Genomic DNA, 43,817 nt, shown 5'->3' with positions numbered 1-43,817 from the left:
CCGTGGTGATCAGGTTCACGCTGGTCAGGATGGTGCCCATGCCGGACAGGATCAGCCCCATCGCCCACAGGTCCCCGCCGGCGCCCGGGGACCGTACGGAGTCCGACAGCGGCGTGTAGGCGAACCACCCGAACGCCGCCGCGCCTCCGGGTGCGAGGAAACCCCCCAGCACCATCAGCCCGCCGAACAGGAAGAGGTAGTAGCTGAGCGCGTTGAGGCGGGGGAAGGCGACGTCGGGCGCGCCGATCTGCAACGGCACCAGGACGTTGGCGAACCCCGCGAACGTCGGCGTCGCGAACAACAGCAACATCACCGTGCCATGGATCGTGAACAACTGGTCGTACACATGCGCGCCCATCACCTGCAGGCCCGGCTGCAGCAACTCCGCCCGCATGAACATCGCCATCAGCCCGCCGGCCAGGAAGAACGCGAACGACGTCCCCAGATACAGATAACCGACCACCTTGTGATCGGTCGTCCCCAGCACATCCCCGATACGGCTGCCCAGCGAATGCTCCTTCAGCACCTCGCCGGTCGGAGTCCGGACCCGATCCTCGACCGTCGCCATGCGTACCCTCCGCCCACCTGCGACCGACCGGCCCGCCGGGGCCGTACCAGCCTGCTTTCCACTCAAAGGACGCCCAAACAGCCGGTCTCCGCATCCGGGCGGCCGCTCGGGGTAGGCCCTCAGCGGAGGTACGGGTCGCAGGACGGAGGGGAGACGGGTGCGGTGGGTGCACCGGGCCGACGAGCGCGTGATGCGGGCGGTGACCTCAGCCGGCTGCGCGGCACTGGACGAGGTCATGCCGCGGGCCTCGCGCCTCGCCGACCAGCTTCTCGTGTGGTGGCTCATCGCGGCCGCCCTGCGGGCCGGCGGCGGCCGGCGATCACGGCGCGCCGCCGGGCGTGCGGCGCTGGCGATGTGCGTCGCGGGAACACTGGCCAACGGCGTGCGGCTCTATGTGTTCGACCGGGAGCGCCCTCCGGAGGCGCTGAGCGGGCGGCGGCCGGGCCGGGTGCCCGACTCGCCCGGCTTCCCGTCGGGGCACAGCGCGGGCGCGGCGGCCTTCGCGGCGACGCTGGTGTGCGAGGCGCCGTGGCCGGTGAGCGTTCCGGTCGCGGCGCTGGCCTCGCTGGTCGCCTACTCCCGCGTCTACACCGGAGCGCACTACCCCGGGGACGTGGCGACCGGCGCCGCCATGGGCGTCACGGTCGCCCTGGCCGTCCACGGCCTCATCCCGGAAAAGAGACGAAGGTGATCGAGATGACAGACCCGAAGATGATCGACCGGAACGGCTGGGCCGGTTTCTTCGACCAGCTGAGCGCGGACCACTGCGGCGACAACACCGCCATCGAACTGTTCGACACGGACGTCGGCGACCAGTACGAGACCGAGCACCTGCCGTTCAACTACGCCTCGTACGACCGGAAGGACGACGTGATCGTCATCGGGGTCGGCGGCAACTCGGCGCGGTCTCCGGTCCTGCTCCGCCGCATGATCCGCCGTCCCGTCGAGGTCGACGCGGCCGTGCCGGCGCCCGGGCAGTCCGACATCCGGATCGTCGCCGAGGACGGGACGACGACCATGCTCCACCTGCGGCCCGAAGCGGCGCTGCCCGGACCCCGCTGAGCCGTCCCCTCGACGGGGCCGCGGAGCGGTCGGAGCCTCTTCGCGCCGATCGCCGTGTGACCGCGGCCGCGGGCGGTGAGAATGGGCCCATGGGCAGGGTCGCGTACGGCACCGCACTGATCGTCCTCATCGCCGCGACGGCGTGCGGTCCGGGGGACGGATCCCGGGCGGACACCGCCTCGCCCGCACCCGGCGGACCCGCCGGGAGCTCCTCGGCGCCCGGGCGCGCGGCGGCGTCCTGGCCGACGTACCACGGTTCGAACGACCGGGCGGGGTTCGCCGCCGGCTTCCCCGCGCCGCGCACGCTCGGCGACGCGTGGACGGCGAGGCTCGACGGGGCGGTGTACGGCCAGCCGATCGTCGTGGGCGGCACCGCCTACGCCGCCACGGAGAACGACACCGTCTACGCGCTGGACCTCGCGACGGGGCGGCGGGTCTGGCAGCGGCATCTCGGCACGCCCGTGCCCCGGTCCGCGCTGCCCTGCGGCAACATCGACCCGCTCGGGATCACGGGCACCCCGGCGTACGACCCGGGCACGCGCACCGTCTTCGTCGCGACCGAGACGACCGGCGTGCGGCACACCCTCGTCGGCCTGAACGCCGCGGACGGACGCGTCCGCCTCACCCGTGACCTCGACGTCGCGGCCGGCCGGGACCGCGCGGCCGAGCAGCAGCGCGGCGCCCTCGCGGTCGCCGGCGGCCGGGTGTACGTCCCGTTCGGCGGTCTCGCCGGCGACTGCGGGAACTACGTCGGCTACCTCGCCGCCGCGCGTACCGATGGCGGGAAGGGCGTGACCTCCTACGCGGTCCCCACGCGCCGGATGGGCGGCATGTGGGCGCCGTCCGGCCCGGCCGTCGGCGCGTCCGGCGACGTGTACGTGGCCGTCGGGAACGGCGCGAGTCTGGGCGGGGCGTACGACGGCAGCGACTCGGTGCTGCGGCTCTCCCCCGACCTGTCCCGCCGCCTGTCGTACTTCGCGCCGGAGAACTGGGGCTCGGAGAACAGCGAGGACCAGGACCTCGGTTCGACCGGTCCGCTCCTGCTTCCCGGCGGCCGGGTCGTGATCGCGGGGAAGACGGGCGACGTCTACCTGCTCGACGGCCGCGACCTCGGCGGCATCGGCGGGCAGCGCGCCTCCCTGCGCGGCTGCGTCTCCTTCGGCGGCATGGCGCGGGACGGCTCCGCGATCTTCCTGCCCTGCCAGGACGGCCTGCAGCGCGTGGACGTCACCGGGAGCGGCGACCTGCGCCGGGTCTGGCGGGCGCCGGGGAACGTCAAGGGTTCACCGGTGGTCGGCGGCGGCGCGGTGTGGACCCTCGACACCGACGCCGGGGTCCTGCACGCCCTGGCGGAGTCCGACGGGCGTTCGCTGGTCTCGCGCCGGGTCGGGGAGGTCAGCCGGTTCGCCTCGCCGACCCTCGCCGGGTCGCTCGTCCTCGTGCCGACCATGCACGGGGTCACCGCGGTCGGCGTACGCTGACGCGCGGCCTGACCGCGAAACACACGGCACGCTCAGCGGACGACGGGGTCACTGCCATCGGCGTGCGCTGACGCGCGGCCTGGCCGGGATACGCGGCGCGCTCAGCGGACGACGCACGGGGTCGCCGCCGTCGGCGCGCGCTGACGCGACCCGCCGCATCCGCGGCGCGCTCAGCCGCGGCCGGTGCGGCGGCCGAGCAGCCGCTCGATCTCGCGGCGGTCGCGCTTGGTGGGGCGTCCGGCGCCGCGCTGGCGGCGCGCGATCGGGAGCAGGGCCTCCCGCGGGGGCGGCGGCGGGCTGTGGTCGGTGTAGCACTCGACGGCGACCGGCGCGCCGACGCGTTTGCGCACGACGCGGCGCACGATGACGACTCGTTCGCGGCCGGCCAGGCGCACGCGGACCTCGTCTCCGGGCTTCACGGCGGTGGCGGGCTTGACGCGCTCGTCGTTGACCCGGACGTGGCCGGCCCGGCAGGCGGCCGTGGCCAGCGAGCGGGTCTTGACGAGCCGCACCGACCAGATCCACACATCGACCCGCACGGTCTCCTGATTCGCCGCCACGGCACAGACCTTAGTCCAGCCCGCGCCGTAACCGCCGTTTCGGCGGCGCATGAATCGGGCAGAACGCTTCACTCGCGGTAAGCCGGGTAATCAAGCGATCATGCGCACCGCCATCTTGGACGTCGGGTCCAATGCCGCCCATCTCAAGGTCGTCGACCTCGTCGCGGGCTGCCCCGTACGGACCGTCGTCTCCGTCAAGAAGCCCACCCGGCTGGGCGGGGCGCTCCCGGCCGACGGCCGGCTCGGCCGGGCGGAGGCCGACCGGGTCGTGGCGGCGGTGGCCGCGGCCATCGGCGAGGCCGCGCGGATCGGCGCCGTCGAGCTGATCCCCTTCGTGACGTCCGCGATCCGCGACGCGCCCAACCGCGAAGAGATCCTCGACCGGGTCGCCGAGGAGACGGGCGTGGAGGTGGGGTTCCTGACCGGCCCCGACGAAGCGCGGCTGACCTTCCTGGCCGTACGCGCCTGGTACGGCTGGTCAGTCGGGCCGATCGTGCTCGCCGACATCGGCGGCGGCTCGATGGAGATCGCCACCGGGGACGGCGCCGAGGCCGACGCGGCGCTGTCGATGCCGCTCGGCGCCGGCCGGCTCACCCGCGAGCACCTGACCGGCGATCCACCGGGCCGGCGGCAACTCGCGCGGCTCCGCGCGCACGTCGCGGAGCGGCTGGCCGCGTACGGCGTCGACCGGCTGACCGACGGGTCCGCGGGCCACCACGCGGTCGCCACGTCGAAGATCTTCACCCAGCTCGCCAAGCTCGCCGGAGAGCGGGCGGCAGACGGCCGGCGGACCCTGGAGCGCACGGCCCTGCGGCGGCGGATCGCCGGTCTCGCGGCGCTGACGGCCGAGGAGCGCGCGCGGCTCAAGGGCGTCTCGCGCGCCCGCGCCCGTCACATCCTGGCCGGCGCGATCATCGCGGACGAGATCATGGGCGCGCTGGGCGTGCGCCGTCTGGAGGTCTGCCCGTGGGCGCTGCGTGAGGGGATCGCGCTGCGCAGGCTCCGGTGGCTGGAGGCGGAGGCCGGCCGGGCGAACGACATCGGGCACCTTCTGCGGCCCCTGCCGGCGGACCGGTCGCGGGCGGGCACCGGGCGGGGCAAGGACGAGGGCCCCGCCGGAACGTCGCCCGGTGGGGCCCTCGATGTGTGTACCGGTGTGCGGGTCGCCTCTCGGCGAAAGGCACAACGCGGCTCCAGCCGAACGGTAGTCCGCGAAGGCGATAGGTGAGGCCCGGGGACACCAGGCACACCGGCCACAAGAGGTGTAACAGGACTCGGGGAGCCGTTTGTTCCCACCCTCGCGACGGATTTCCCGGGCCGGATCGGCGCTTGCCACGGCGAACGTTGCATAAGACCACAATCCACGGGCAAAGCGCTCACCATGGGTGATCTGCCATCGCTGGTGTTGCTCGTCCTGTTCCTGCTCAGTGCCGGGATCATCTGGTACGCCGGGATACGGCTGTCCGACACGACCGACGTCCTGTCCGAACGGATGCACCTGGGCAGCGCCCTCGGCGGGCTGATCCTCCTGGCGGTCGCGACCAACCTCCCGGAGGCGGCGATCACCGTGAGCGCCGCGCTGTCCCACCATCTCGACGTCGCGGTCGGCAACATCCTCGGCGGCATCGCGGCGCAGACCGTCGTCCTGGTCATCCTGGACGTCGCCGGCACCGGCGGCGCGCCGCTGACGTACGTCGCGGCCAGTCTCAGCCTCGTCCTGGAGGGCGCGCTGGTGGTCGCGGTGCTGGCGGTCGTCGTCATGGGCACCCAGCTGCCCGGCGACCTCGCCTTCGCCCGGCTCGGCCCCGCCTCCCTCCTGATCGCCGTCGTCTGGATGGCCGGCCTGCTGCTGCTCCGGCGCGCGGGCCGGGGGCTGCCGTGGCACGAGGGCGGTGACGCCCCCGACACCCAGCCCGAGCGGAAGGGACACTCGAAGACCAAGAAGGAGGCCCAGGCCACCTCGTCGGGCATCGGGACCCGCCGCGCGGCGCTGGTGTTCGGCGTCGCCGCGATCGCCACCCTGGTCGCCGGCGTGGTCATCGAACGCAGCGGCGAGGAGCTCTTCGGCCGGCTCGGCATGAGCGGCGTCGCCTTCGGCGCCACCGTGCTCGCGGCGGCCACCGCCCTCCCCGAGATCAGCACCGGGCTGACCTCCGTCCGGATGGGCGACCACCAGCTGGCGATCAGCGACATCTTCGGCGGGAACGCGTTCCTGCCGGTGCTGTTCCTCGCCGCGACGCTGATCTCCGGCCGGCCCGTGCTGCCCGACGCGCACCGGTCCGACATCTACCTCACCGCGCTCGGCTCCCTGCTCACGCTCGTCTACATGGCAGGGCTGATCTTCCGGCCCCGGCGCGACCGGCTCCGCATGGGCGTGGACAGCCGTACGGTGCTCGCGCTGTACGCCCTGGGGATCGCCGGCCTGCCGGCCATCGGCGGCTGAACCGCCGGGTCCTGTCGCGTTCTCCCAGGTCGTTCCGGGGTAGCCCTGCCGCATGACGGAGAACCAGAGCCTGCGGCAGATCGCCGCCGCGCGGTTCGGCATCGATGAGCTGCGCCCCGGGCAGGAGGAGGCGGCGAGGGAGCTGGCCGACGGCCGCGACTGCCTCGTGGTCATGCCGAGCGGCGCCGGCAAGTCGGCGATCTACCAGCTGGCGGCGGTCGCCCTCGGCGGCCCGGCGGTCGTCGTGTCCCCTCTGCTGTCCCTGCAGCGCGACCAGGCCCAGGGGCTGCGCGCGCACGGCCTCACCGCGATCAGCGTGAACGCGACCGTCGGCGAGAAACGCCGCGACCAGGCGTACGCCCTGCTCCGTGAGGGGAAGCCGGGGTTCGTCTTCCTGGCTCCGGAGCAGCTCGCCCGGCCCGACGTTCGCGCGGTGCTCGCCGAGACGCCACCCTCGCTCATCGCGATCGACGAGGCGCACTGCGTCTCCGCCTGGGGCCACGACTTCCGCCCGGAGTACCTCCGCATCGGCGGCGTCGTCGAGGGCCTGCCGCGCCGGCCCGTCGTCGCCGCGCTCACCGCGACGGCGGCGCCACCCGTACGGGAGGAGATCGTCGAGCGGCTGCGGCTGCGCGACCCGGCGCGGATCATCCGCGGCTTCGACCGGCCCGAGCTTCACCTGTCGGTCACGATGTTCCACGACGCGGACGAGAAGGAGGCCGCCGTCGTCGACCTGGCGCGCCGGCTGCCCGGCTCCGGCATCGTTTACGCCGCGACCCGCCGGGAGACCGAGGAGTACGCCGAGCGGCTCGGGGTCCGGGCCTACCACGCCGGGCTGCGCAAGACCGAGCGGACCGAGACGCAGCGGGCGTTCATGGGCGGCGAGACCATCGTCGCGACCAGCGCGTTCGGGATGGGCATCGACCGGCCCGACGTGCGCTTCGTCGTCCACGCCTCGGTGCCGGGTTCGCTCGACGAGTACTACCAGGAGATCGGCCGGGCCGGGCGGGACGGCGAACCCGCGGAGGCGATCTGCCTCTACCGCACCGAGGACCTGGGGCTGCGCCGTTTCTTCGTCGGGGGCCTGCCCGATGAGGAGCTGCTGGCCCGTGTCGCCGCGGCGGTGGACGGGCCGGTCTCCCGGCGCGACCTGGCCCGCCGGGTGGACGTCTCGGACCGGCGCGTCACCGCGCTGCTCAACCTCCTGGAGACGGCCGGCGCGCTGCGGCTGCGGCGGCGCGTCGAGCCCCTTCCCGACGCGCCGCCGCCGGAGGAGGCCGCCGCCCTCGCCCGGGAGATCGCCGAGAAGCACCGCTCGGTGGAACGCTCCCGCGTCGAGATGATGCGCCGGTACGCCGAGCTGACCGACTGCCGCCGCCGGTTCCTGCTGCGCTACTTCGGCGAGGTCGTCGAGGACCCGTGCGGGAACTGCGACAACTGCGAGGCGGGCCGCTCCACTCCCGCCGACTCCGCGCGCCCGGCGTTCGCCTCCGGCGCCCGGGTCGAGCACCAGGACTGGGGCCGTGGCACCGTCCTCGGCGCCAAGGAGGGCCGGCTCACGGTCCTGTTCGACGAGGTCGGCTACAAGGAGCTACTGAGCGAGATGGTCCTGGAGGAGGGCATCCTCGCCACCCTCTAGAAGGGCACCGGCGTGGAGGACACCGGCCTGGAGGGCGCCGGCCTGGAGGGCGCCGGCCGACCGGCCGGAATGGCGGAGGCGCCGCCGGGTAGGGGCGGCCCATGAGCCGACCAGAAGCACCCGAGACCATGACCGGATACCCGCGCATCGCCCTCATCACCGGCGCCGACTCCGGGATCGGCAAGGCGACCGCGGTCACGCTGGCCGAGCGCGGCTACGACGTCGGGATCACCTTCCACTCCGACGAGGACGGCGCGAAGGGCACCGCGGAGGAGGTCCGGGGCCTCGGCCGCACCTGCGCCGTACGCCGCCACGACCTCACCGACCCGGTCACCGCCGCCCGCGTGGTGGACGAACTGGCCGACGAGCTCGGCGGCGTCGGCGTGCTCGTGAACAACGCCGGAACCGGCAGCAGCCGCCCCGTCCTGGAGACGGACTACGACGAATGGCGCTCCGTCGTCTCGGTGGACCTCGACGGGGCCTTCCTGTGCTCCCAGCGCGCCGCCCGCCGGATGATCGACCAGGGCGGCGGCGGGCGGATCGTGAACGTCACGAGCGTCCACGAGGAGTACCCGCGCGTGGGCTCCGGCCCCTACTGCGCCGCCAAGGGAGGGCTGAAGATGCTGACACGGGTCCTCGCGCTGGAGCTGTCGGCGTACGGGATCACCGCGAACACGATCGCGCCGGGCGAGATCGCCACGCCGATGACCGGTCAGGAGGACCGGCCGCCGCAGCCCGGCGACCGGCCCGGTTACCCGCTCGGCCGGCCGGGCCACGCGCGGGAGGTCGCCGCCGCGATCGCATTCCTCGCCGACCCCTCCGCCTCGTACGTCACCGGCGCGTCCCTGTTCATCGACGGCGCCCTGGGACTGATGGGGCCGCAGGCGGCGGGGGCCCTGCGGTCCGCGGACTGGCGCGAGGGCTGAACCCCGACGGCACCGGCGAGCATCGCCCTGGCCGGTGAGCCGGGCGAGCATCGGCCTCACCGGTGAGCCCGGCGCGCGTCGGCCTCACCGGCCGGGCCTTCTCTCGTCAGAGATCGATGACCGTTCCGCGCTGCACGACCTGGACCCGGTCCTGGAGGCCGCGCCGGCGGACCTCGGCGTCGAAGTCCGACAGCGGGGACTTCATCACCGTGTAGTCGTTGTGGTGGATCGGGACGACGCGTGCGGCGTCCACCAGCTCCACCCAGTCCGCGCCCTGCCTGCCGTCCATGGTGACCAGCAGCGAGTTGAAGATCTTGGTACCGCCGAGGTGCACCACCCCGACGTCGATGTTCGGGTAGCGGCGCGGGATCTCGGCCAGGTCGTTGCACATCAGGGTGTCACCGCTGATGTACATCCGCAGGTCGACCTGGCCGCCCCGCGAGCCGAACTCCAGGATGCTGCCCATGACCGGCGGGAGCAGCATCTGGAAGGGCCCCGGCGCGTGCCGCCCGGGGACCGAGACGATCCGCACGACCCGGTCGCCCTTGACGAACTCGTGCTCGTCCCAGGTGCGAAGCCCGCGGGAGTGACCGAAGCCCTGCGGCTTCAGCCGCCGTGCCGCGTGGGGCGTGGTGACGATCGGCAGCTCCTTGTCGAGGTTCCGCCGCGCCACCCGGTCCCAGTGGTCACCGTGCAGGTGGGACAGGACGATGCCGTCCAGCGCCGGCAGCCGGTCCACGGAGATCGCCGGATCCAGCAGCCGCGTCGTCGTGATGCCCCAGCCGAGGTGGACCTTCTGCCCCCGGCGAATGAAGTTCGGATCGGTCAGCAGGGTGAACCCGCCGTACCGGATCACGGTGGTGGCGTTCCCGACGAAGAACAGCCCCCCGGACTTCGGAATCAGGTCCTCTTCGGTCATTGCGCCCCCCGGTCAGGGGCGGCGCCCCGGGTCACCCGCCCGGCCGGAACACCGCCCGTACGCAGCCGTCCTTCTCGTGCTTGAAGAGGTCGTACCCCTCAGGCCCCTGATCCAGCGGCATCACGTGGGTGGCCAGGCGAGCGGCGGTGATCTCATCATCGCGCCGAGGGGGAACTCCCGGCACCGGCGCTGCTCCGCCTGCCCGGAAAGAACGGGCTTGAACGGACAACTTCGGCCGGACAGGCCCGTGTCCGGGTAAAACGCGCCTTCGCGCGGTGAGGACGCGCCTCCGGTGGGTAGTGGTTCCCGGCACCGAGGGGAGGCGCCATGCGCAGCATCGAGAAACTGAGTGAACTGACCGAGTTGGTGCACGGACGGCAGGACCTGTACCTGCGGCACTCGGGCGGCCCCGAGTCGGACGCCGACGCGACGAGCCGCGACTACGAGAGCGGGCTGGAGCTGCCGGGCCTGTCGGTCGTCCCGTTGCAGGCGCCCCAGTGGTGGAGCCGGCCGCTGGAGGACTGGATCGCCCGCCAGATCCGGAAATATGCACACTTGGCGGAGCAGGGGGATAACCGGTACGCCTGGATCCTGGTCGGTGAGCCCTGCGACTTCGGCCCGGACCATGAGCCTCTCATCGCCGACTTCGAGCCCGTCGCCGCCCTGAGCGACGACCTGTTGAAGGAGGCGCAGGGGCGCTACCACGAGCGTTTCGAAGTGGGCCGCGACTCGCTCCAGTGAGTTCGGCGGCGGACGTCAGTGTGCCGAGGATTCAGTGTGCCGAGGGTTCCCGTGCCGTGAGCAACGACGATCCTCGGCACGGCGGCAGTACCCACCGTGATCCGGTCAGTCCTCCGCGGCGCGGCGTTCCGCGCCGGTCTCCTCCGCGTAGCCGACGTCCTGGCCCTGCACGCGGCCGACGAACGTCTCGTTCGGCGTCGTCCCGGTCGTCGTGCCCTGGTCCGGCTGGTCCGGGTCGGGCTCGCCGCCCACGTCGCGGCTGTTCGCCACGCCCTCGTCGAGCGGCACGTCCCGATCCGGCTTCCTCGCGTCCATCGTCTGCTCCCTTCGGTTCGGTCAGCGCCTCGCGCTCAGGCGCCGGTAGGCGGCGGCCGTGACGACCCCGTACGCCAGGTGCGGCACGACGTCGGAGATCCATCCGGCGGTGCCCCACTCACGCGGGTCGGTGAGCCCCATCGCGACGGCCGGACCCTCGCTCACCACGGACGCCGCCGCCCCGAGCGCGAGGGCGTCGGGCAGGGTCCTCGCCCGCGAGCGGAGCAGGCCGTACGCGACGCCCACTCCGACGCCGACGCCGAACCCGAGCAGGGCGCCGAGGGCCTGGCGGCGGTTCCCGGCGGTCTCCTCGTCCCCGAGCGACACACCGGCGCGCTCGGTCGTCTTCTCCACCATCTGTTCCGGAACCTGGCTGCCGGAACGTCCTCGCAGGGCCATGTCGGCGTACGTGACCGCGTTGAGCGCCGCCGTGCCCGCCGCGCCCGCCAGCGCCCCGGAGAGCAGACCGTTCACGATCCCCTCCTCCTTCGTCCTCTGCCGTCGCGAAGTAGCCCCTTTCCCGTGAAGGGAGAGATAATCCGGTCTGCCCGAATGCCTGCCCTGCATGGGGGTAGACGGGGTGCGTGACAACGACCGACGTGGAGCTCTCGCGCAGCGATCTGGGGTGCGCGGGGATCCGCCGCATCCGCTGCGGCCGGGGCTTCCGCTACGTCGACCCCGATGGCGAGCCGGTGCGCGACCCGGAGACCCTCGCCCGGGTCAAGGCCCTCGTGATCCCCCCGGCCTGGGAGAACGTCTGGATCTGTCCCGAGGCCGACGGCCACATCCAGGCGGTGGGCACCGACACGGCGGGCCGGCGGCAGTACCGCTACCACGACCTGTGGCGCGAGCAGCGGGACCGGGAGAAGCACGACCGGGTGCTGGAGTTCGGCCGGGCGCTGCCGCGCGTCCGTGAACGGGTCGAGCGCGGCCTCAAGGAGAAGGGGCTGACCCGGGACCGGGTGCTCGCCGCCGCCATCCGCCTCATCGACCTGGGGTTCTTCCGGCCGGGTGGGGAGGAGTACGCCGCGGAGAACGGCACCTACGGCCTTGCGACGATCCGCAAGGAGCACGTGACCCTGACCGGCGGGCAGATCATCTTCGACTACCTCGCCAAGGGGTCGAAGCAGCGGGAGCAGGCCGTCGCCGACGACGACGTCTGCGCCGTCGTCCGCAGCCTCAAGCGGCGCCGGAGCGGCGGGGACGAGCTGCTCGCCTACCGGAGCGAGCGGCGCTGGCACGACGTCACGTCGACCGACATCAACGACCACCTGCGGGAGCTGTCCGGCGGTGAGTTCTCCGCCAAGGACTTCCGCACGTGGCACGCCACCGTCCTGGCCGCCGTCGGCCTCGCGGTGTCCGAACCGGCGGCCGCGGCGGACGGCACCCGCAAACGAGCCGTCGCCCGCGTCGTACGCGAGGTCGCCGAGTATCTCGGCAATACTCCCGCCGTCGCCCGCGCCTCCTACATCGACCCCCGGGTGATCGAGCTGTACGAGAACGGCGTCACCATCGCCCCGATCCTCGGCCGGCTCGGCGAGAACCGCGACTTCGGCGACCTCGCCACGCGCGGCTCCGCCGAACGGGCCGTCCTGGAGCTGCTCACCGAGCACGGCTGACCTCCCTCGCAGGAGGGCGGCGCGGTCGGGCTCGGGGATCCACACGCGGTCGTCACCGGGGCCGGAGCAGGTAGCCGCGCCACTCCTCGGCGCCGCCGGGGTCCGGCATCGCGATGCCCGCCGCCCGGAGGTCCGGCAGCCGCAGGACCGGGCGGCCGGCGAACGGGTGGTCCGCGTCGACGAACGCGTGCAGGGGCTCGACGTGCACGGGCCGGTGATCGAGGTCGGTGGGCCAGGAACGGCCGAGGTCGTGGACGCGGTCGACGGCTCCCGCCTGGCCGCCATCGGATTCTGCTTCGGCGGGCTCTGCGTACTCGACCTGGGCGCACCCGGTCGGCGCTGGAGGGCTTCCTGGTGGAATACCTCTCCTGAGCCGTCCGGTCACAGGTAGTGGCCGACCCGCTCGGCCGCCCGGGCCGGGCGGGCCGGCAGGTCCTCGGCGCGCAAGGTGAGGAGGTCCGTCCGGGTGGGCCGGTCGAGACCGGTGACGCGCTGCGCCTGGCGGGCGACCGCGCCGTCGAGCAGGTTGCGCATGAACCGCCCGTTGCCGAACGATGGTCCGCGCTCCGTACGGCGGAGCGTCGCCCGCAGCGCGTCGCCGACGTCCGGCGCGAGGACGAGACCCTCGTCGGCGGCCAGCCGCTCGAAGACCGCGCACAGCTCGTCGTCGGTGTAGCCGGCGAAGTGCAGCTGCCGGGCGAACCGCGAGTCCAGCCCGGGGTTCGCGGTCAGGAAGTCCGCCATCTCCCGCTGGTAGCCGGCGACGATGACGACGAGGTCGTCCCGATGGTCCTCCATGAGCTTCACCAGCTCCGCGATGGCCTCCAGGCCGTAGTCGCTCTTGAACGACGGCTGCGTCAGCGTGTACGCCTCGTCGATGAAGAGGACGCCGCCGAGGGCTCGTTCGACCAGCCGGCGGGTCCTCGGGGCGGTCTGGCCGACGTACTCCCCCACCAGGTGCGCCCGGGACGCCTCGACCAGGTGGCCGGAGGACAGCACCCCGAGCCGCTTGTAGATCCGGGCCAGCAGGCGGGCCACCATGGTCTTGCCGGTCCCGGGGTCTCCGGTGAACACCATGTGCCGCGTCGGGGCGGTGCCGGGCAGCCCCTGCTCCCGCCGCAGCCGGTCCGCGCGCGTCATCGCGACGAGGAGGCCGATCTCCCGTTTGACCGTCTCCAGCCCGGTCAGGGCCGCCAGCTCGGCCAGCGGGTCGTCCTCGGTCACCGCCGCGCCGAACGCGCGGGGCACGTCGGCGCGTTTGACGATGAGCTCGGCACCCGGCTCCGTACGGTTCCGGGCGGCCGCCACCGCCCGGTCCGCCAGGTGCGCGGCGAGACGGGCGTTGCGGAGCGTCTGCGTCGGCGGGGTCGCGGCGAGCAGCTCACCGGCGGCGTCGCGGGCGCGCTTGTACGTCCGCACCCCGCGCCGGCGCACCTCGCGGTCGAAGAGCTCGGCGTACTCCTCCGCGGTGAACGGGTGGGTACGGGCGACGCGGAACCGGTGCGACAGCGCCGGGTCGGCCTCCCGGATCCGCTCGATCCCGTCCTCTCCGCAGAGCGCGGCCAGGTGCAGGTCCGGATGGACCGTCAGCAGCCGGTGCAGCTCGCCGAGCAGTTCCGGGCCGTTGCCGGTCTCACCGGCGAAGTCGTCGAGACCGTCGATGACCAGCAGCCGCTCCCCTGCGGAGTCACGGACGTCGGCGTGCAGCCGGGCGGCCGCCTCGTAGAGCGGCCGGCCCGCGAACAGCGTGTGGGTCAGCCAGAGCGGTTCGCGGGGCAGCCGCAGCGCCTCCGCCAGTTCGGTCACGGCGAGGCGGCGGCCGGTGCCCTCCGGCCCGGCCAGGAGCACCCGGACGGCGCCGTCCTCCTCGGTGACCTCCTGCAGCAGGGCGGTCAGCTCGGGCTGCCCGACGATCCCCGTGGCCACGTCGGAGGACGCGGTGCTCTCCGGCGTGGCCGCGGGCCGGTCCCCCCGGCCGGTCGCGAGCCTGCCGACGAGCGGATTGACGACGCGGCGCCGGGGCGCGTACAGGCGGTGCAGATCGCGCTGGAACTCGTCGATCGGCGTGTGATCCCGGGCGCCGCTGCGCTGCGGCTCGCCGGGCAGTCCCTGCGCGCAGGCCACCATCCGGGTCGCCATGTCGAGCCAGGCCCGGCAGGCGTCGGCGGCGCCCTCGACCAGCGCCTCGGCGAGCCACAGCCGGATCTCCTCCTGCCACGCGGAGGCCCGGAACCCGCTCCGCTCCCGCCGGAACCGCGCGGACACCTCCTTGTACAGGTCCTCGCCGAGCACGACGGACAGCTCGACGGGTACCCGGTCCAGGCCGCACTGCAGCAGCAGCCGGCTCAGGTGGGTGCCGACGAGCCGGGAGTGCCGCACCACCCCGGCCAGGTGGTCGGTCGCCGCCCGGAAACCGGACCACACCCACTCCAGGTAGCCGACCGGCCCGGCCAGCTCGGGCACCTCCGCGAGGATGTCGTCGTCGGCGTGCGCGGCCCACCGCGTGCGCAGCCCGCTCTTGGAGAGGTTCACGTCGCAGTCCGGCGGATCGTCGAACAGCCGCAGCAGCGCGCGCCGCCGGCCCTCGATCGGTTCGATCCCCTCCAGCACGGCCAGGCAGTCACGGGCGAGCCGGATCGCCAGCTCGCGGTCCGGCACCTCGATCAGCCAGTCGAGCGGCGGCCGCCAGAGGTTGGTCGAGGTGTTCCACCAGGTGTTCGACGTGGTCAGCACCGCGGGGTCGCTCAGATGGCGGCGGAGCAGCCGGTCGGTCAGCTGGCACTGTGAGCCCGCGCGGATCGCGCTGACCCCGGGCAGGAAGCCGATGATCTGGTACAGGTCCGCGGCGACCAGCGAGGCGGGCAGCGTCAGCAGCTTGTGATCGTCCGTGGTGAGGTCGGCGCAGCGCGGGTCGGCGAGGAGACCGTCGATGCGGTCGGTGATCTCCTCGAACAGTCCGTCCGGCACCCGCCACGGACCGTACGCATAGACGTCGAGAACCGGCTCGTCCGTGAGCAGGAGCTCAAGATGTTCCGGCAGCGGCACCACGATCCTCCATCACCTTGGGCGAACCGGACAGCAGCCTACGGCGAGCCGGTGACGCGCGCGCCCGATGTCCGACCCCGGGTGCAGGATGGCCCCATGTGCAGAAGCATCAAGACGCTGCGGCCGCCGGCCGCCGAAGAGGTCACCGACGAGGACATCCGCGCGGCGGCGTTGCAGTACGTCCGCAAGGTGTCCGGTTTCCGGCGGCCGGCAGCGCACAACCAGGCCGTCTTCGACCGGGCGGTCGACGAGGTGACGCGCGCGACCACCGCCCTGCTCGCCGGGCTCGAGGTCCGCGGCGCCCGCTCCCGGACCTGACGGCGGCGCGGCGCGGTCAGCCGTACAGGCGCTTGGCGTACTCCGGGCCGTAGTAGCGCTCCAGCTCCTCGAACGTCTCCTCGGTGTACTGCACGTCCTTGACGATCCGCGCGTGCGACGGGAGGGCGTCCGGGTTCCAGGTCTCCGGCTTCCACAGCTCCGAGCGGAGGAACGCCTTGGCGCAGTGGAAGAAGATCTGCTCGATCTCCACGACGATGGCCAGGCGGGGCCGGTGGTTCCTGACCACCATCTCGTCGAAGAAGGGGGCCTCGCGGACGAGCCGGGCGCGGCCGTTGATGCGGAGTGTCTCGTTCCGGCCGGGGACCACGTAGATCAGGCCGACGTGCGGGTTGACCAGGATGTTGTGGAACCCGTCCACGCGACGGTTGCCCGGACGGTCCGGGACGGCGATCGTCACGTCGTCGATGACGTGGGTGAAGCCGGGCGGGTCCCCTTTCGGGGAGACGTCACAGGCGCCCGTCTCGTCGGCGGTCGCGATCAGGCAGAAGGGCGAGGCCGCGAGCCATTCCCGGTCGCGCGCGTGCAGCCGGACCCGCTCCTTGGCCAGGGCCCGCGGCACCGGCTCGCCGACCAGGTCGCGCAGTTCCTCCGCCGACGTGATCTCCGTGAACGCCGTCACTTCCGCCATCGCGCCTCCCCGAAACGATCAAGAGATCCTCAGCGTAACCCCCGACTCCCGTCCGATCCATGGGCTTTTACGCCGGTCGCGACCACTGCCGTGTCCCGCACACGACGCGACAACGGCGGCCGTTGCCTGCACAATGCTTCCCGGTAGCTCAGTGAGAGGTCGGGTCCAAGATCGTGTCGACGACGATTCACCAGAAGATCGCCGAAGAGCTCGGCGTGCGGGAGCGGCAGGTCCAGGTCGCCGTCGAGTTGCTCGACGGCGGGGCCACCGTGCCGTTCATCGCCCGGTACCGCAAGGAGGCGACCGGCGCGCTCGACGACGCGCAGCTGCGCACCCTCGAAGAGCGGCTGCGCTACCTGCGGGAGCTGGACGAGCGCCGCGCGGCGATCCTCGAGTCGATCGAGTCCCAGGGCAAGCTCGACGACGCGCTCCGCGCACAGATCATGGCCGCCGAGACCAAGGCCCGGCTGGAGGACATCTACCTCCCCTACAAGCCGAAACGGCGCACGAAGGCGCAGATCGCCCGCGAGGCCGGGCTCGAGCCGCTCGCCGAGGCGCTGCTCGCCGACCCGGGCCTCGACCCGCAGGCGGAGGCGGCGAAGTACACCAACGCCGACCTCGACGCCGCCGCGGCGCTGGACGGCGCCCGCGCCATCCTGGTCGAGCGGTTCGCCGAGGACGCCGACCTCATCGGCGACCTGCGCGAGCGCGTCTGGTCGCGCGGCCGAATGGTCGCGAAGGTGCGCGAGGGCAAGGAGGAGGCCGGTGCGAAGTTCTCCGACTACTTCGACTTCGCCGAGCCGCTGTCGCAGCTGCCCTCGCACCGGATCCTGGCGCTGTTCCGGGGCGAGAAGGAGGACGTCCTCGACCTCACCCTGCAGCCCGACGCCGAAGAGCCCGACCCGGCGCAGCCGAACCCGTACGAACTCGCCATCGCCCACCGCTTCGGCGTGCCGACGGGCGCGAAGTGGCTGATGGACACCGTCCGCTGGGCCTGGCGGACCCGCATCCTCGTCCACCTCGACCTGGACCTGCGGCTCCGGCTGCGGCAGGAGGCCGAAGACGAGGCGGTCCGGGTGTTCGCCGCGAACCTGCGCGACCTGCTGCTGGCCGCGCCCGCCGGCAGCCGTACGACGATGGGCCTGGACCCGGGGTACCGCACCGGGGTGAAGGTCGCGGTCGTCGACCCCACCGGCAAGGTGGTCGCGACCGACACGATCTACCCGCACAAGCCGCACGGCCGCTGGAAGGACTCCCTCGACAGCCTCGGCCGCCTCGTCGAGCAGCACAACGTCGACCTGATCGCGATCGGCAACGGCACGGCCTCCCGCGAGACCGACCAGCTCGCCGCCGACCTGATCAAGCAGCACCCCAAGGTCACTAAGATCGTCGTTTCGGAGGCGGGCGCGTCGGTCTACTCCGCCTCGGCGTACGCCTCACGCGAACTGCCCGAGCTGGACGTCTCCCTGCGCGGCGCGGTGTCGATCGCCCGGCGACTCCAGGACCCGCTCGCCGAGCTCGTGAAGATCGACCCCAAGTCGATCGGCGTGGGCCAGTACCAGCACGACGTCTCCGAGGTGAAGCTCTCCCGCTCGCTCGACGCGGTCGTCGAGGACTGCGTCAACGCCGTCGGCGTCGACGTCAACACCGCGTCGGTCCCGCTGCTCACCCGCGTGTCGGGCATCGGCTCCGGGCTGGCCGAGAACATCATCTCCCACCGCGACGCCAACGGCCCGTTCCGCACCCGCGAGGCGCTCAGGAGCGTGCCCCGGCTCGGCCCGAAGGCGTTCGAGCAGTGCGCCGGCTTCCTGCGCATCCAGGGCGGCGACGACCCGCTGGACAGCTCCGCCGTGCACCCGGAGGCGTACCCCGTCGTGCGCCGCATCCTCGGGAAGACCGGCGGCGACCTGAAGTCCCTGATCGGCAACAGCACCGCGCTGCGCGCGCTCAAGCCGCAGGAGTTCGTCGACGACACCTTCGGCCTGCCCACGGTCACCGACATCCTCAAGGAGCTGGACAAGCCGGGCCGCGACCCGCGCCCGGCGTTCAAGACGGCGACGTTCAAGGAGGGCGTCGACAAGGTCGCGGACCTGCAACCCGGCATGATCCTCGAGGGCGTCGTCACGAACGTCGCGGCCTTCGGCGCCTTCGTCGACATCGGCGTCCACCAGGACGGCCTCGTCCACGTGTCCGCGATGTCCCGGACGTTCGTCAAGGACCCGCGCGACGTCGTCAAGTCCGGCGACGTCGTCCGCGTGAAGGTCCTCGACGTCGACATCCCGCGCAACCGGATCTCGCTGACCCTCCGCCTCGACGACGACGCCGAGCGCCGTCCGCAGGGCGGCGGCGGCCGTCGTGAGGGCGGGAACCGCCAGGGCGGCCGTCGCGACGGCGGCGGCGACCGTACCGGCGGCCGGCAGCGGCGCGACCGCGGCGGCTCCGGCGGCGGAGGCGGCGGAGGCGGAGGCGGCGCGATGGCCGACGCGCTGCGCCGCGCGGGTCTCGACAAGGGCCTGAACGGCCGCTAAAGCCGTGATCACCGGCGGTCACCGCGTTCTGAGAACGGTGACCGCTGGTGATCATGACTGTTCGGCCGGTGGTGGTGTCGTGGAGGAAAGCCGGCCGAGGGCGTTCGTCACCAGGCGAGAAGGCCCCAGTACACCGCCCACGGGATGAAGATCGTTCCTGCCGTAACCACCACGGCGACGCGCACCCGGCCGCCGGCCGCCGGCGTACGCCGGTTCCGCCAGGCGGAGACGGCGGTGACACCCGTGGTGACGGCGACGATGACGGCGAGGAGCTGGAGGATCAGCCAGGAGAGCGGGCGACCGACGAGAACCGGGTCGCCCAGCCGCCCGCTGGTCGCGAAGACCGCGACCGTGTAGAGGAGAGTTCCGGCGACGGTCACCAGACCCGTCGCCGCGAGCAGGCGGGCCGGTCGGCGGGCCGGGACCGCCGCGGTGCGCCCGAGGGTCCGGCGCACGATCCCGGTGACCGGGTATCCGGCGAACGCCAGCAGGAAGAGCGCGATCGCGGCCCACTGAAGGCCGTTGGCCCCATACCAGGCGCCGTTCGACGCGGCGCGGCTGGTGACCGCCTGCCGTGGGGGCGCGGCGGTGCTGGACAGCGGCGGGTGACCGGCGGCGACCTGGTGGATCCACGACGTCATCGTGTCCGCGTAGCCGGGCGCGAGGGCGCCCAGCGGGTGACCGCCCAGCAGCGGGCCGCCGAGATTCTCGAACCCGTCGTTCGTACGGTGGCCGTTGTGGCCGGCGCCGGCGACGAACCGGATGGTCACGTGGTCGTTTCCCGCCCGGGCGAGGACGCGTTCGAAGACCTGCGCGCTCTCCCGTGGCGGCACTTGGGTGTCATGCTCGCCCCACAGCGCGAGGACCGGCTGCCGCAGGCGCTGGAGCACGGGCACCGGGTCGTGCCCGCCCTCCGGGAACAGGCCCGCGCCGTCGACGAGGTGCGCCGCCGGCCCCATGATCGTGTCGAGGAGTGATCCGGAGACGTGGTCATGCCGCAGATGCACGGCGAGGTACCAGGTCTGCGTGCGAAGCGGCGTACGGCCGGGGCCGCCGATCGTGATCAGGTAGGCGACGTCCGAGGACCGTGACGCGGCCAGCGGCGCCACCCAGCCGCCCTCGCTGAACCCCCACAACCCGACCTTCGCCGGGTCGACGCCGGGACGGGCCCGGAGGGTCCGTACGCCGGCGAGCGCGTCGGCGGCCAGGAGGGAGAAGTCGCGGTGCATCTTGGAATAGCCGACGGTTCGCTTGTCGTAGACGAGCGTGACGACCCCGCCGCGGGCGAACGCCTCGGCCTCCTGCGCGTACTCCTGCCGGGGCCCCGGACCCGAGCCGCCCACCAGGACGATGCCCGGAACTCGGCCCGTGGTCCTGCTCGGCGCGACGACCGTCCCGTGCAGGACCAGGCCGTCGCCGCCGCGGAAGGAGACGTCGGTGCGGGTCAGACCGTCGCGGGCGGCGCGCGGCGCGGCGGCGGCGTACGCCGCGTGGGTCGGCGTCACCGGCGACGGCGCGAGCGCGAGCGCGAGCGACGACGGCACCAGCAGGCCGATCGCCCACCCGGCCGCGCGGACGCGGCGGGATTTGAACGAGAGCAGCATGACGTGCTCTCCTTTCTCTGGGATTCGTGTACGCGAAGACACGCCGCATGGGCGTGGTGACACGGACTCCGCACACCGGGCCGCCGAGTTGCCGCTCGGCGGCCCGGGTCACTCCGCGGAGCCCGCCTCGGGTTCGGTGGCGGCCGCCTCGGGGATGCCGAGCAGCCGGAAGTGCACCGCACGTGCGCCGGGAGGCGTCTCCTCCGCCGGCCGGGAGAAGCGGTAGACCAGCGCGATGTACTCCTCGAAGAACTCCTTCACCTCATCGAGGGTGAGACGAACGGTGGCGCGGGAGAACAGGAACGCGTCCGCCCACTCGCCCAGCGCCTCATGGTCGTCCGCGAAGCGCGAGAACAACTCGACGAACTCCGCGACGTTGTGCCGCACCATCTCCGAGAGCGCCACGCGCATCTCCGGCGTCTGGCGGCTGTACGGCGGGAACCGGCGGTCGCCGGGCACGGCACGCCACCAGCGTTCCCGCCCCTTGGACAGCTCGGGAACCTCCTCGATGAACCCGTGCTTGGCGAGCTGCCTGAGGTGGTAACTGGTCGACCCGGTGCTCTCGCCGAGCGCCCGGGCGAGGGTGGCGGAGTTCACCGGCCCGTCACGCAGGCACTGCTCGATCTTGCGCCGCAGGGGGTGCGCGAGCAGCCGGAGCGCCGCCACGTCGCTGATCTCCTGAGCCGGAGGACGATCTGCCACCCCAAGATCATAAGCAATCGCAAAGCCTCTTTGCAAAGGCTCTTTGCGATCAGCTGCTCAGGCCGCGGAGGAGGCGGCGCGATGGCCGGCGCCCTGCGCCGCACGGGCCTGGACAAGGGGCTGAGTGCCCGCCGAGACGCCCTCCTCCGGCGGCCACCCCGAACCCCGGACCGTCGCACGGCCCAGACCGAGACCCGCCGCCCGTAACCACCTCGACCTCGTCATGTCCGTGATCATGCCGATGATCGAGGACTCGCGCGCCTCCATGGCCGGTGTGGGTCACCGCCGAACCGGCGGGCGGGCGGCAAGGACGGACCCGGCGATCAGCGGTCGGTGAAGTCCTGGGGGACCATGACGCGCAGGGCGTTGGGGCGGATGTGGATGCGGACCGGGGTGCTGCCGCGGATCTCGCCGTCCACGTCGAGGGGCAGCGGGGGGTCGGTCTCCAGGTGCAGGTCGCCGGTGGTGAGGAACGGCTCGTCGTCCATGCTGAGGTACGCCCCGGTGAGGGCATGCCGGACGGCGGAGCCGATCAGGTGCAGGCGGCTGGCCGTGCCGAAGCGGTACGCCAGCAGGAGCCGGTCGTCGATGTCGGCGTCGCGCGCGATGCGGCGGCCGCCGTGGAATGCGCCGTTCGCGATGTTGAGCTGGTGCGTCTCGAACTCCAGCTCCGTGTCGCCGGCGGTGATGCGGGCCCGGAAGGGCCGGTGGCCGGGGAGCGCCGCCAGGGCGGTCAGCGGATAGGCGCTGCGGCCGAGGTGCCGCTTGAGGCGGTGCGGCACCCGGCCCGCGACCTGGACGGACACGCCCAGGCTGACCATGTTGGTGAAGGTGTCCGGGCCGGCCTGGCCCAGGTCGACGTCGGCGACCTTCCCGGACCCGAGCGTCGCGAACGCGCCGTCCAGGTCCCCGGACCATCCGATGCTCCGGGCGAAGTTGTTCGTGGTGCCGACGGGCAGCACGCCGAGCGCCATGTCCAGATCGGCCAGGCGCTTGCCCGCGGTGCTCAGCGTGCCGTCGCCGCCGGCGGCGATGAGCAGGTCGGGCTTTTCGGCGACCGCCTCGTCGAGGGCCCGCGGGAGACGGTCCGGCCGCCGTACGTCGATCACCCGGGCGACGGCGATGCCCTGTTCGGTCAGCCGCCGTGGGGCGTGCTGGAGGAGGGCCGCCCCGGTACGGGCCCGGGCGTTGATGACGAGGACGGCCGGGCCGCCGTTCCTGATGGCGGCCGTCAGGTCGGCTTTGCTGCGCATGCCCTGGTGATACCAGTCCCTGGAGCTTTTAATGACTCTTTACGGAATCGGTCCTCAACGGCCCGCGACCGGAGCCGGGGCGTGCCGCCGGGCGTACAGGCTCGTCACGGTCACCGTCAGCAGCGTCACGACGATCACGGCCAGCGACAGCGGCGTGGGGACCTCCGGGACCTGCGGCCAGGGACCGTGCGCCCAGTGCAGCACGAGCTTCACGCCGATGAACGCCAGGATGACGGCGAGGCCGTAGCCCAGGTGGACGAGCTTGCTCAGCGTGCTCTGCAGCACGAAGTACAGCGCGCGCAGCCCGAACAGGGAGAAGGCGTTCGCCGTGAAGACCAGGTACGGGTCCTGGGTGATCCCGTAGACGGCGGGGATCGAGTCGACGGCGAACACCACGTCGGCGGCGAACACCGCCACCACCACGAGCGCGAACGGCGTCAGCGCCCGCCGGCCGCCCTGCCGCGCGAACATCCGCGGACCCTGGTAGTCGTCGGTCACCGGCATCAACCGGCGCAGGAGGCGTACGGAGCGCAGCGAGGAGACGTCGACCGTGTGGTCCGTGTCCTTGACCGCGTCCTTGAGGATCTTTCCGGCGGTGACGAGCAGAATGCCGCCGAACAGCAGGAACGCCCAGTCGACCGCCTGCAGCGCCGCCGCTCCGATCGCGATGAAGATCGCACGCAGCACGAGGGCGCCCGCGATGCCGTACAGCAGGACACGCTGGCTCAGCGCGCGTGGCACGGCGAACGCGGCGAGGAGCAGCATGAACACGAACAGGTTGTCCACGGAAAGCGACTTCTCGACCAGGTAGCCGGTGAAGTACTCCGTCCCGGTGGACGCCCCGAACCACTTCCAGGCGAACACGCCGAACAGGAACGGCAGGGCGATGTAGAAGCCGGTCCACGCCAGCGACTCGCGCAGCGAGGGGGTGTGCGGCCGACGCGTCATGATCAGGTCGATCGCGAAGAGGGCCACGACCCCGGCGATGGTAATCGCCCACAACAGCGGCGATGCGACGGATTCGGACACAGGAACTCCCGGTACGTCATAGCGTCCGAGGTCTCCTTCACCCGCCGTCATCCGGCGGACCGCCGCCCGGGGACCTCGTGGGAGGTCCGTACTGACCGGGTGGGCGCTGGGAAGTACTCCCCTCTTGTCCCACAATAGCCGCTGCCAGGCAACGGAGCGGCAATCACCGCCGAGGATCGTCGTCGCTACAGGCACGACGATCCTCGGCGCCGGTCGTCAGTCGGTGCTCGGCACCCAGCCCGCAGTTTGGAAACGGGCGGCGTCGGCGGGGCGTTCGCCGTTGAAGACCACGTGGCCGTCGGCGCTCCAAGCGCGTACGCCGTCGACGTAGACGCCGCGGCCCTGGTAGGCCGGGTCGGAGGTGTAGCGCCAGCGGACCGCGGTCGTGCCGGCCGGGAGCGTCGCGGTGGCCTTGGCCCAGCGGCGCCCGGAGAAGCCGGAGAACGACCCGTTCACGGTCCACGCGCTGCGACCGGACCGCAGGGCGATCGGGGCGGGCGTCCAGGTCGTGCCGTCGGTGGAGGTCTCCAGCACGCCGAGGTCGGTCTCCTCCGTGTCGTACCAGAGGTCGAAGGACAGCTTGGTGGCGCCCGCCGGCATCGGCGCGGTCAGCGTCGCGGTCGTGCCGTCCGCCATCTGGGAGAACCACGCGTCCCGGCCCTCGGCGGGCCGTACGGGGACGGCGCGGGCGAGGTCACGGGCGACGGCGCGGCGCGCCGGGTTGATGCTGGGGCCGTTACGGGTGGGGTGGACCCGATTGGTGAGCAGGATGACGAACGACCGCGAGATCGGGTCGATCACGATGCTGGTGCCGGTGTAGCCGGTGTGCCCGATGGTGACGGGCGAGGTCATCGCGTCCTCGTACCAGCGCAGGCCGATCTCGAAGCCGAGCCCGTGCGCGTTGCCGGGGAACGCGGTGTTGAGGTCGGTGAACAGGAGCCGTACGGAGTCCTCGTCCAGGACGCGGGCGTGGCCGTACCGGCCGCCGTCGAGGATCATCTGGGCGAAGATCGCGATGTCGTGGGCGGTGGAGAAGACCCCGGCGTGCCCGGCGACGCCGCCGAGGGCGTAGGAGTTCTCGTCGTGGACCTGGCCCCAGACGAGGCCGCGGTCGAGGGCGGCGTAGGGCTTGTGCTCGTACTCCGTCGCGGCGATCCGCGGCTTCTCCGACGCCGGCGGGTTGTAGCCGGTGTCGCGCATGCCGAGCGGCCGGGTGATGCCGTCCCGTACGAGCGCGTCCAGGGTCTCGCCGGTGACCTTCTCCAGCACGAACTGCATCGTGATCAAATTGAGGTCGGAGTAGATGTACGCGGTGCCGGGCTTGGCCTTCGGCGTGTCCGCGTACAGCGCCGCCTCCTGCGCCGCGCGATCGGAGTAGTTGTAGAAGGGCAGGTCCGGGCGCAGGCCGCTCGTGTGGGTGAGCAGCTCCCGGATGGTGATCGTGTCCTTGCCGTTCTGGCCGAAGGCGGGCAGGTAGTGCGCGACGGTCTGGTTCAGGTCGATGCGGCCGCGCTCGATCTGCTGGATCGCCGCGACGGTCGTGAACAGCTTCGACATGGACGCCAGGTCGAAGATCGTGTCCTCGCGCATCGGGATCCACTGGTCCCGCGGCAGCTCGGTGGGCTTGTCGTCGGCGTACCGCAGCGCGTACCCCATCGCGTCCTGCGCCGCGACGACGCCGTTGCGGGCGGCCAGCACGACGGCCCCTGGGTAGTACGGCTTCGGCGAGGAGTTCATGAAACTCGCGGCGTCCTTGGCGATCGCCGCGACGGCGTCGGGCGACAGGCCCGCCTGCCGCGGGGTGCCGTCCCGGAGCACCCGGCCGGGGGTGAAGCGCAGGTCGGCGGCGGTGACGGTCGGCGGCCCTGCCGTGGTCGTACGGGTGGGGGCCGACGCGCCCTTCACCGGGGCGGCCGGTGGCGGGGCGGCCTGAGCGGCCGCGGCCGGTGCGCACAGGCCCGCGAGGGCGAGGAGGATCGGCAGGGCACGGCGCATCGTATCTCCTGGGGGATGCGGGGGTGGAGAACTGCAGCGGTACGGCGGAGAGTGCGGAGGTCGGTGCCGTACGCCAGGGGCGAGGGGTTCAGCGGTACAGCAGGTAGCGCCGCCGCTGCGCGCGGAACCGCGCCAGGTCGGCCTGCCAGCCGGCGACGACCTGGTCGACGTTCGCGCCGCCGTCGATCGCGGTGCGGACCTGGTCGGATCCGGTGAGCAGGTCGATCCAGTACGGTGACTTGCTCTCCCGCCAGGCGAAGTCCTTCGGGTAGAGCCGGCGGGCGCTGATGATCATGGCGAGGGCGGTGCGGATCGGGTCGAAGCGCCGCCGGTCGGTGACGAACAGCTGGACGCCGCCGCAGTTCTGGTTGGCCCACTTGCTGAAGGTCGGCGCGAAGTACGCCTCGCGGAACCGCACGCCGGGCAGATTCAGGCCGTTCAGGTCGTCGGCCCAGTGCCAGTCGGCGTACGGCGCGCCGACCATCTCGAACGGCACGGTCGTGCCGCGCCCCTCCGAGATGTTCACCGCCTCGAACAGGCCCATGCCCGGGTAGGCGACCGCCGTGCCGATCGTCGGCATGTTCGGGGAGGGCAGCACCCAGGGCAGGCCCGTCTCCTCCCAGGCCATGCCGCGCCGCCAGCCGCGCATCTGGACGACCTGCGGTTTCGCCTTGCCGTCCAGGAACTCCCCGTCGAACAGCCGGGCGAGCTCACCGACGGTCATGGCGTGCTGCTGGGCGATCGGCTCGCGGCCCACGCCGGAGGCGTACCCGGTGTGCAGCACGGGCCCGGTCGCCTCGACGCCGCCGAGCGGGTTCGGCCGGTCGAGCACCACGAAGCGCTTGCCCGCCTGGATCGCCGCCCGCATGCAGTCGAACATCGTCCAGATGTAGGTGTAGAAGCGCGCGCCGACGTCCTGGATGTCGAAGACGACGGTGTCGATGCCGGACTTGAGGAAGTAGTCGGCGATCTGCTGCGGGGTCTTGGCGTAGGCGTCGTAGACGGCGATCCCGGTGCGCGGGTCCTTGTAGGAGCCCTCCGATCCGCCGGCCTGCGCCGAGCCGCGGAACCCGTGCTCCGGGCCGAAGACCGCGACGAGGTCCACGGCGGAGGACCCGTGCATGACGTCGACCTCGTGGCTCAGGTCGCGGATCACCGCGGTCGGGTTGGCGACCATCCCGACCTTCTGGCCGCGCAGTTCGCGGTAGCCCCCGGCGCGCAGCATCTCGAAGCCCGTACGGACCCCGCCGTTCCGTGCGGCCGGGGCGGCCTGGGCGGTCGCCGGGCCGAGCGCGGCGAGCGGGACGGCCGCGCCGCCGGCGGCGATGCCACGGAGCACTCCACGTCGTGTCGTCATCAGCGGATTCCCCTCAGATCGGCCACGACGGGCCTGTGGTCGGAGGCCTGCGTGTCGGGTACGAACGCGCGGGTGACGCGCGGGCCCGGGGTGAAGGTGATGTAGTCGATGCGCTTGACCGGCGCGTCGGCCGGAAACGTGGGCGTGGCGGGCTGCCCGGCGACCGTCAGCGCGTCGCGCAGCCGCGTCCAGAGCGGCGCGAGCTCGGGCGCGTCCGGCTCGGCGTTGAAGTCCCCTAGCAGCAGCTTAGGACCTCGCCGTCGCGCCATGACGGCCGCCATGTCGGCGACCTGCGCCCGGCGGACGGAGGGGTCGGCGCGGTAGTCGAGGTGCGTGTCGTACACCCAGATCCGCGTGCCGCGCGCCTTGATCAGCACCTCGGGGAAGCCGGGGCCTGGGGCCGGTACGGGGTTCGGCACCTGCGTGGACAGCCGCGTGATCTCGTGGTTCTCCGCGCGCAGGATCGGGAACCGGGACAGCACCGCGACGCCGAACCTCCGGTCGGCCGCGCCGGGCCGGTCGGGCGGGAGCGTGTAGATCGGCGCGAAGAACACCCGCATGCGCAGCCGCCGGGCCAGCCAGGACGCCTCGTCGACGTAGTCGCTGCGGGTCCCCCAGGCGACGTCGACCTCCTCGAGTCCGACGACGTCGGGGTGCTGCGCCTCGATCGCCTGGGCCTGGCGTTCGAGGTCGAAGACGTGATCGGCGCCCGCGCCGGCCTGGAGGTTGTACGTCATGACCCGCAGCGACGCCCCTCTGCCGGCGGCCGCGTGGGCCGGTGGTCCGGCGACCAGCGCGGCGAGGAAGAGGGCGAGCCCGGTGGCGGCCCGGGGGCGCGTACGGGCGGACCGGCGGACGAGCGGGGGCATGGACTCTCCTGCCGCGATCGTGGTCTGTAAAGAATCAACGAGTGGATTTGGTCGTATGAAAATTAGATACGGATGATCCCGAACGTCAATAGCCTCGCCGGACCGTCTGACGGAGCGCGGCGATGGGAGGATGGAGGGGTCATGCCCAACGATCCGGTGTTCCGTCTGGCCCGCGCGGTGGTCTTCGCGGCCGTGTGCACCGCCCTCGCCGTCGCCGGACACTCCGCCGCCGCACACGCGCCGGTCCCGCCCGCGGCGGTCGGCGCGGGGTTGGCCGGGCTGACCATCGTCGCCGTCGTCCTCGCCGGCACCGAGCGATCACTGGGCACGATCGCGGCCGGGCTGCTCGGCGGGCAGTTCATGCTGCACGTGCTGTTCGCCGCCGCCCAGCACGGCCAGCACCTGGCCCACCACCCCGCGGCCTCCGGCGCCCATGGGGCCCCGGCGATGACGTTCGCGCACGTTGCCGCCGCCGTCGCCTCCGCCTGGTGGCTGCGGCGCGGCGAGCGCGCCGTATGGCGGCTCGCGAGGAGGGCCGCGGCGGCCGCCGCCCGGCCGCTGCGGGCCCTCTTGTCGACGCCCGCTCCCCTGGCGGCGCCGTCCCGGCGGCCCGTGCCCGCCGGCCCGGTCATCCGCCCGCCGGATCGGGTCCTGCGCCACGTCCTCACCCGGCGCGGGCCACCGGCTCCGTTTCCGGCGTTCCGCTAGGCGCCGCCCCTCGTACGACCCACTCCGCCGGATCCGGCCGATCCGGTCACCCCGCACGCTCGATGAGCATCACGAACGGAGAAATCTCATGTACATCCCGCGACTCCCCCGCCGCGCCCGGGCCGGCCGGAGGCCCGTCACCCGCCTCGCGGCGGCGGTCGCCGCCGTGGCCGCCGGCGGCCTCCTCACGGCACCGCCCGCGTCCGCCCACACGACGCTCGTCGCGGCGAAACCCGCCAAGGGCGCCAAGGTGGCGTCCCCGGCCCAGATCAAACTCACCTTCGCCGAGGCGGTGCGGTTCCCGGGCATCGTCCTGCTGGACGCCAAGGGCGGTCACCACGAGGCCGGCAAGGCGCACGCGTCGGGCGCCACGGTGACCGCGCAGGTCGCCGGCGTCCTGCCGCCCGGCGTCTACCGGGTCGGCTGGCGCGTCGTCTCCGGGGACGGGCACCCGGTCACGGGCGACTACCGGTTCACGGTCGTGGGCTCGGCCGCATCGGCGCCCGCCGCGGCCGCATCGGCGCCCGCGTCCGACGGGTCGACGGACGACAGCCCCGCCCCCGCGGCGGTCACGCCGTCGAGCACCCCGGCCGCGCAGCACACGTCGAGCGGCTCCAGCACCGGCTGGTGGTGGATCGGCCTGGGCGCCCTCATGGTCGTCGCGGCGGTCATCGGCGCCGAACTCTTCCGCAAGCGCCGCCTCTCGGGAAGCTGACCAGCCCGGCCCTCGCCGAGGCCGCCCGCGCCCGCGCTGTCGAGTACCCGTCCGAGGCCGCCCACGGCGGCCTCGGACGACACTGCGCCCCCCGACGCCACCGGTCCCCGACGAGACCGGCCTCCGGCGAGACGGCGGCTTCGGACGAGTCCGCGCTCGGCATGAGGCGGCGTACGTCAGCCGCGTACGGCGGTGAAGGCGGCGCGCCGGCCCTGCTCGCCGGGTGGACGACGGACGCCGTTGACGTACACCTGGACGGCTCCGGCGTCGCTCAGCACCACGTTGAGGCGCGCGTCGTCGAAGCGAAGCGCCTGGCCGCGCACGAGGGTGCGGTTCACCAGGATGTCCCCGCCGGGAACGCCGACGAAGATCCGGCACCGCGGGCCGGTGACGGTCAGCGCGAGGGTCGCGGCGGGGACGGCCGCGGTCGTGCGCCGCTGCGGCGCCGGCGCACGGGCCCGCGTCCAGATGGAGTGGCCGGCGAAGGCCAGCACGCCGGCCAGGACGGCGATCCCGAGGAGGGCGGCGATCGTCGCCCCGCGGAGCGACCTCCTGCGCTGCGGCGAGACATGACGTCCCACAATGGAGAGTCTAGTCAGCCGTTAATCCGCGCCTCAGTCACCTTATTTGTTTATGTCCGGAAACGGCCGCCACCCTGTGTTTGGCGGGCCGTTATGCGACGTCCGGGACGCCGGTGGCGTAAGGGATGCGGCTCGTCGCCAACCCGAGGGCGGAATGTCCGGAAGTAGGCGTTATTTGCGTGCGCGGACTGGATAATTCTCCCGACGGGTGACGGGAAGCCGTCAACGAGCGGACGGACACCGCCGATGCCTTATTCGGGCCGCGCCACCGGGACCAAGGCACTGGGCACGCTGCTGGTCATGCTGCCCGCCCTCGTCGCCTGCGCACTCGGCTCCGGCCCGAGCCGGTGCGGCGGCCGGGCGATCACCGTCGCGGTCGCCCCGTCGATCGCCCCGGCGATCGAGCAGGCCGCGCGCCGGTACAACGCCGGAGACTCGTGCCGCGTCACGATCGATCGGCAGCGGCCCTCCGATGTCGCGGCGGTCCTGTCCGGTCAGGGGTCCGCGCCCGGCGCGCCCCGCCCCGACGCGTGGATCCCCGACTCCTCCCTCTGGCTTTCGATCGCCCGCCGCACCGGCGCGGGTGCCGCCGCCGTACGGGGGTCCGGCGCGTCGGTCGCGATGTCGCCCCTGGTCCTCGCGGTACCACGCGATCACGCGCCCGCCACCGCGAGCTGGCGGCTCCTGCTGTCCACCCGGCTGCCCGGGACCGGCGGCCCGGCGCCCGCCCTCCGGGTCCGGTTCCTCGACCCCGCCGCCGACGCCGCCGGTCTCGGCGCGCTGCTGCTCGCCCAGCACGCCGCCGGGCCCGGCCGGAACGGGCTGTCCTCCTTCGCCATCACCCTCTACTCCGGCCTCGGCACCGCGCTCCCCGACGAGCGGGCCGCCTACGCGCGGATCGCCCAGGACGGCGCGGCCTCCGGGCCGCCGACCGCGGTCGTCCTGTCCGAGCAGTCGGTCTGGCGGCACGCGCACGCCGGGGACGCCCCGCGGGTATCCGCGCTGTACCCGGACGGCGGCACCCTCGCGCTCGACTTCCCGTACGTCTCCACCACGGCCGATCGGGAACGCTCCAGGACGGTCGAGGACTTCCAGACCACGCTGACCCAGTCCCAGACCCGCGTCGCGCTGCAGGGGCTCGGGTTGCGCACTCCCGACGGCGTGGCCGGCACCGGCTTCGACGAGCGGTACGGCGTCGTGGCCCGCGCCCCGGACCGGCTTCCGGCGCCCGATCCGGTGAACGCCGGCCGGGTCCTGCAGATGTGGCAGCGCACGGTGCTCGGCGCGCGCATGCTGATCCTCCTCGACGTCTCGCCCTCCATGAGCGACCCGGTCCCGCGGACCCGGGACACGCGCATGCAGGCCACCGCCAAGGTCGCCACCGGGGGGATGAAGATCCTCAGCGACAACTCCCAGGTCGCGCTCTGGGAGTTCTCCACCGCGCTCGACGGCGCCCGCGACTACCGCCGGATCGTGCCGTTCCGTACCCTCAGCGACAAGGTCGGCACGGGCACGCAGCGCGACCTGCTCGAACGCTCCTTCGCGGCGGCGGCGCCGGTGCCGGGCAGCCGCACCGGCCTGTACGACTCGGTGCTGGCCGCCTACCAGGAGGCCGTGCGCACCTACCAGCCCGACCACAACAACGTCGTCGTCGTGCTGACCGACGGGATGAACTACGACCCGGGCCGTACGATCTCCCTGCAGACCCTCCTGAAGGAGCTCGCCCGCGCCGGGGACCCGATGCGGCCGGTGGCGATCGTTCCCATCGCGTTCGGGCCCGACATCGACCCGGGTCCGTTGCAGCGGATCGCCGCGGCGACCGGTGGGCAGGCGTTCGTGACCCTGGACCCGCGGCAGGTCCAGCAGGTGTTCCTGCAGATGCTGATCCGCCTCACATGCGGGGAGACCTGTCCCGCGTCCTGAGATGTCCGGGTAAGGTCACGGTGCTGTGAGGTCCCTCCAGTGGCTGGGCATGGCCAGGCACGGCGAGAGCACCGGGAACGTCGCGTCGCACGACGCGGCGGCCCGCGGGCTCGAGGCGGTCGACATGACCCTGCGCGACGCCGACGTCCCGCTGTCGCAGCTCGGACGGGAGCAGGCGGCCGCGCTCGGCCGGCGGCTCGCCGCGCTGCCCTCGGAGGAGCGGCCGACGGCGGTGGTGTGCTCGCCGTACCTCCGGGCGCGGGACACCGCGCGGCTCGCCCTGGAACAGCTGGCCGGCCCGCCGCCGGTCGTCCTGGACGAGCGGCTCCGTGACCGTGAGCTCGGCGTGCTGTTCATGCTGACGCAGCACGGCGTCCAGGCGCGTCACCCCGAGGAGGCGGAGCGCAAGCGCCGGCTCGGGAAGTTCTACTACCGGCCGCCCGCCGGCGAGTCCTGGGCGGACGTGGCGCTGCGGCTGCGGAGTGTGCTCGCCGACCTGGACCGGGAGCACCCCGGCGGCCGGGTCCTCGTCGTCGCGCACGACGCGATCGTCGTCCTGACGAGGTACATCATCGAGCGGCTCTCCGAGGAGGAACTGCTCGACATCGAGCGCACCGTCGTCGCCAACGCCTCGCTCACCGTCTGGGCCCGTGAGGACGAGGGCCTGCGCCTCGTCACGTTCAACGACACGAGCCACCTCAAGGACGCCGGCCTCCTCTGACCGGCGGCCCGGCCGGGGGTTCAGTCCTGGTCGTCGTGGACGAACAGGTTGAGCAGCCAGCTGACCACGCCGACGACGATCGCGCCCCAGACCGCCGCCCAGAAGCCGGACACGTGGAACGGCAGGTGCATCTTGCCCGCCGCCCAGCTCGCCAGCCACAGCAGCAGCCCGTTGACGACGAACGCGAACAGCCCCAGCGTGAGGACGTAGAACGCGCACCCCACGGTCTTGACGATGGGCTTGAGGAACCCGTTGATCAGGCCGAACACCACCGCGACGGCGACCAGGGTGCCGACCTTGCGCGGTGTCGTCGCGGCCGTGACGTCGATGCCGTGGACCACCAGCGTCGCGACCCACAGCGCAACAGCGGTGATTACCACTCGAATCAGGATTTTCACGACACGATCGTCGCACGGAACGCCCGGCGCATGACCGGCACCGTGACCGGGACGCGCGGGACGGCGGGTCAGTACCGGCCCGCCACGGGGATCCAGACCCGCATCGCGCCCTCCGCCCGGTTGCCCCACGACAGATACGGGACCGCCGTCAGCGGGAACGACCCGCCGCCGGCACCGTCACCCTGCCCGGCGATCGAGCGAACCGTGCCGTCACCCTGCCCGGCGATCGAGCGAACCGTGCCGTCACCCTGCCCGGCGAACGAGCGCACCGTGCCGGCTCCGCACGCGGCGGACGGGCGGGCGGTACCGGCGCCGCGCGCGGCGGACGGGCCGCCGGTGGCCCGGTACAGCGCCGTGTCCCCGGTCCACGCGGCGGAACCGCCCGCGACCAGGGTGACCGGCACCGCCGGTGGGCTCTTCTCGTCCGCGACCGCCGGGACGACCGGGACCTCCAGGTCCAGCCGGAGGTCCTCCAGGACCACACCGGCCGGCAGATCCGCCTCCTCCAGGCAGTACACCAGCGGTCCGCGCGTCAGGGCGACGCAGCCGCGCACCGCGTCCACCCTCGGGTGCGCGGTGACGTACCGGGCCGGCATGTCCAGATCCAGCACCAAGGTGGTGCCGGACGCCCAGTCCCGGGTCAGGTGCAGGTAGCCGTCCACCGCCTCCAGCCGTACCGGCTCGCCGTCGACGAGGACGGAGTACGCGGCGCACCAGGCGGGCACCCGCAGCGCGAGCGTCCAGGGCCCGCCGGCGCGGGCCCCCTCGGCGGTGACGGTCAGCTCGACGCGGCCCTGCCAGGGATAGTCGGTGCGCATGGCGACCTGGACCGGCGCGCCGCGCACGGTGGCGTCGACGGTGGCCGCGCCGTACAGGTGGATCCGCAGGCCGTCGTCGTCGCCGGTCGCCAGGTAGGCCGGCAGCGAGGCCATCAGCCGGGCGATGTTGGGCGGGCAGCAGGCGCAGGTGTACCAGGGCAGCCGGTGGACGGCGCCCTCCTCGCCGGCCTCCGCGTGCCCGGTGCGCACCTGGAGGGGGTTCGAGTAGAAGAACCGCGTGCCGTCGTCGGACACGGCGACCGCGACGGCGTTGTACAACGCCCGTTCCATCTCGTCGGCGTACCGCGCCCTACCGGTGGCCAGGAGCAGCCGCCAGTTGTACTGGACACTGGCGATCGCCGCGCACGTCTCGCCGTACGCCCGGTCGGGCGGGAGCTCGTACGGGCTCCCGTACGCCTCGTCCCGGTGCCGGGAGCCGTGCGCGCCGGTGACGTACGTCCGGGTGCGGAAGGCGTCCTCCCACAGCCGCTCCGCCGCCGCGAGCAGTTCCTCGTCGCCGGTCTCGACGGCGACGTCGACCACTCCGGCCAGCAGGTAGAGCTGCCGTACGGCGTGGCCGGCGACCTCCCGCGCCTCCCGGGGCGGCACGTGGTCCTGGAAGTAGCGCGCGCCGAACGGGCCGGGCCGCAGCAGGCCCCGACCGCGCAGGTCGACGAACCGCGCCGCCAGGTCCAGGTACGGCCGGTGCCCGGTCAGCCGGTACAGCTCGACCAGCGCCGTCTCGATCTCCGGGTGCCCGCACACCTCCTCCACGCCTCCCGGCCCGAACCGCTCCACCAGAAGGTCGGCGAGCCGCCGGGCGAGGCGTACCAGCTCGTCGCTCACACCGGCCCGGCCGGCGGCGACCGCGGCCTGGATCAGATGGCCCGCGCAGTACAGCTCGTGACTCCAGTCCGGCTTACGCCACCGCTGGTCCGGCTCGACGAGCGTGAAGTAGGAGTTCAGGTAGCCGTCCGGCCGCTGGGCTCGGGCCAGCAGGGCGGTGGTGTCCGCCACGAAGGCGCGCAGTCCGGCGTCGTCGCCAGGCGGGGAGGACGCGAGGTGCGAGGCGGCGTCGTCGCCGGGCGTGGAGGGGGCGAGCCGCGAAGTGGCTCCGTCGCCGGGCATGGGGGAGGCGAGCCGCCAGGCCGCCGCCTCCAGGGTCTTGTACACGTCCGAGTCGGCGAACCACATGCCGCGGAAGTCGTCCTCGCTCTCCCCGGCCGCGGCGCGCAGGTTCGCGAGGTTCCCGCTGCGGTGCAGCCGGTCCACGCAGTGCGGCAGGGTCGCCGTCGCGTTGCGCCGCCACCACCGGCCGAGGAGGCCGTCCGGGTGCAGGCGCACCTGCCCCAGGTCCAGGGGCCGCAGCGCGCCGATCGCGCCCGGCCCGGGTACGACGGGTGCCGGGGCCGGACGCTCGGCGGAGGTGGCGGCGGTGCGGTCGGGCGTCGGTATCTCGGTCATTCCTGCTCTCTCGTCGCGTGGGTGCCGCGTCGCGGCTCCGCTCGTACGGGCCGGCGTCATCACGAGGCGGCGGCGCGGCGACGTTCGTGCGCCTCCGCCAGGATCAGGTAGGCGCTCGCGGTCCAGGTGTAGGCACGATCCCGGAGCCCGGCGCCGCTCCGGGCGTCGAAGTTCTCCGCGAAGCCGGATTCCTCGCAGAGCGCGCGGAAGCGGGCGCTCACCTCGTCGGCGAGGCCGGTGCGCCCGCCCCGGCGGAGGCCGTCCTCGATCAGCACGGTGGAGGGCGCCCAGATCGGGCCGCGCCAGTACCCGTCGGCCCGGTAGTGGCCGGAGGTGGGGAGTTCGGAGGCGAGGCCGTACGGCGTGAGGTGCGCCTCGATCCGTTCGGCGAGCGTGGCACGCGGCTCGGGAGGCAGGTCCTCGCCCAGGACGATCGCCACGAGGTCGAGCAGGCTGGACCCGGCCCACGTGCGCCCGGACCCGACCGCGCGGGCCACGAACCGCTCCCCCGTCCACAGCTGCCGCAGCAGGTCGTCGCGCATCCGGTCGGCGGCCCGCCGCCACCCGGCGGCGTCGTCCGCGCGCCCCAGCTCGGTCGCGAGGTCGGCGAGTTCGCGCATCTGCAGGACGAGGAACGCCGCCAGGTCCGAGGTCTGGATGACGTGGTCCGGGTCGAAGGTCGTGGCGTTGTCCCAGCCGCTGTCGTTGCCGTGCTGGTAGTGCGGCAACGACTCGCCGGGGGCGCGCCGGGCGGTGAGCCAGAAGTTCGTCCACGCCTCGATCCGCCGGTACGCCAGGGACAGCCGGGACCGGTCGAGGCCACCGGGAAGGCGTTCGCGGAGGCGGCGGAAGGCCCAGCCGTGGATGGGGGGTTTCACGAAGTTGTAGAGAACCTCCGAGTGGGTGACGGAGTCGGGCAGGCCGCCCGCGTCGTCCTGGTGGTCGAAGACGAGATGGAACTGGTCCCAGGCGAGCTCGGGCGCGCCCGCGGCCAGCGCGACCGCGTTGAAGCAGTGGTCCCAGCTCCAGACCTTGTCCATCCAGTGCTTCGACATGAGCACGGCCGGGCGCCGCAGGAACCCGGCCGGCCGTACGGTGGCGGACCAGAGCACGTAGGCGGCGAGTTCGGCGGCCGGGGTGCCGGCGGTGCGCCACGGCGCGACGGCGTCGGCGAAGGCGGCGAACTCCGCCTCCGCCGCGGCGGTGACCTGGTCGAACGTCGCGGACGGCGCGTACGGCCGCCGGGCGCTGTCGAACTCCTCGATGGCGGCCTCCCAGCGTTGGCCGTCGCCGGTGAGGTGAAGGCCGCGCGCGCCGTGCCCCAGCCGCTGGACGCCGGCCGTGTCCTCGGCGCGGCCGGACAGCACCGTCACCCGGTAGCGCCGGCCGGTCTCGTAGACGGTGAAGACGTACGCGCCGTCGACGGGGTCGCGGTAGAGGTAGGTGCCGCTGAAGGGCGTCAGCTCGGGGCTCGCCGCGCCGACGCGCAGGCCGAGGCCCCGTCCGCGCAGCCGGAGCGTGTCGGCGCCCTCGTAGGCGAGGTCGACGCGTCCGCCGTCCCGTACCCAGGTGAGCCGGCTCGGCGTCGCCTCGACCGTCGTCCGGGCGGGGGCGCCGCCCGCCGTGGGCGTGAACCGCAGGATCGGGTGCATGCCGGTCTGGTGCGAGACGAGGTGCAGGTCGTCGGCGTACACGTTCTGCGCGATGACCGGGGAGACGTCGAACCACGAACCGTGGTGGCTGAAGGGGATCTCCTGGACGGAGAAGGCCGGGACCGTCATGTAGGGGTTCTCTCGTTTCCGTGGCGCCGGGCCGTCAGTCCTTCACCGCTCCGGCCGTGACGCCCGCGGCGACGTACCGTTGCGCGATGATCAGCAGCGCCGTCGCGGGGATCGAGGCCACGACGGCGGTCGCCATGATCGCGTTCCACTGCTGGTTGTTGTTGCCGATGTAGTGGTAGATCCCGAGGGTGATCGGCCGGCGGTCGCCGCCGCCGTCGAGCGTGCTCGCGAAGATGAAGTCCGACCACGCCCAGAGGAAGGCGAACAGCGAGACGGTGACGATCGCGTTGCGGCTGACGGGGAGGACGATCGACCAGAAGACGCGGAGCCTCCCGGCGCCGTCGATCCGGGCCGCTTGCAGGAGTTCGTCCGGGATGCCGGACATGAAGGCCGTGAAGATCAGCACGCCGAAGGGAACGGCGATCGTGGAGTCGGCGATGACGAGGCCCACCGGGGAGTTGAGCACGCCGAGGGAGAGGTAGATGGCGTAGAACCCCATCGCCATGATGATCCCGGGGATCATCTGCGCGATCAGCAGCACGAAGCTCAGCGCGCCCCCGCCCCGCGGGCGCAGCTTGGCCAGCGAGTAGCCGGCGGGCGCCGAGAGGACCACGGTCAGCGCGACCGTGCCCAGGCCGATCAGCAGGCTCGTGCCGAGGTACGGCAACTGCTGGTCGAGGACGGCGCGGTACCCCTCCACCGTGCCGTGCAGCGGGAACCAGTCCGGCGGGTCCTTGCGCATGTCCTGGTCCCTGGTGAAGGACACGTTGATCATCCAGTAGACGGGGAAGAGCATGAGCGCGGTCAGCAGGAGGCCCACGCCCGTCTTCCACCAGGTCCTCTTCGCGGTCATGCCGGCTGCCGCCTTCGCTGGACACGGATGTAGGTCAGGCCGAAGATGAGGGCGATCAGGATCAGCAGGTTGCCGACGGCCGCGCCGGGGCCGAACGCGGGCAGCAGGTTGCCGAAGCCGAGGCGGTAGGACCATGTGGCGAACGTCGTGGACGAGTCCGCCGGACCGCCCCTGGTCATGATCCAGATGATGTCGAAGACCTTCAGCGTGTAGACCAGGCCGAGGAGCAGGGTGATGGCGGAGACCGGCCGGAGCAGCGGGAAGGTCACCCGCCAGAACCGCTGCCAGCCGTTCGCCCCGTCCAGCGCGGCGGCCTCGTAGAGGGACGCCGGGATCGCCTGCAGGCCGCTGTAGAGCACGACGAGGTTGAATGGGATGCCGATCCAGATGTTCGCGATGATCACCGAGGTCAGCGACCATCGGGGCGAGGTGAGCCAGTCGACGGGTGCGACGCCCACCCAGTGCAGCACGGCGTTCACCACGCCGGAGTCGCTGTTCAGCATCCAGGACCACGTCGACGCCGACACGATCAGCGGCAGGAGCCACGGCACCAGGAACAGCGCGCGCAGCGTGGCCGACAGCCGGAAGTGCCCGGCGAAGAACACGGCCAGTGCCATGCCGATCGTGAACTGGAACGCCAGCGACACGAGGGTGAACACCATGGTGTGCATCAGCGCGGGCCCGAAGACCGGGTCGTGCAGGACGGTGCCGTAGTTCCGGCCGCCGGTGAAGGGGGCGCCGCCCTGCACGAACGAGCGCACGGTGTAGTTCCGCAGGCTGAGATCGAGGTTGCGGTAGAGGGGGTAGGCGTAGAACAGCGCCAGGTAGACGGTGACGGGGGCGAGGAACGCCCAGGCCGCCCACTGGCCGGAGCGCGCCCGCTCCGATCCGGCCGGGGCGCTCACCGGGTCGCGGCCGCCGCGGTGGACTGCGCGGCCGACAGCGCCGCCTGCGGCGGCTTCGAACCGCTGAGCGCCGCCTGCACCGCCGTCCACATCGGCTGGGAGATCTTGGGGTACTTGGTGCCGAGGTCATCGCCGGTCCGCGCCTTCGCCGCGTGCACGGCGTCCACCCAGACCTTCAGGCCGGGGGTCGCGGCCACCTGCCTGGTCTGCACGGCGTTCGTCGGCGCGATGTACGACAGCGTCGTGTCGGTCGTGTAGAGGTTCTCGGTGCTGGTCAGGCAGGCCGTGATCTTCTCGGAGGTGGCGTAGCGGCCGGTCTTCCTCTGCACGGGCACCGTGACGAACTCACCGCCCGTCGGCGCGGGCGCGGTCCCGCCGTGCGCGCCCGGGATCGGGATGATGCCGTAGTCGAAGCCGGCCTTCTCGGCGTTCGCCAGCTGCCAGGTGCCGTTCTCCCCGAACGCGAATTTTCCGGTGGCGAACTCCTGCCAGCTCGTCGTCTGGGTGTTGTTCAGGACCGAGTTCGGCGCGTACCCCTTCTTCACCCAGTCGGTCCACAGCGACACCGCCGAGACGCCCTCCGGGGAGTCGAGCCGCGTCAGCCCTGCCCCGGCTCCCCAGAACCACGGCAGGAACTGGAAGCTCCCCTCCTCGGTGCCGATGGCCGAGAACGTGATGCCCTTCTTCCCCGCCGCCGTGACCTTGGCGAGGGCGGCGGTCAGGGAGGCCCAGTCCTTCACCGACGCGGCGTCGACGCCGGCGCTCTTGAGCACCGCCTTGTTGTAGTACAGGGCGAGCGTGTTCGCGCCGATCGGGATGCCGTACGTCTTGCCGCCGATCCGGCCGGCGCCGAGCAGGTTCGGCTCGATCGCGGACGTGTCGATCTTCGTCTCGTCGTTGGCGGTGAGCACGCCGGCCTGGGCCAGGGTCGAAACGACCGGATTGTCGACGATCAGCACGTCGGGGGCGTTGCCCTGCTGCGCCGCGAGCAGCGCCTTGTTGGTCAGGTCGCTGGTGTCGTAGCCGGTGCGCTTGATGGTCACCCCGGCGCCGGAGCCGCACTTGTCGAGCAGCCGGGCCCAGGCCGAGCCGCCCTCGAACTGCGGGTACGGGTCCCAGATCGTGTACGTGCCGCCGCCGGACGCCTGCCCCGTGTCGTCACCGGACGACGCGCAGCCGACCATGCTCCCGGACAGCGCCACGACGACCAGCCCGAAGCCGACGGCGCGTCGTTTCAGCGGTGGGGTCCTCACTGGGCTTCTCCTCTCACGCGGATGCGTTCAGCGCCGACCGGAGCGGCGGTGTCGTCCTCGGTTCGCCAGGGGGTGCGATGCGACCGGTTCGGCAGGCCAGGAGCCTGAGGTCGAACCGGTTCGCCTCACGGTTCGACCGACCATAAGCCTCACTTCGGGCGAGGTCAATAAGGGCGGTCTCCGATACCTGCCGTATCGGACCGGCTTAGACTGGTGGTTGTTCCGAACCGGTTCGCGCAGCACGCCCGGTCGGCCGCCCGTACTCTCCTCCGGAGGCCTGTTTGAGTCGGCTCGAAGCTTCGTCGGTGAACATCCGTGAGGTGGCGCGCCGCGCCAAGGTGTCGCGCAGCACCGTCTCGTACGCCCTGTCGGGCAAGCGGCCGGTCTCCGAGGCGACCCGCCGCCGCATCCAGCAGGTCATCGACGAGATGGGATACCGGCCCAACGCCTTCGCCCGCGCCCTGGCCCGCGGCGAGACGAGGACCCTGGGCCTGGTGTTCCCGCCGGCGGGCAGCCACTACACCGACATGCAGCTGAACTTCATGGGCGGCGTCACGGAGGCCGCGGCCGCCCGCGACTACGACGTCCTCCTGTCCGTGGCCGACGCGGGCGAGGAGCAGTCCTTCCAGCGGCTGATCGGCGAACGCCGGGTCGACGGCGCCATCCTCATGGAGATCCGGCTACAGGACGCCCGGGTCGAGCGCATGCGGGAGACCGGCTTCCCGTTCGTCACCATCGGCCGCATCGGCGAGCCCGACGGCACCGCCTGGGTCGACCTGGACCACGGGACGCTGGTACGGCGGTGCGTCCAGCACCTGTCCGACCTCGGCCACCGGCGCGTGGCGTTCGTCAACCGGCCGGAGGCGCTGCTGCGGGCCGGCTACGAGTCGGCCCACCGCGCCCGTGACGGCTTCGAGCGCGCCGTCGGGGAGCTCGGTCTCAGCGGCGCCGCCTATCCGTGCGACGACGACGCCATGGCGGGCGAGCGGTGCGCGGAGCAGATCCTGGCCGACCATCCCGGGACCACCGGCATCGTCACCGTGAACGAGGCGTCCCTGGGGGGCCTGTACCGGGGCCTCACGAACGCCGGGCGCCGGATCCCCCACGACATCTCCGTCACGGGCATCGCCGGCGCCCGGTGGGCCGAGGCCGTGACCCCCGCGCTGACCGCGGCCGACGTGCCCGCCCACGAGATGGGCCGGATCGCCATCGACCTGCTCCTCGAGCGCATCGCCGACGCCGGCGCGACGCCGCGGCACCGGCTGCTGATGCCCCCCATCGTCCTGCGTGCCAGCACCGGGTCCGCTCCCCGCCCCCTGCCGTGACGAGGTCGCCCGGCGAAACGCCGTGAAAGCGGCGATGCACACGGTTGACACGTGACCGGCGTCACTTTAGCTTGGCGTGCGAACCGGTTCGAATGCTCTCCCCGGGAGGGCCGCCACACCGTCGAGTCGAACCGGTCCGCATGATCCCGAGGTGAGCGGTCGCCGCCGAGCCACGGCCGGGCCCGCGGCGGCCTGCCCTCGGTCCTCCCTGTCCCCTGCCCCGCAGTGAGGAGAGCTCGCCCATGCACAGACCCGCACGCCTGCTCCGCCGCCGGCCGCCGGCTCGCGCCGTCGCCCTGGGAACCGCCGCGCTGGCGCTGGCCGGAGCCGCGCTCGTGAGCACCCCCGCCCAGGCCGCTCCCACCCTGGTGGTCAGCGCCGACCGGACGCTGCGGCCCGTCACCCACGTCGCCTCCGGCGGCCTGTACGGCCTCGCCGACGCGGGCACGCCGGCGGACGGCCTGGTCACCCCGACGAGGCCGAACACCTTCGTCCAGATGGCGCCCGGCGGGAGGCAGCTCCCCAACGGCGAGCCCACGCCCGCCGGCGACGCCCTGGTCGTCGCCCCGAAGGCGGCCAGGGCCGGCGCCCACGTCGTCATCCGGATGCCGGACTGGTACCCCAACTTCCCCTACAAGTGGGTGAGCTGGCCGGACTGGCTGTCCGCCGTCGACCGGCAGATCGCCTCGGTCAAGGCGTCCGGCGCCACGAACCTCGCCGCCTGGGAGATCTGGAACGAGCCCGACTGGACGTGGGACACCGCCCACGCCGGCGCCTTCGACGCCGGCTGGACGCGGACGTACCGGGAGATCCGCGCCAAGGACGCCACGACTCCGATCCAGGGCCCCAGTAACTCCTACTGGAACCAGGGCTCGATGAGCCGGTTCCTTACCGACGCCAAGGCGGACGGCACCCTTCCCGACATCGTCAGCTGGCACGAGCTCGGCGGCAGCCGGAACATCGCCGCCGACGTCGCCGCCTACCGCTCGCTCGAGAGCAGCCTCGGCATCGGCCCGCGGCCGATCTCCATCGAGGAGTACGGCACGACGAGCGAGGTCGGGGTGCCCGGGCCGCTGGCGGGCTACATCGCCAAGTTCGAGCGGGCCGGGGTCCACGACGCGGAGCTCGCCTTCTGGAACCACTACGGCACCCTCGGGGACACGCTCACCGACACCGGCGGGTCGCCCAACGGGGCCTACTGGCTCTACAAGTGGTACGGCGACATGTCCGGCACCATGCTCACCACCACGCCCCCGGCCCAGACCGGTCTCGACGGCGCCGCGGCCCTCACCGGCGACGGCAGGCGGCTCAGTGTCATCTTCGGCGGTGGCAGCGGCGCGGGCGCCGTCACGGTCAACGGCCTGTCGTCGGCCTTCGGCGGCACCGTCCACGTCACACTGGAGTACACCCCGTCCCGTGGCCGTACCACGGCCGTCTCCGGCCCCTCCACGATCTCCGAGGCCGACTACGCCGTCTCGAACGGCTCCGTCACCGTCCCCGTGACGATGAACGCCTCCGACGGGTACCACCTGGTCGTCACGCCCGGCGGCGGTTCCACCTCCCTGGCGGGCCGCTACCAGATCACCAACCGGAACAGCGGCCTGGCCCTGGACCCGCAGAACGCCGGCACCGTCCAGGGGACCTCTGTCGTCCAGAGCGGCCCCACCTCCGGCACCGACCAGAACTGGACCCTCGTGGACGCGGGATCCGGCCTCTACAAGATCGTCAATCAGAAGAGCGGCCTGCTGCTCGGCATCAGGGACATGAGCACGTCCGACGGGGGCACCGCGCTGCTCTGGGGCAACACCGGAACCGCCGACCACCTCTGGCGGTTCGTCCCGGCCGGTGACGGCTCCTACAAGATTGTCAACTACAACAGCAACCTGCTGCTCGGCGTCACCGGCATGAGCACCTCATCCGGCGCCCAGGTCCTCCAGTGGGAGGACAACGGCACCGCCGACCACCTGTGGCGGCTGACGCCCCGCTGACGCCGGCCCGGCCCCGCCCCGCCCCCGGACCCCCTGCGAGGGTCAGGACGCCCTCTCGAGGGACGCGGTCCCGGAGGCGGGGGTCCGGCGGGCGGTGAGGGCCGTGATGGCCGGCGGGCCCGCGACCGCGACGAAGACGGCGAGGACGCCGGGGAGGACCAGCGCGGTCCGCAGGGAGGTCGCCTCGGCGATGTGCCCGATGAGCGCCGGCCCGGCCAGCAGCCCGCCGTAGCCGAAGCTGGTCAGCAGCGCGATGGTCCGCCCGGCCGAGGCCTCGTCCGCTCCGGCGGTGCTGAACCCGATCGGCACGACCGTCGCCAGGCCGATCCCGACGAGGATCCACCCCGCCCACGCGCATACCAGGGCCGCCCCGCCGGCCGAGGGGGCGAGCAGCACGAGGGCGTAGCCGCCGGCCGCGAAGGCGCCCGCCAGGCGCAGGGTCCGGCTGCCGCCGAGCCGGCCGCGCAGCCGGTCGCCGAGGAACCGCATGGTCGTCATCGCCACCGAATAGACCGTGTACGACAGCGGCGCCAGGTCGGCCGAGACGCCGAGCACGCGACGGGCGTGCATCGCCGCCCAGTCCATCGCGCCGCCCTCGCAGATCGCGCCGGCGAGCATGACGACCCCCAGCAGCAGGATCACCCTCGGGACCCGGGCGCGCCCCGTGGGCGCCGCCTTGGGAGAAGGGTCCGCCTCGTCCCGCGCCACGGCGCCGGGGAGCAGGAGGCGGGCGGGAAGGAGGAACAGCAGCGGCATGGCGAG

At 72.9% G+C, this 43,817-nt stretch carries 41 protein-coding genes (1 of these 41 running past the window's edge); 17 read left to right on the top strand and 24 right to left on the bottom strand.

What is annotated here, in order from left to right; translation table 11 throughout:
• On the bottom strand, window positions 1–568 hold a 568-nt coding region (locus NE235_RS25370), incomplete at its 3' end, for a cbb3-type cytochrome c oxidase subunit I (RefSeq protein ID WP_252807235.1).
• 157 nt (window positions 569–725) lie between these two features.
• Between NE235_RS25370 and NE235_RS38320 the strand changes: the two genes are divergently transcribed.
• The 3 genes from NE235_RS38320 to NE235_RS25355 all read left to right on the top strand — a co-directional run bounded on the left by NE235_RS38320 (window position 726) and on the right by NE235_RS25355 (window position 3,111).
• Window positions 726–1,259, top strand: coding sequence for a phosphatase PAP2 family protein (locus NE235_RS38320; protein WP_252807234.1), 534 nt, complete (start codon window positions 726–728; stop codon window positions 1,257–1,259).
• Between the two features lie 5 nt (window positions 1,260–1,264).
• Entirely contained in the window at window positions 1,265–1,630 is a 366-nt protein-coding gene (locus tag NE235_RS25360) for a DUF5335 family protein (protein WP_252807232.1), read from the top strand.
• Between the two features lie 89 nt (window positions 1,631–1,719).
• Window positions 1,720–3,111 carry an outer membrane protein assembly factor BamB family protein gene (locus tag NE235_RS25355; protein ID WP_252807230.1) on the top strand — a complete coding sequence of 464 codons (1,392 nt, stop codon included), beginning with the start codon at window positions 1,720–1,722 and terminating at the stop codon, window positions 3,109–3,111.
• A 170-nt stretch (window positions 3,112–3,281) separates the two neighbouring features.
• Here the strand turns inward: NE235_RS25355 and NE235_RS25350 are convergent, their stop codons facing one another.
• Window positions 3,282–3,671, bottom strand: a complete 390-nt coding sequence (locus NE235_RS25350) for an RNA-binding S4 domain-containing protein (RefSeq protein ID WP_252807228.1) — start codon at window positions 3,669–3,671, stop codon at window positions 3,282–3,284.
• Between the two features lie 100 nt (window positions 3,672–3,771).
• Between NE235_RS25350 and NE235_RS25345 the strand changes: the two genes are divergently transcribed.
• The 4 genes from NE235_RS25345 (at window position 3,772) to NE235_RS25330 (ending at window position 8,679) form a co-directional block, all read left to right on the top strand.
• Window positions 3,772–4,899: a Ppx/GppA phosphatase family protein gene (locus NE235_RS25345; protein WP_252807226.1), complete on the top strand. Its 1,128-nt coding sequence runs from the start codon at window positions 3,772–3,774 to the stop codon at window positions 4,897–4,899.
• Window positions 4,900–5,052: 153 nt separating this feature from the next.
• Window positions 5,053–6,114 carry a sodium:calcium antiporter gene (locus NE235_RS25340; protein WP_252807224.1) on the top strand — a complete coding sequence of 354 codons (1,062 nt, stop codon included), beginning with the start codon at window positions 5,053–5,055 and terminating at the stop codon, window positions 6,112–6,114.
• A 52-nt stretch (window positions 6,115–6,166) separates the two neighbouring features.
• Complete coding sequence (locus tag NE235_RS25335) at window positions 6,167–7,753, top strand: RecQ family ATP-dependent DNA helicase (protein ID WP_252807221.1); 1,587 nt, start codon at window positions 6,167–6,169, stop codon at window positions 7,751–7,753.
• Window positions 7,754–7,854: 101 nt separating this feature from the next.
• The gene (locus NE235_RS25330) at window positions 7,855–8,679 is read left to right on the top strand and encodes an SDR family oxidoreductase (RefSeq protein ID WP_252807220.1); all 825 of its coding nucleotides are present in this window, start codon (window positions 7,855–7,857) and stop codon (window positions 8,677–8,679) included.
• 106 nt (window positions 8,680–8,785) lie between these two features.
• On the opposite strand, the gene NE235_RS25325 is transcribed toward NE235_RS25330, so the two are convergent.
• Both NE235_RS25325 and NE235_RS25320 read right to left on the bottom strand, forming a co-directional pair.
• The gene (locus NE235_RS25325; RefSeq protein WP_252807217.1) at window positions 8,786–9,598 is read right to left on the bottom strand and encodes an MBL fold metallo-hydrolase; all 813 of its coding nucleotides are present in this window, start codon (window positions 9,596–9,598) and stop codon (window positions 8,786–8,788) included.
• 31 nt (window positions 9,599–9,629) lie between these two features.
• On the bottom strand, window positions 9,630–9,782 hold the full coding sequence (locus NE235_RS25320) for a hypothetical protein (RefSeq protein WP_252807215.1): 153 nt from the start codon (window positions 9,780–9,782) through the stop codon (window positions 9,630–9,632).
• A 143-nt stretch (window positions 9,783–9,925) separates the two neighbouring features.
• On the opposite strand from NE235_RS25320, the gene NE235_RS25315 reads away from it, so the two are divergent.
• Complete coding sequence (locus NE235_RS25315; protein ID WP_252807213.1) at window positions 9,926–10,339, top strand: DUF6098 family protein; 414 nt, start codon at window positions 9,926–9,928, stop codon at window positions 10,337–10,339.
• Between the two features lie 105 nt (window positions 10,340–10,444).
• Here the strand turns inward: NE235_RS25315 and NE235_RS25310 are convergent, their stop codons facing one another.
• Entirely contained in the window at window positions 10,445–10,654 is a 210-nt protein-coding gene (locus NE235_RS25310; protein ID WP_252807211.1) for a hypothetical protein, read from the bottom strand.
• Window positions 10,655–10,675: 21 nt separating this feature from the next.
• Window positions 10,676–11,128 (bottom strand): hypothetical protein, encoded by a 453-nt coding sequence (locus tag NE235_RS25305; RefSeq protein WP_252807209.1) that lies wholly within the window; start codon window positions 11,126–11,128, stop codon window positions 10,676–10,678.
• Between the two features lie 110 nt (window positions 11,129–11,238).
• Here NE235_RS25305 and NE235_RS25300 point away from each other — a divergent pair, with 110 nt between their 5' ends.
• Window positions 11,239–12,273: a DNA topoisomerase IB gene (locus NE235_RS25300; protein WP_308206149.1), complete on the top strand. Its 1,035-nt coding sequence runs from the start codon at window positions 11,239–11,241 to the stop codon at window positions 12,271–12,273.
• A gap of 52 nt (window positions 12,274–12,325) precedes the next feature.
• Here the strand turns inward: NE235_RS25300 and NE235_RS25295 are convergent, their stop codons facing one another.
• Both NE235_RS25295 and NE235_RS25290 read right to left on the bottom strand, forming a co-directional pair.
• Window positions 12,326–12,481, bottom strand: coding sequence for a hypothetical protein (locus NE235_RS25295; protein WP_252807207.1), 156 nt, complete (start codon window positions 12,479–12,481; stop codon window positions 12,326–12,328).
• Window positions 12,482–12,654: 173 nt separating this feature from the next.
• Window positions 12,655–15,318, bottom strand: a complete 2,664-nt coding sequence (locus NE235_RS25290; RefSeq protein WP_252807205.1) for an AAA family ATPase — start codon at window positions 15,316–15,318, stop codon at window positions 12,655–12,657.
• A gap of 96 nt (window positions 15,319–15,414) precedes the next feature.
• Between NE235_RS25290 and NE235_RS25285 the strand changes: the two genes are divergently transcribed.
• On the top strand, window positions 15,415–15,636 hold the full coding sequence (locus tag NE235_RS25285) for a DUF2277 domain-containing protein (RefSeq protein WP_252807203.1): 222 nt from the start codon (window positions 15,415–15,417) through the stop codon (window positions 15,634–15,636).
• A gap of 16 nt (window positions 15,637–15,652) precedes the next feature.
• Here the strand turns inward: NE235_RS25285 and NE235_RS25280 are convergent, their stop codons facing one another.
• Complete coding sequence (locus NE235_RS25280) at window positions 15,653–16,285, bottom strand: pyridoxamine 5'-phosphate oxidase family protein (protein WP_252807201.1); 633 nt, start codon at window positions 16,283–16,285, stop codon at window positions 15,653–15,655.
• A gap of 173 nt (window positions 16,286–16,458) precedes the next feature.
• Between NE235_RS25280 and NE235_RS25275 the strand changes: the two genes are divergently transcribed.
• Entirely contained in the window at window positions 16,459–18,813 is a 2,355-nt protein-coding gene (locus tag NE235_RS25275; protein WP_252807199.1) for a Tex family protein, read from the top strand.
• A 107-nt stretch (window positions 18,814–18,920) separates the two neighbouring features.
• Here NE235_RS25275 and NE235_RS25270 read toward each other — a convergent pair whose 3' ends face one another.
• The 7 genes from NE235_RS25270 to NE235_RS25240 form a co-directional block, all read right to left on the bottom strand.
• On the bottom strand, window positions 18,921–20,417 hold the full coding sequence (locus NE235_RS25270; RefSeq protein ID WP_252807197.1) for an alpha/beta hydrolase family protein: 1,497 nt from the start codon (window positions 20,415–20,417) through the stop codon (window positions 18,921–18,923).
• A gap of 108 nt (window positions 20,418–20,525) precedes the next feature.
• Window positions 20,526–21,119: an ArsR/SmtB family transcription factor gene (locus NE235_RS25265; RefSeq protein WP_252807196.1), complete on the bottom strand. Its 594-nt coding sequence runs from the start codon at window positions 21,117–21,119 to the stop codon at window positions 20,526–20,528.
• 323 nt (window positions 21,120–21,442) lie between these two features.
• Window positions 21,443–22,372, bottom strand: a complete 930-nt coding sequence (locus NE235_RS25260) for a diacylglycerol/lipid kinase family protein (RefSeq protein WP_252807194.1) — start codon at window positions 22,370–22,372, stop codon at window positions 21,443–21,445.
• Window positions 22,373–22,426: 54 nt separating this feature from the next.
• Complete coding sequence (locus NE235_RS25255) at window positions 22,427–23,401, bottom strand: TerC/Alx family metal homeostasis membrane protein (protein WP_252807192.1); 975 nt, start codon at window positions 23,399–23,401, stop codon at window positions 22,427–22,429.
• A 216-nt stretch (window positions 23,402–23,617) separates the two neighbouring features.
• A complete protein-coding gene (locus NE235_RS25250; RefSeq protein WP_252807191.1) occupies window positions 23,618–25,396 on the bottom strand; it encodes a serine hydrolase in 1,779 nt (592 codons plus the stop codon).
• 88 nt (window positions 25,397–25,484) lie between these two features.
• The gene (locus tag NE235_RS25245; protein ID WP_252807189.1) at window positions 25,485–26,753 is read right to left on the bottom strand and encodes an exo-beta-N-acetylmuramidase NamZ family protein; all 1,269 of its coding nucleotides are present in this window, start codon (window positions 26,751–26,753) and stop codon (window positions 25,485–25,487) included.
• Entirely contained in the window at window positions 26,753–27,622 is an 870-nt protein-coding gene (locus tag NE235_RS25240) for an endonuclease/exonuclease/phosphatase family protein (protein WP_252807187.1), read from the bottom strand. Before NE235_RS25240 ends, NE235_RS25245 begins: the two co-directional genes overlap by 1 nt.
• Before the next feature lie 141 nt (window positions 27,623–27,763).
• Here NE235_RS25240 and NE235_RS25235 point away from each other — a divergent pair, with 141 nt between their 5' ends.
• Window positions 27,764–28,330, top strand: coding sequence for an MFS transporter (locus NE235_RS25235; RefSeq protein ID WP_252807186.1), 567 nt, complete (start codon window positions 27,764–27,766; stop codon window positions 28,328–28,330).
• A gap of 88 nt (window positions 28,331–28,418) precedes the next feature.
• Complete coding sequence (locus NE235_RS25230) at window positions 28,419–29,045, top strand: copper resistance CopC family protein (RefSeq protein WP_252807184.1); 627 nt, start codon at window positions 28,419–28,421, stop codon at window positions 29,043–29,045.
• Window positions 29,046–29,221: 176 nt separating this feature from the next.
• On the opposite strand, the gene NE235_RS25225 is transcribed toward NE235_RS25230, so the two are convergent.
• Window positions 29,222–29,626: a hypothetical protein gene (locus NE235_RS25225; RefSeq protein ID WP_252807182.1), complete on the bottom strand. Its 405-nt coding sequence runs from the start codon at window positions 29,624–29,626 to the stop codon at window positions 29,222–29,224.
• Window positions 29,627–29,872: 246 nt separating this feature from the next.
• Between NE235_RS25225 and NE235_RS25220 the strand changes: the two genes are divergently transcribed.
• Together NE235_RS25220 and NE235_RS25215 are read left to right on the top strand one after the other, a co-directional pair.
• Entirely contained in the window at window positions 29,873–31,549 is a 1,677-nt protein-coding gene (locus NE235_RS25220; protein ID WP_252807180.1) for a substrate-binding domain-containing protein, read from the top strand.
• Between the two features lie 25 nt (window positions 31,550–31,574).
• On the top strand, window positions 31,575–32,270 hold the full coding sequence (locus NE235_RS25215) for a histidine phosphatase family protein (RefSeq protein ID WP_252807178.1): 696 nt from the start codon (window positions 31,575–31,577) through the stop codon (window positions 32,268–32,270).
• 20 nt (window positions 32,271–32,290) lie between these two features.
• Here NE235_RS25215 and NE235_RS25210 read toward each other — a convergent pair whose 3' ends face one another.
• The 6 genes from NE235_RS25210 to NE235_RS25185 form a co-directional block, all read right to left on the bottom strand.
• On the bottom strand, window positions 32,291–32,668 hold the full coding sequence (locus tag NE235_RS25210; RefSeq protein ID WP_252807176.1) for a phage holin family protein: 378 nt from the start codon (window positions 32,666–32,668) through the stop codon (window positions 32,291–32,293).
• 68 nt (window positions 32,669–32,736) lie between these two features.
• Window positions 32,737–34,950: a glycoside hydrolase family 127 protein gene (locus tag NE235_RS25205; protein ID WP_252807174.1), complete on the bottom strand. Its 2,214-nt coding sequence runs from the start codon at window positions 34,948–34,950 to the stop codon at window positions 32,737–32,739.
• A 59-nt stretch (window positions 34,951–35,009) separates the two neighbouring features.
• Window positions 35,010–36,731, bottom strand: coding sequence for an amylo-alpha-1,6-glucosidase (locus NE235_RS25200; protein ID WP_252807172.1), 1,722 nt, complete (start codon window positions 36,729–36,731; stop codon window positions 35,010–35,012).
• Between the two features lie 34 nt (window positions 36,732–36,765).
• A complete protein-coding gene (locus tag NE235_RS25195) occupies window positions 36,766–37,584 on the bottom strand; it encodes a carbohydrate ABC transporter permease (RefSeq protein WP_252807171.1) in 819 nt (272 codons plus the stop codon).
• Window positions 37,581–38,489 (bottom strand): carbohydrate ABC transporter permease, encoded by a 909-nt coding sequence (locus NE235_RS25190; protein WP_252807169.1) that lies wholly within the window; start codon window positions 38,487–38,489, stop codon window positions 37,581–37,583. Before NE235_RS25190 ends, NE235_RS25195 begins: the two co-directional genes overlap by 4 nt.
• On the bottom strand, window positions 38,486–39,742 hold the full coding sequence (locus tag NE235_RS25185; protein ID WP_252807167.1) for a sugar ABC transporter substrate-binding protein: 1,257 nt from the start codon (window positions 39,740–39,742) through the stop codon (window positions 38,486–38,488). Before NE235_RS25185 ends, NE235_RS25190 begins: the two co-directional genes overlap by 4 nt.
• A gap of 305 nt (window positions 39,743–40,047) precedes the next feature.
• On the opposite strand from NE235_RS25185, the gene NE235_RS25180 reads away from it, so the two are divergent.
• Both NE235_RS25180 and NE235_RS25175 read left to right on the top strand, forming a co-directional pair.
• Entirely contained in the window at window positions 40,048–41,067 is a 1,020-nt protein-coding gene (locus NE235_RS25180; protein ID WP_252807165.1) for a LacI family DNA-binding transcriptional regulator, read from the top strand.
• Window positions 41,068–41,309: 242 nt separating this feature from the next.
• On the top strand, window positions 41,310–43,055 hold the full coding sequence (locus NE235_RS25175) for an RICIN domain-containing protein (protein ID WP_252807163.1): 1,746 nt from the start codon (window positions 41,310–41,312) through the stop codon (window positions 43,053–43,055).
• A 42-nt stretch (window positions 43,056–43,097) separates the two neighbouring features.
• Here NE235_RS25175 and NE235_RS25170 read toward each other — a convergent pair whose 3' ends face one another.
• A protein-coding gene (locus NE235_RS25170) for an MFS transporter (protein WP_252807161.1) crosses the window boundary here: on the bottom strand, window positions 43,098–43,817 show its 3' portion. 507 nt of this gene lie beyond the right edge of the window; only the last 720 of its 1,227 coding nucleotides appear in the window; its start codon lies beyond the right edge, outside the window; it ends in the stop codon at window positions 43,098–43,100.

The organism is Actinoallomurus spadix (genome assembly GCF_024055725.1).
Classification (GTDB): domain Bacteria; phylum Actinomycetota; class Actinomycetes; order Streptosporangiales; family Streptosporangiaceae; genus Actinoallomurus; species Actinoallomurus spadix.
Note: the sequence above shows the minus strand (reverse complement) of the source record. Positions and strands in the feature narration are given on the sequence as shown.

Bases quoted from the DNA above. Each gene is read 5' to 3' on its own strand.
- NE235_RS25325 (WP_252807217.1), bottom strand. From the start codon at position 9,598: ATGACCGAAGAGGACCTGATTCCGAAGTCCGGGGGGCTGTTCTTCGTC.
- NE235_RS25355 (WP_252807230.1), top strand. From the start codon at position 1,720: ATGGGCAGGGTCGCGTACGGCACCGCACTGATCGTCCTCATCGCCGCG.
- NE235_RS25175 (WP_252807163.1), top strand. From the start codon at position 41,310: ATGCACAGACCCGCACGCCTGCTCCGCCGCCGGCCGCCGGCTCGCGCC.
- NE235_RS25360 (WP_252807232.1), top strand. From the start codon at position 1,265: ATGACAGACCCGAAGATGATCGACCGGAACGGCTGGGCCGGTTTCTTC.
- NE235_RS25335 (WP_252807221.1), top strand. From the start codon at position 6,167: ATGACGGAGAACCAGAGCCTGCGGCAGATCGCCGCCGCGCGGTTCGGC.
- NE235_RS25245 (WP_252807189.1), bottom strand. From the start codon at position 26,753: ATGACGACACGACGTGGAGTGCTCCGTGGCATCGCCGCCGGCGGCGCG.
- NE235_RS25285 (WP_252807203.1), top strand. From the start codon at position 15,415: ATGTGCAGAAGCATCAAGACGCTGCGGCCGCCGGCCGCCGAAGAGGTC.
- NE235_RS25220 (WP_252807180.1), top strand. From the start codon at position 29,873: ATGCCTTATTCGGGCCGCGCCACCGGGACCAAGGCACTGGGCACGCTG.
- NE235_RS25280 (WP_252807201.1), bottom strand. From the start codon at position 16,285: ATGGCGGAAGTGACGGCGTTCACGGAGATCACGTCGGCGGAGGAACTG.
- NE235_RS25250 (WP_252807191.1), bottom strand. From the start codon at position 25,396: ATGCGCCGTGCCCTGCCGATCCTCCTCGCCCTCGCGGGCCTGTGCGCA.
- NE235_RS25240 (WP_252807187.1), bottom strand. From the start codon at position 27,622: ATGCCCCCGCTCGTCCGCCGGTCCGCCCGTACGCGCCCCCGGGCCGCC.
- NE235_RS25270 (WP_252807197.1), bottom strand. From the start codon at position 20,417: ATGCTGCTCTCGTTCAAATCCCGCCGCGTCCGCGCGGCCGGGTGGGCG.
- NE235_RS25205 (WP_252807174.1), bottom strand. From the start codon at position 34,950: ATGACCGAGATACCGACGCCCGACCGCACCGCCGCCACCTCCGCCGAG.
- NE235_RS25200 (WP_252807172.1), bottom strand. From the start codon at position 36,731: ATGACGGTCCCGGCCTTCTCCGTCCAGGAGATCCCCTTCAGCCACCAC.
- NE235_RS25260 (WP_252807194.1), bottom strand. From the start codon at position 22,372: ATGCGCAGCAAAGCCGACCTGACGGCCGCCATCAGGAACGGCGGCCCG.
- NE235_RS25340 (WP_252807224.1), top strand. From the start codon at position 5,053: ATGGGTGATCTGCCATCGCTGGTGTTGCTCGTCCTGTTCCTGCTCAGT.
- NE235_RS25315 (WP_252807213.1), top strand. From the start codon at position 9,926: ATGCGCAGCATCGAGAAACTGAGTGAACTGACCGAGTTGGTGCACGGA.
- NE235_RS25330 (WP_252807220.1), top strand. From the start codon at position 7,855: ATGAGCCGACCAGAAGCACCCGAGACCATGACCGGATACCCGCGCATC.
- NE235_RS25310 (WP_252807211.1), bottom strand. From the start codon at position 10,654: ATGGACGCGAGGAAGCCGGATCGGGACGTGCCGCTCGACGAGGGCGTG.
- NE235_RS25195 (WP_252807171.1), bottom strand. From the start codon at position 37,584: ATGACCGCGAAGAGGACCTGGTGGAAGACGGGCGTGGGCCTCCTGCTG.
- NE235_RS25230 (WP_252807184.1), top strand. From the start codon at position 28,419: ATGTACATCCCGCGACTCCCCCGCCGCGCCCGGGCCGGCCGGAGGCCC.
- NE235_RS25345 (WP_252807226.1), top strand. From the start codon at position 3,772: ATGCGCACCGCCATCTTGGACGTCGGGTCCAATGCCGCCCATCTCAAG.
- NE235_RS25235 (WP_252807186.1), top strand. From the start codon at position 27,764: ATGCCCAACGATCCGGTGTTCCGTCTGGCCCGCGCGGTGGTCTTCGCG.